At 68.1% G+C, this 57,512-nt stretch carries 47 protein-coding genes and 1 riboswitch; of the genes, 27 read left to right on the forward strand and 20 right to left on the reverse strand.

The window, feature by feature from the left end:
• The first annotated feature begins 200 nt into the window (after positions 1-200).
• The 3 genes from ACVKN3_RS18745 (at position 201) to ACVKN3_RS18755 (ending at position 3,240) form a co-directional block, all read left to right on the forward strand.
• Positions 201-587: a BlaI/MecI/CopY family transcriptional regulator gene (locus tag ACVKN3_RS18745; RefSeq protein ID WP_285406759.1), complete on the forward strand. Its 387-nt coding sequence runs from the start codon at positions 201-203 to the stop codon at positions 585-587.
• Position 588: 1 nt separating this feature from the next.
• The gene (locus tag ACVKN3_RS18750; RefSeq protein ID WP_354517365.1) at positions 589-2,409 is read left to right on the forward strand and encodes a M56 family metallopeptidase; all 1,821 of its coding nucleotides are present in this window, start codon (positions 589-591) and stop codon (positions 2,407-2,409) included.
• A gap of 165 nt (positions 2,410-2,574) precedes the next feature.
• Positions 2,575-3,240: an HAD-IA family hydrolase gene (locus tag ACVKN3_RS18755; RefSeq protein WP_354517367.1), complete on the forward strand. Its 666-nt coding sequence runs from the start codon at positions 2,575-2,577 to the stop codon at positions 3,238-3,240.
• Between the two features lie 123 nt (positions 3,241-3,363).
• Here ACVKN3_RS18755 and ACVKN3_RS18760 read toward each other — a convergent pair whose 3' ends face one another.
• Positions 3,364-5,223: an LTA synthase family protein gene (locus ACVKN3_RS18760; protein ID WP_354517369.1), complete on the reverse strand. Its 1,860-nt coding sequence runs from the start codon at positions 5,221-5,223 to the stop codon at positions 3,364-3,366.
• Positions 5,224-5,453: 230 nt separating this feature from the next.
• On the opposite strand from ACVKN3_RS18760, the gene ACVKN3_RS18765 reads away from it, so the two are divergent.
• Genes ACVKN3_RS18765 through ACVKN3_RS18790 form a run of 6 tightly spaced genes read left to right on the forward strand, consistent with a single transcriptional unit; the run spans position 5,454 to position 10,388 of the window.
• Positions 5,454-6,128 carry a response regulator gene (locus ACVKN3_RS18765; RefSeq protein ID WP_036137178.1) on the forward strand — a complete coding sequence of 225 codons (675 nt, stop codon included), beginning with the start codon at positions 5,454-5,456 and terminating at the stop codon, positions 6,126-6,128.
• Positions 6,121-7,530, forward strand: coding sequence for a sensor histidine kinase (locus tag ACVKN3_RS18770; protein ID WP_285406755.1), 1,410 nt, complete (start codon positions 6,121-6,123; stop codon positions 7,528-7,530). The genes ACVKN3_RS18765 and ACVKN3_RS18770 overlap by 8 nt, the downstream gene beginning before the upstream one ends.
• Positions 7,531-7,586: 56 nt before the next feature.
• On the forward strand, positions 7,587-8,435 hold the full coding sequence (locus ACVKN3_RS18775) for an alpha/beta hydrolase (protein WP_036137180.1): 849 nt from the start codon (positions 7,587-7,589) through the stop codon (positions 8,433-8,435).
• A gap of 3 nt (positions 8,436-8,438) precedes the next feature.
• A complete protein-coding gene (locus ACVKN3_RS18780; RefSeq protein ID WP_036137183.1) occupies positions 8,439-8,798 on the forward strand; it encodes an EamA family transporter in 360 nt (119 codons plus the stop codon).
• Complete coding sequence (locus ACVKN3_RS18785) at positions 8,795-9,193, forward strand: DMT family transporter (protein ID WP_354517373.1); 399 nt, start codon at positions 8,795-8,797, stop codon at positions 9,191-9,193. The genes ACVKN3_RS18780 and ACVKN3_RS18785 overlap by 4 nt, the downstream gene beginning before the upstream one ends.
• A complete protein-coding gene (locus ACVKN3_RS18790) occupies positions 9,177-10,388 on the forward strand; it encodes a DegT/DnrJ/EryC1/StrS family aminotransferase (RefSeq protein WP_354517375.1) in 1,212 nt (403 codons plus the stop codon). The genes ACVKN3_RS18785 and ACVKN3_RS18790 overlap by 17 nt, the downstream gene beginning before the upstream one ends.
• Before the next feature lie 25 nt (positions 10,389-10,413).
• On the opposite strand, the gene tsaB is transcribed toward ACVKN3_RS18790, so the two are convergent.
• From tsaB to ACVKN3_RS18805, 3 genes are all read right to left on the reverse strand, one after another.
• Positions 10,414-11,103 carry a tRNA (adenosine(37)-N6)-threonylcarbamoyltransferase complex dimerization subunit type 1 TsaB gene (gene tsaB / locus ACVKN3_RS18795; protein WP_285406751.1) on the reverse strand — a complete coding sequence of 230 codons (690 nt, stop codon included), beginning with the start codon at positions 11,101-11,103 and terminating at the stop codon, positions 10,414-10,416.
• Entirely contained in the window at positions 11,100-12,437 is a 1,338-nt protein-coding gene (gene creD, locus ACVKN3_RS18800) for a cell envelope integrity protein CreD (RefSeq protein ID WP_354517377.1), read from the reverse strand. Before creD ends, tsaB begins: the two co-directional genes overlap by 4 nt.
• A 106-nt stretch (positions 12,438-12,543) precedes the next feature.
• A complete protein-coding gene (locus ACVKN3_RS18805; RefSeq protein ID WP_285406747.1) occupies positions 12,544-14,457 on the reverse strand; it encodes an ATP-dependent DNA helicase in 1,914 nt (637 codons plus the stop codon).
• Between the two features lie 79 nt (positions 14,458-14,536).
• Here ACVKN3_RS18805 and ACVKN3_RS18810 point away from each other — a divergent pair, with 79 nt between their 5' ends.
• Positions 14,537-17,296 carry a valine--tRNA ligase gene (locus ACVKN3_RS18810; RefSeq protein WP_354517380.1) on the forward strand — a complete coding sequence of 920 codons (2,760 nt, stop codon included), beginning with the start codon at positions 14,537-14,539 and terminating at the stop codon, positions 17,294-17,296.
• 938 nt (positions 17,297-18,234) lie between these two features.
• On the opposite strand, the gene ACVKN3_RS18815 is transcribed toward ACVKN3_RS18810, so the two are convergent.
• Positions 18,235-18,657 (reverse strand): DNA polymerase III subunit chi, encoded by a 423-nt coding sequence (locus ACVKN3_RS18815; RefSeq protein WP_036137207.1) that lies wholly within the window; start codon positions 18,655-18,657, stop codon positions 18,235-18,237.
• Positions 18,658-18,667: 10 nt separating this feature from the next.
• On the reverse strand, positions 18,668-20,161 hold the full coding sequence (locus ACVKN3_RS18820) for a leucyl aminopeptidase (protein WP_285406501.1): 1,494 nt from the start codon (positions 20,159-20,161) through the stop codon (positions 18,668-18,670).
• Positions 20,162-20,258: 97 nt separating this feature from the next.
• On the opposite strand from ACVKN3_RS18820, the gene lptF reads away from it, so the two are divergent.
• Together lptF and lptG are read left to right on the forward strand one after the other, a co-directional pair.
• The gene (gene lptF, locus ACVKN3_RS18825) at positions 20,259-21,362 is read left to right on the forward strand and encodes an LPS export ABC transporter permease LptF (RefSeq protein ID WP_285406499.1); all 1,104 of its coding nucleotides are present in this window, start codon (positions 20,259-20,261) and stop codon (positions 21,360-21,362) included.
• Entirely contained in the window at positions 21,362-22,459 is a 1,098-nt protein-coding gene (gene lptG / locus ACVKN3_RS18830) for an LPS export ABC transporter permease LptG (RefSeq protein WP_285406498.1), read from the forward strand. Before lptF ends, lptG begins: the two co-directional genes overlap by 1 nt.
• A gap of 12 nt (positions 22,460-22,471) precedes the next feature.
• Here lptG and ACVKN3_RS18835 read toward each other — a convergent pair whose 3' ends face one another.
• Positions 22,472-25,984 carry a hybrid sensor histidine kinase/response regulator gene (locus tag ACVKN3_RS18835; RefSeq protein WP_354517383.1) on the reverse strand — a complete coding sequence of 1,171 codons (3,513 nt, stop codon included), beginning with the start codon at positions 25,982-25,984 and terminating at the stop codon, positions 22,472-22,474.
• Between the two features lie 115 nt (positions 25,985-26,099).
• Here ACVKN3_RS18835 and ACVKN3_RS18840 point away from each other — a divergent pair, with 115 nt between their 5' ends.
• The 5 genes from ACVKN3_RS18840 (at position 26,100) to ACVKN3_RS18860 (ending at position 30,754) form a co-directional block, all read left to right on the forward strand.
• Complete coding sequence (locus ACVKN3_RS18840) at positions 26,100-27,557, forward strand: GTPase (protein WP_354517385.1); 1,458 nt, start codon at positions 26,100-26,102, stop codon at positions 27,555-27,557.
• A 98-nt stretch (positions 27,558-27,655) separates the two neighbouring features.
• Complete coding sequence (locus tag ACVKN3_RS18845; protein ID WP_354517387.1) at positions 27,656-28,279, forward strand: YceI family protein; 624 nt, start codon at positions 27,656-27,658, stop codon at positions 28,277-28,279.
• Positions 28,263-28,847 (forward strand): cytochrome b, encoded by a 585-nt coding sequence (locus ACVKN3_RS18850; protein ID WP_285406494.1) that lies wholly within the window; start codon positions 28,263-28,265, stop codon positions 28,845-28,847. Before ACVKN3_RS18845 ends, ACVKN3_RS18850 begins: the two co-directional genes overlap by 17 nt.
• Positions 28,844-29,404 carry a YceI family protein gene (locus ACVKN3_RS18855; protein ID WP_343123023.1) on the forward strand — a complete coding sequence of 187 codons (561 nt, stop codon included), beginning with the start codon at positions 28,844-28,846 and terminating at the stop codon, positions 29,402-29,404. The genes ACVKN3_RS18850 and ACVKN3_RS18855 overlap by 4 nt, the downstream gene beginning before the upstream one ends.
• Before the next feature lie 6 nt (positions 29,405-29,410).
• On the forward strand, positions 29,411-30,754 hold the full coding sequence (locus ACVKN3_RS18860) for a DUF697 domain-containing protein (protein ID WP_456992285.1): 1,344 nt from the start codon (positions 29,411-29,413) through the stop codon (positions 30,752-30,754).
• 3 nt (positions 30,755-30,757) lie between these two features.
• Here ACVKN3_RS18860 and ACVKN3_RS18865 read toward each other — a convergent pair whose 3' ends face one another.
• A complete protein-coding gene (locus ACVKN3_RS18865; RefSeq protein ID WP_036137227.1) occupies positions 30,758-30,982 on the reverse strand; it encodes a glutaredoxin family protein in 225 nt (74 codons plus the stop codon).
• A gap of 72 nt (positions 30,983-31,054) precedes the next feature.
• Here ACVKN3_RS18865 and ACVKN3_RS18870 point away from each other — a divergent pair, with 72 nt between their 5' ends.
• Entirely contained in the window at positions 31,055-32,437 is a 1,383-nt protein-coding gene (locus tag ACVKN3_RS18870; protein WP_354517390.1) for an L-serine ammonia-lyase, read from the forward strand.
• Between the two features lie 74 nt (positions 32,438-32,511).
• Here ACVKN3_RS18870 and ACVKN3_RS18875 read toward each other — a convergent pair whose 3' ends face one another.
• Positions 32,512-32,892 (reverse strand): hypothetical protein, encoded by a 381-nt coding sequence (locus ACVKN3_RS18875; protein ID WP_036137230.1) that lies wholly within the window; start codon positions 32,890-32,892, stop codon positions 32,512-32,514.
• A gap of 158 nt (positions 32,893-33,050) precedes the next feature.
• Between ACVKN3_RS18875 and ACVKN3_RS18880 the strand changes: the two genes are divergently transcribed.
• On the forward strand, positions 33,051-34,721 hold the full coding sequence (locus ACVKN3_RS18880) for an APC family permease (protein WP_354517392.1): 1,671 nt from the start codon (positions 33,051-33,053) through the stop codon (positions 34,719-34,721).
• A gap of 490 nt (positions 34,722-35,211) precedes the next feature.
• Here the strand turns inward: ACVKN3_RS18880 and ACVKN3_RS18885 are convergent, their stop codons facing one another.
• The 3 genes from ACVKN3_RS18885 to metX are packed head-to-tail and all read right to left on the reverse strand — an operon-like array spanning position 35,212 to position 38,519.
• On the reverse strand, positions 35,212-36,279 hold the full coding sequence (locus ACVKN3_RS18885; RefSeq protein WP_354516174.1) for a homoserine dehydrogenase family protein: 1,068 nt from the start codon (positions 36,277-36,279) through the stop codon (positions 35,212-35,214).
• The gene (gene metB, locus ACVKN3_RS18890) at positions 36,276-37,472 is read right to left on the reverse strand and encodes a cystathionine gamma-synthase (protein ID WP_285406488.1); all 1,197 of its coding nucleotides are present in this window, start codon (positions 37,470-37,472) and stop codon (positions 36,276-36,278) included. The genes ACVKN3_RS18885 and metB overlap by 4 nt, the downstream gene beginning before the upstream one ends.
• A 3-nt stretch (positions 37,473-37,475) precedes the next feature.
• Complete coding sequence (metX, locus tag ACVKN3_RS18895) at positions 37,476-38,519, reverse strand: homoserine O-succinyltransferase MetX (protein ID WP_354516175.1); 1,044 nt, start codon at positions 38,517-38,519, stop codon at positions 37,476-37,478.
• A 91-nt stretch (positions 38,520-38,610) separates the two neighbouring features.
• Positions 38,611-38,725: riboswitch (SAM riboswitch) on the reverse strand.
• 355 nt (positions 38,726-39,080) lie between these two features.
• On the opposite strand from metX, the gene ACVKN3_RS18900 reads away from it, so the two are divergent.
• Positions 39,081-40,682 carry a peptide chain release factor 3 gene (locus ACVKN3_RS18900; RefSeq protein ID WP_036137239.1) on the forward strand — a complete coding sequence of 534 codons (1,602 nt, stop codon included), beginning with the start codon at positions 39,081-39,083 and terminating at the stop codon, positions 40,680-40,682.
• Positions 40,683-40,685: 3 nt separating this feature from the next.
• Here ACVKN3_RS18900 and ACVKN3_RS18905 read toward each other — a convergent pair whose 3' ends face one another.
• The gene (locus tag ACVKN3_RS18905; RefSeq protein WP_354516177.1) at positions 40,686-42,344 is read right to left on the reverse strand and encodes an FAD-dependent oxidoreductase; all 1,659 of its coding nucleotides are present in this window, start codon (positions 42,342-42,344) and stop codon (positions 40,686-40,688) included.
• 87 nt (positions 42,345-42,431) lie between these two features.
• On the opposite strand from ACVKN3_RS18905, the gene ACVKN3_RS18910 reads away from it, so the two are divergent.
• The 5 genes from ACVKN3_RS18910 (at position 42,432) to ACVKN3_RS18930 (ending at position 49,491) form a co-directional block, all read left to right on the forward strand.
• On the forward strand, positions 42,432-43,340 hold the full coding sequence (locus tag ACVKN3_RS18910) for a CPBP family intramembrane glutamic endopeptidase (protein ID WP_354516179.1): 909 nt from the start codon (positions 42,432-42,434) through the stop codon (positions 43,338-43,340).
• 104 nt (positions 43,341-43,444) lie between these two features.
• Positions 43,445-47,098, forward strand: coding sequence for a response regulator (locus tag ACVKN3_RS18915; protein WP_354516181.1), 3,654 nt, complete (start codon positions 43,445-43,447; stop codon positions 47,096-47,098).
• Position 47,099: 1 nt separating this feature from the next.
• Positions 47,100-47,939: a CheR family methyltransferase gene (locus tag ACVKN3_RS18920; protein WP_285406479.1), complete on the forward strand. Its 840-nt coding sequence runs from the start codon at positions 47,100-47,102 to the stop codon at positions 47,937-47,939.
• Positions 47,936-48,505, forward strand: coding sequence for a chemotaxis protein CheB (locus ACVKN3_RS18925; RefSeq protein WP_285406478.1), 570 nt, complete (start codon positions 47,936-47,938; stop codon positions 48,503-48,505). The genes ACVKN3_RS18920 and ACVKN3_RS18925 overlap by 4 nt, the downstream gene beginning before the upstream one ends.
• A complete protein-coding gene (locus ACVKN3_RS18930) occupies positions 48,502-49,491 on the forward strand; it encodes a diguanylate cyclase domain-containing protein (protein WP_285406477.1) in 990 nt (329 codons plus the stop codon). The genes ACVKN3_RS18925 and ACVKN3_RS18930 overlap by 4 nt, the downstream gene beginning before the upstream one ends.
• 10 nt (positions 49,492-49,501) lie before the next feature.
• Here ACVKN3_RS18930 and ACVKN3_RS18935 read toward each other — a convergent pair whose 3' ends face one another.
• Entirely contained in the window at positions 49,502-50,410 is a 909-nt protein-coding gene (locus ACVKN3_RS18935) for a LysR substrate-binding domain-containing protein (protein ID WP_285406505.1), read from the reverse strand.
• Positions 50,411-50,499: 89 nt separating this feature from the next.
• Here ACVKN3_RS18935 and ACVKN3_RS18940 point away from each other — a divergent pair, with 89 nt between their 5' ends.
• Complete coding sequence (locus tag ACVKN3_RS18940) at positions 50,500-51,507, forward strand: YeiH family protein (RefSeq protein ID WP_285406475.1); 1,008 nt, start codon at positions 50,500-50,502, stop codon at positions 51,505-51,507.
• Here ACVKN3_RS18940 and ACVKN3_RS18945 read toward each other — a convergent pair.
• The 4 genes from ACVKN3_RS18945 to ACVKN3_RS18960 are packed head-to-tail and all read right to left on the reverse strand — an operon-like array spanning position 51,467 to position 55,548.
• Positions 51,467-52,375 (reverse strand): arginase family protein, encoded by a 909-nt coding sequence (locus ACVKN3_RS18945; protein ID WP_354516184.1) that lies wholly within the window; start codon positions 52,373-52,375, stop codon positions 51,467-51,469. The genes ACVKN3_RS18940 and ACVKN3_RS18945 overlap by 41 nt on opposite strands.
• Complete coding sequence (locus ACVKN3_RS18950) at positions 52,353-53,417, reverse strand: GNAT family N-acetyltransferase (protein ID WP_354516186.1); 1,065 nt, start codon at positions 53,415-53,417, stop codon at positions 52,353-52,355. Before ACVKN3_RS18950 ends, ACVKN3_RS18945 begins: the two co-directional genes overlap by 23 nt.
• A 14-nt stretch (positions 53,418-53,431) precedes the next feature.
• A complete protein-coding gene (locus ACVKN3_RS18955) occupies positions 53,432-54,838 on the reverse strand; it encodes an aspartate aminotransferase family protein (RefSeq protein ID WP_285406472.1) in 1,407 nt (468 codons plus the stop codon).
• Positions 54,835-55,548: an MtnX-like HAD-IB family phosphatase gene (locus ACVKN3_RS18960; protein ID WP_285406504.1), complete on the reverse strand. Its 714-nt coding sequence runs from the start codon at positions 55,546-55,548 to the stop codon at positions 54,835-54,837. Before ACVKN3_RS18960 ends, ACVKN3_RS18955 begins: the two co-directional genes overlap by 4 nt.
• Positions 55,549-55,684: 136 nt before the next feature.
• On the opposite strand from ACVKN3_RS18960, the gene ACVKN3_RS18965 reads away from it, so the two are divergent.
• A complete protein-coding gene (locus tag ACVKN3_RS18965; protein WP_285406471.1) occupies positions 55,685-56,446 on the forward strand; it encodes a MipA/OmpV family protein in 762 nt (253 codons plus the stop codon).
• 16 nt (positions 56,447-56,462) lie between these two features.
• Here ACVKN3_RS18965 and ACVKN3_RS18970 read toward each other — a convergent pair whose 3' ends face one another.
• Both ACVKN3_RS18970 and ACVKN3_RS18975 read right to left on the reverse strand, forming a co-directional pair.
• A complete protein-coding gene (locus tag ACVKN3_RS18970; RefSeq protein WP_354516189.1) occupies positions 56,463-56,777 on the reverse strand; it encodes a non-heme iron oxygenase ferredoxin subunit in 315 nt (104 codons plus the stop codon).
• Positions 56,774-57,307 carry a GNAT family N-acetyltransferase gene (locus ACVKN3_RS18975; protein ID WP_354516191.1) on the reverse strand — a complete coding sequence of 178 codons (534 nt, stop codon included), beginning with the start codon at positions 57,305-57,307 and terminating at the stop codon, positions 56,774-56,776. The genes ACVKN3_RS18970 and ACVKN3_RS18975 overlap by 4 nt, the downstream gene beginning before the upstream one ends.
• Positions 57,308-57,512 lie beyond the last annotated feature (205 nt).

Here is a 57,512-nt window from a genome sequence, read left to right on the forward strand (position 1 = left end):
ATGCGCAAACTGCTCATCACCCTCAACGCCATGGTCCGCGATCAGACTCCATGGCACGGAACGGTAGAGGCCTGAAAAAGACAGTTGCTCCTACGTGGCGCGTCGTTTCGGGTTTCGGTGTGGGTATAGGCCGATGGTCACGGTTGACTACAATTGTCGTCAGGCGCAGTCTGATTACATCTGTAGTCAGGAGCGGCGGCATGAGCAGCAAGAGCGTAGGCGATCAGGAGCTGGCACTCCTGCACTACATCGAGGAGGCGCCGCGATCGTCGGTGGCCGAGGTGTGCGCCGGCTATGGCGAAAGCCGCGGGCTGGCACGCTCCACGGTGTTGACGATGATGGAACGGCTGCGTGCGAAGGGATACCTCTCCCGTCGGCGCATCGACGGCATGTACCGATACAGCGTGACCAACGGCAGCGGGGAGGTCATGACCGGTGCGGTGGCGCGTTTCGTCGAAAAGACCCTGCAGGGCTCCGTGTCGCCTTTCGTGGCCTGGATGTCCGAGCGTGGGCAGGTGAGCGATACCGAGTTGGCCGAACTGGAAGCCCTGGTCGACACGCTGCAATCCCGACGGAAGGAGCGCTGACATGGACATGCTGCTCGATGAAATGCTGTCGCGGCTGATCCACGCATCGCTGCAGGCGATCCTGCTTTGCGGCGCGATCTACGCGGTGTGTCGCCTCGTGCCCGCCATGTCGGCCTCCGCCAGGACGGTGCTGTGGTGGTTGCTGGGTGCCCAGCTGGTGGTCGGCGTGATCTCGCCCACGCTGATCGCCCTCCCCGTCCTCCCCGCGATCGCCACGGTCACTGCGGCAGACGACGCCTCCGCCGCCGTGCCACTGACCCTGCCGGGCGCGTTCCCGGCGGCGTCCCTCGCCCCTTCGGCAGGGAACGGTGTCGGCGAAGCAGGCTTCTCATGGACGGCCATGCTGTTGTTCACCTGGGCACTGGGCGTGATCGTGCAGGCCGTGGTGGCCGTATCGCGCTGGCGCACGCTGGCCGGCGTGGCCGCACGCGCCATGCCACACGACGACGTGCGGGTGGAAACCCTGTGCGCCCGTCGCGCTCGCGAACTCGGGCTGCGCCGATCGCCCCGCCTGGCGGTGTCGACGGAAGTGCACTCCCCGCAGGTGATCGGCTTCTGGCGGCCCACCATCCTTCTGCCCCTGCACGATCACCTGTCCGACAATGAACTCGACCTCGCCCTGATGCACGAGCTGGCCCACGTCCGCCGCGGCGACCTGATGCTCGGCTGGATACCGGCCACGGCACGCACGCTGTTCTTCTTCCATCCGCTGGTGCATGTCGCCGTACGCGAGTACGCCCTCTGCCGCGAAGCCGCCTGCGATGCGCTGGTGGTGTCGCGCGGCGACACCCTGGCGACAACGTACGGCCGTCTGCTCGTACGCATGGGGGTCGCCCCGCATCCCCACCATGCGCTTCCCGGCGCCTCGCCCACCTTCCGCACGCTGAAACGGAGACTGCTCATGCTCGCCCAGGCCAACGATACCCATCCGCGCATGCTCACCCTGTGTGTCGTCACCGTGCTCGCCCTGGGCGGTGTCTTCCCGTGGCGCGTGGTGGCCGCCCATCAGGCGACGCCGCCCGCGCCAGCCCGTGCCGCAGTCGCAGTCGCAGCCGCACCGACGGCACCCGCGGCGTCCGCCGCTGCGATGACGACGGACGATCCGGTACCCGCACGGCCTGCCGCTCCGGCCGCGCCGGTGCGTACTGACGTGACACCCGTAACACCCATGACACCCGTGACACCCGCCGCGCCGGTGACCTCGACATCGCGCACGACCGACATCACGGAAATCCACGGGCAGCCCACGGACGGCTTCGTGTTCTCATCCGACGACATCCACGTCGCCACCGGCACCGCGAGCGACATCGCGCGAGCCGAGGCCGCGTATCGCGCCGATGCCACGTCGTTCGTCTGGTACCGGCGGGGTACCCAGGCCTGGATACTGCGCGACCCGGCCTATATCAAGCGCATCCACGCGGCGTACCAGGAAGTCTCGCATCCGGCCGACATGGGCGCGGCGAGCGCGGGGAAGCAGGCCGACATCGACCGGCAGGAATCCATGCTCGAACGGCAGCAGGCCATGCTCAGCGAACAGATGGCCAAGCTCTCGGCGCAGCAGGCCAGCCTGGTCTCCCAGGAAGTCGACCCTTCCGGTCCGCGCGATGGCGCCGCCTATGCGGACGGCCACGCCACCCTCGCCAAGGAGCAGGCGGCCATCGCGCAGAAGATGGCGGCGCTCGGACAGCAGCGTGCCGTGCATGGCAAGGCCATGGCCGAGTGGGGACGCAGGCAGTCGGAAGCAGCGCGCAAGGCCTCCGAGGAAGTGAACACCATCCTCGCCGAGGCGATCCGCAACCACGTGGCGCAGCCAGCCCGCTGACGCACCCCGAAACCGCCGTTGCATCGGCGGGGCTATGGCCTCGTTCGCGCGGCGGCTTCGTTCGCGCGTAGGAGCCCACGATGTGGGCGATCCATCATGCGCGATCATGGCGAATGCGGCGATGCGTGGGGTAAGGTGGCAAGCCCATCCCCCTATGGAGGCATCATGCGACTTGAACCGGGCACGCTCATCCACACCCGCGCCCTGCTTTTCGACATGGACGGTACGCTGATCGATTCACGCGTGCTGGTCGAGAGGATATGGAAACGCTGGTGCGACGAGCACGGCCTCGACTGGCACGTCGTCCTGCCCCGCTTGCACGGCGTGCGCATGCTCGACTCCGTGCGCATGTTCGCCACGCCGGGCATGGACGTGGACGCCGTCTACGAGCGGCTGTACAACGAGGAAGTGAACGACGTCGACGGTATCGTGCCGATCCCCGGCGCGCTCGACCTCCTGGCGGCCCTGCCGCCGCAGACCTGGACGATCGTGACCTCGGCCGACACCACCCTCGCCACGGTACGCCTGGGCGCCGCCGGGATCGTGCCGCCGCCGCGGATGGTCACCGGCGAGATCGTCACCGAGGGCAAGCCGCATCCGGAAGGCTACCTGCTGGGCGCGAAGCGGATGGGCGCCGAGCCGGAAGACTGCCTCGTGTTCGAGGATGCTCGTGCCGGCATCGACGCGGGACGCGCGGCCGGCGCGCGGGTCATCGCCATCGCGGGCGACCATCCCGAGGAAATCGACGAGGACGTCGAGTGGATCACCGACCTCACCGCCCTGCGCGTCGAGAGCTACGCCAACGGCGTCGTCTCATTGCGCGTGGTCTGAGGAGGTCTCGGTAAACAGCCCGCCGGTGCCGGCCACCGGCGGGCAGGACGACGCTAGCACTGCCATCGCGGAGGCGGCGCATCGTCGCCCCTACCCCCTCGACACCCCTGATATACGGGGTCGTCAGTGCTGCGACTCGAATATTCGGTTTTCCCGCTCGAGGCGATAGTAAAGCTGTACGGCCGCCTTGCGTCGCTCGAATTCCGCTCTGTATATCTCCGGAAGTTCCGCTTCCGCGTAGACGGTATGCCTGTCGGTGGCAAGGAAATCGTTACCGATCGCGGCGAAACCGAATCGCGCTTCGGAAGGTTCGAACAACGTGGTACCCAGGAAGCTGTTGCCGGCCTTCCGGATTCCCAGCAGTTGCATCAGTGTGGGAGCGAAGTCCACCGAGGTGCGGCCCGAGGCATCGTAAGTCGGAGGCAAGGCATGCGTGGGGTCGTAGACGATCAGCGGAATGCGGTCCACGAAATACGGCTTGTAGCTCGGGTCCATGAGTTCACGATAGGCCGGCTCGGGGTACGTCGCATGGTCTGCCGTGAGGATTAGTATGGTGTTGCGGGCGTAGGGGCTAGCGAAGAAGTAGTCCAGGAAGCGCCCCAGCGCCAGGTCGAAATCGTGGTCGCGGTCGAGCACATGGTTGGTCCCGTCGCCATACGGAACCGCCCCATCGATGCGATCCATGAAGGCATGCGTACCGATGTTGTACGCTCCGACGAACATGGGCCGCTGGCCGGCGTCCTTCTCGTTCGCCCTGAAGAAGCCGATCATCTCGTCGAACAGCGCGGTATCGTTCAACGAGCCCTGGATCGGGTTCTCACCGTAACGCGGCGAGAGCTTCACCGCATGCTCGTAATCGAAGACCGTGTCAAACCCAATGGCCGCGATCATGGTGTTGAGGGGTATGACATCTGGGTGTGGCGAGAAGAAATAGCTTCGATAGCCCGCCTCACGCAATAGACGCGGCACCGTCTGGTAGCGTACGCGGACAAGCTGCCCGATGCTCTTGTCGCCGTCCCACGAGACATTCTCACCTTTGCCGCCGGCTTCCGGGTATCCCGAATCGAGCTGGCCCTGCAGCGCCCGATAGGTCGCGGCCGTATGGTTGAAGTAGTTGTCGACACGCATCGACTTGGCGGCCAGCCGGTCGATATTGGGGGTCAGCCCCGGATAGTTTCCGCCGTAGGCACCGATCAGGCGCGCCGAAAATCCCTCGATGAAGATCACGACCACATTCGGTGGCCCCGCATACGTCCCCTTCGAGGGAAACGGCAGCGGTGAGCGATAGATCGTGCGACGCTCGAAGGGGTAGTCGTCGACGGCAAGCGTGCTCAGTTCCAGCGCCGAACCCGGCGCGCGACCGGAGGCGACGAGCCGGGAGCTTTTCTGCACCGCGATCAGGTTGTACAGGAGTGACGCCATCGGCGTCTGGCGATATCCGACCTCGAGGCGACCGCTACCTGCCTGGTAGCGTGAGAGCAACGCCGCGAGTGCCAGCAGGAGCAGCAAGGTGGCGACGGCCCCTCGCTTGAATACCGGAGCGTCGTTGCCCCATGCCCGACGCGCAACGCCCTTCACTGCGAACAGGAGCCACCACGCGACGGCGGCCGCCATGATCGCGTAGAGGCTGGTTCCGCGTACCAGCCTCCCCTCGCCACCGTTTTCAAGGGCCAGCACGGTGATGAAATTATCCGACATGTGCAGCGAAACGATCTGCGCGCCATAGACCAGGCCGACGATACACGCCACCAGAAGACCCGCCACGAATGCCAGCCAGCGTCGCCATGGGCTGGCGCCAGGGCGCGTCCTGATCAGCCAGGCGATGACGAGGAAGGCGATCCCCAACTCGACGAGGGGAGCGATCAGTCGAAAAACATCGTGCCCGATGGACCCTCGGTCGGGCAGGTGCACGAAACCGAACAATTCAAGGATATAGGCCAGATAAAGGCCGGCCACGTACAGGCCCAGGTATCGCTTCAGCAAATCAAATCCCCCAACCTGCCTCGGGAGGAAGCGTCACTCGTCCGAATCGTACGGATCGGTCGTGCCCCTCGTTGGAGTCCGGATCATTGCATATAAACAAAACCGGCACGAACATGAATGGCCATGCACCGGCATGGCGATCGGACGCCACGGCTCGGGTGCGGAAAGCACCGGGAAAGCCTGTCGAGACAACGTGCGCATGTCCCTTCCCCAGCGTATCCTTGCCCACCATGCGCATACTCCTTGCCGAAGACGACGCCGCCATCGCCGCCGCCGTGCGGGCCTCCCTCGAACAGGGCGGACACGCGGTCGACCATGTGCCCGATGGGGCCAGTGCGGACCACGCCCTGCGCGACCACGACTACGACCTGCTGGTCCTCGATCTGGGCCTGCCCCTGCTCGACGGCAGCGACGTGCTTGCCCGGGCCCGCAAACGGGGCGCCATCCTGCCGGTGCTGGTGATCACCGCACGCGAGGGCCTGAAGGAACGCGTGCGGGTGCTCGACCTCGGCGCCGACGATTACCTGGTCAAGCCGTTCGCGCTGGCCGAGTTCGATGCCCGCGTACGTGCGCTGCTGCGTCGCCGCACCAGCAAGGGCACACCGGAGTTCCGCATCGGCCGCCTGCGGCTCGACATCCCCGGACACCGTGCCTGGATCGACGAGGCACCGCTGGACCTCACGGCGCGCGAGTTCGGCCTGATCGAGGCCCTGGCCACGCGCGCTGACAAGGTCACCAGCCGCGCCCAGCTCGTCGAGGCGCTGTGCAATTGGGACGAGGACCTGACCGACAACGGGCTGGACATCGCGTTGCACCGCCTGCGGCGCAAGCTGCACGGGTCGGGTACCAACGTGCGCACCATCCGTGGCCTGGGCTACCTGCTCGAAGAATCCGCGGATGCCTGAACGGCGTCATGCGACGCAACGCTCCGCCCGGCCGAGTCTGCGTCGACGCCTGTTGACCTTCCTGCTCGTGCCGGTGCTGGGCGTCCTGCTGCTGGACGCCGTGGTCGCGTATTTCGTGGCGCTGGCCTACTCCAACCGTGTCCACGATGCCGACCTGTCCGATTCGGCGCTTACCCTGTCCGAGATGATCGGCAGCGACGCGCTGCGCGGCGAACTGACCGCACAGGCTCGCTTCCTGCTGGAATACGACCCGGACGGGCGTAACTACTACACGGTGATCAGCGACCGCCACGGCCGGATGATCGGCAACGCCGACCTCGCCGGCCCCGGCGAACCGGTCGCCGTCGATGCCCCGCCCCTGCTCTACGACACCGCCCTGGGCCATCGGCCGTTGCGTGGCGCGATCATGCGCGTGCCCAACCGCCACGACGACAGCGACGTGCTGACGATCATGGTCGCCGAGAACCTGCGCGACCGGCATGCCCGCGCACGCGAGATCCTGCTGTTGACCCTGCCCATCGAGGCCCTGCTGATCGTGGCCGTGCTGTCGCTGGTGTGGCTGGGGGTCAGCCATGGCCTGGGCGTGCTGGAGCCCCTGACGGCGCGACTGGGACGACGCGGCCACGACCTCGGGCCGATCGGCGAGGAAGACGTGCCGATCGAGATCCTGCCTCTGACGCGTACCATCGACGACCTGTTCGCGCGCATGCGCAACATGATCGGCCTGCAGGAGCGCTTCATCGCCGATGCGGCCCACCAGCTGCGCACGCCGCTGGCCGGCATCCAGTTGCACGTGGAGCGCTACGAGGCGATCGCCGACCCCGCCCAGCGTGACGAGGCCCTGCGCCACGTGCACCGACTCGCCGCGCGCGCGGCCCGTACCTCGGCGCAGTTGCTGGCGCTCACCCGCACGCAGTCGCCCGACCTGCCCGACCACGACGGCATGGCGGTCATCGACCTGGCCGTGATCGTGCCCGAGTCGGTGGCCGTGCGCGTGCACCAGGCACTCGGCCTGGGCGTGGACCTGGGCTACGAGGGGTCCGACGCGCCCCTCCACGTCCGCGGCGACGCCCTGCAGGTGCAGGAAGTGATCGACAACCTGGTGGACAACGCCTTCCACTACGCAGGCCGTGGGCACAGCGTCACCGTGTCCACCGCGCGCGACGGCGACGATGTCGTGCTGGCGGTGGACGACGACGGCCCGGGGGTGGCGGACGTGTTCCTCGAACAGCTGGGCGAACGTTTCTTCCGGGTACCCGGCGCGGACGAGGACGGCACGGGGCTGGGACTGGCCATCGTGGAGAGCATCGCCGAGCGCCACGCCGCGCGGGTGCGCTTCATGCACGCCGCCGCCGGTGGCCTGCGCGTCGAGCTACGCTTCCCCGCCCTGCCCGCCGCGTGACCGGAAAGCCGGCTGAAACCACGCTGGGGCACGATGCAGCCAACAGTAACGACCCGATGAGGTCAGGTGTGAGCCACCCGACGGAATTCCACTTCGAAGGCGGGCGCGACGGCGTCCTGCTGATCCACGGCCTCACCGGCACCCCGGCCGAGATGCGCATGGTCGGCAAGGGCCTCAACCGCGCGGGCTTCACCGTCGTGGGCGTGCGCCTCGCCGGGCACTGCGGCACCGAGGCAGACCTCCTCGAGACCAGCTGGCAAGACTGGTACGCCAGCGTCGAGGCGGCGGCGGACGAACTGCGCGGCCGGGTCGACCGCCTGTTCGTGGCCGGGCTGTCCATGGGCGCCGTGCTGGCCCTGCGGCTCGCCGCCGTCCAGCCCACCTGGGTGGATGGCGTGGGCGTGTTCGGCGCCACCTTCCGCTACGACGGCTGGTCCATCGGCTGGACCGGCAAGCTGTCCTTCCTGTTGCCCTGGTTCAAGCGCATGGGCATCGGTCGCCATCGCAGCTTCATCGAACAGCCGCCCTACGGCATCCGCGACGAGCGCCTGCGCGCGCAGGTCAGCAGCGCCATGTTCTCCGGCGACAGCGCGGCCGCGGGCCTGCCCGGCAACCCGTGGCACGCCCTGGCCGAGATGGTGGAGCTGTCGCGCGACGTGCGTCGCCGCCTGCCCGAGGTCACGGCGCCCTGCTTCGTGGCGCACGCCGCGGAAGACGACGTGGCCAGCGTGGCCAATGCCGACCTGGTGGCACGGCGGGTGCGCGGCCCGATCGAGATGCTGCTGCTGGGCGACAGCTACCACATGATCACGATCGACCGCGAACGCCGCATGCTGATCGAACGGACGGCCGACTTCTTCGGCCGCATCGCACGCGACGCGCGGCCCACGCGCATGGCGGCCTGAGCCATGCACGGGCTGGTGCTGGCGCTGTGGATCGCCAACGTCGTGCTGGACACCGGCGGCCAGTTGGCGTTCAAGGCAGCCGCCGGCGACGATCGCGCGGGTGACGGCCTGGCCCGCTGGCGCTACATGCTGGCGCGCCCGTGGATCTGGACCGGCATCGGCTGCTACGTGGCCGAGTTCCTCGTCTGGATCGCCTTCCTGTCACTGGTCCCCTTGTCCGAGGGCGTGCTGCTGGGCTCCATCAACATCGTGGCCATCATGATCGCCGGGCGCGTGCTGTTCCGCGAACGACTCAGCCCCCTGCGCGTCACCGGCATCCTGCTGGTCGCCGCCGGCGTCGCCATCGTGGGAGCCGGCTCGTGAAACGCTTCTACCTGATCGGCTTCGGCCTGTTGCTGGCCTTCGACACGCTCAACCTGGTGTGCTTCAAGATCGCCGGCACGCAGGCGCTGCCGGTGGAAATGAGCACGGCGTGGGTTGCCCGCGTGTTCTCCCATCCGTGGATCTACGGCGCCGTGGTCGGCTACATCGGTGCGTTCCTGACCTGGATGAGCCTGCTCAAGCATGCCCCGATCGGCCCCGCGTTCGCCGCCTCCCATCTGGAAGTGGTGAGTGTGATGCTGCTCTCGTGGTGGGTGTTCGCCGAACCGGTCACGCCCACGCAGATCGCGGGCGCCGTGGCGATCGTGGCCGGCATCGTCTGCCTGGCCTTCGCCGAGCGCGGCGACGGAACGGTGCCCGATGCGGTTCCGGCCTGATCCCGAGACCCCGCCCACGGCAGGGCTCCCGCTGGGCATGGCCGACTTCGGCGGCGATGTCCGCGCGCCACTGACGGCGCTTGCCGCGTCGTGGCTGGGCGTCGAGGATACCCAGCTGGAATGCTCCGGCACCGCGGCGCTCACCGTCGCCCTCACCGCGCTTTCCGAGTACGCCCGCCCGCGGCGCGAAGTGGCCATTCCCGCTTTCACCTGCCCGCTGGTGCCACTGGCCATCCGGCGCGCCGGGCTCGTGCCGCGGCTGGTCGACCTGCTGCCCGGTGGCTTCGACATGGACCCCCGGCGGTTGGAAGAAGCCTGCGGCCCGCAGACCCTGGCCGTGGTGCCGACCCACCTGGGCGGACGCACCGCCGATGTCGCCAGCGCCAACACCATCGCCCACGCCGTGGGTGCGCTCACCATCGAGGACACGGCGCAGGCACTGGGCGCGCGCATCGACGGCCGCTTTGCCGGCACGCTGGGCGACGTCGGCTTCTACAGCCTGGCGGCGGGCAAGGGCCTGTCCATCTTCGAAGGCGGCCTGCTGGTCGCCCAGGACGACGTCTGGCGCGAGCGTTTCCGGCGAGCCTCGCATCGCGTGGTGCGCTGGCACCCAGGATGGGAGATCCGCCGCTCGCTGGAACTGGCGGGTTACGCGGCGCTCTACCGGCCGGCTGGCATGGGCCTCGCCTACGGTCGGTCGATGCGTCGCGCCCTGCGTCGCGGCGATCTGGTCGGCGCCGCCGGCGAGGACTTCCATGCGGATTTCCCGCTGCATCGCGTGGGACGCTGGCGCCGTTCGGTCGGCGCGCGTGCCTTCGCGCGACTGCCCGGGTTCATCGACGCCACGCGTGCCCAGGCCATGGCACGGCTGCCGGCGCTCGCCTCGATTCCCGGCGTACATGTGTTCGCTGACGAGGGCGGTACCTGGCCGTACCTGATGTTGCGCCTGCCCGATGAAGCCTCGCGCGACGCGGTGTTGAAGCGCCTATGGGCATCGCGCCACGGTGTGGCCCGCATGTTCGTGCATGCCCTGCCCGACTACGACTACCTAGATGCCATGCCGGGCGCCGACGACATCCCGCATGCGCGCGACTTCGCCGCACGCACCCTGACCATCACCAACAGCCTGTGGCTGGACGATGCCTGCTTCGAACACGTGTGCGCGGTGATCGAGGCGGTGCTGGTCACGCGCTGAGCGCGCGCGACGTCTCCGCGCTGCCTCAGGCCTTGCCCTGCTCCACCAGCGTCAGTGCCACCTTGTCGCGCAGGTAAACCGGCAGCGCCAGCTCAGGCGCCACGGCCTTGCCTGCGCGGAACAGGGGCGCCGCCACTTCGGCCACATGCCGCGCCTGCGGAAAGCGCGCACCGTCCGCCGAACGGATCGGCGCATGGATACGTTCCCGCAGCAAGGCTTCGTACGTTGCCCAGCCGCTGCCCACCACGTGCCAGGCCGATGCCTCGGGCAACACCAGCGCCGCCGCCGTATCCACGCGTTCGCGGTCGATCGGTGTCACGCTGCCGTCGTCTTCGCGGCGCCATGCGGCGACGTAGATCTCACCCATGCGCGCGTCGATCACCGAAAGGATGGCCGCGTCGTCTTCCGGCGCTTCCAGCGCCAGGGCCTGCAACGACGACACGGTGACCACCGGGATATCCAGCGCCATCGCCATGCCCTGGGCCAGCGACACGCCCAGCCGTACGCCGGTGAAGGCTCCCGGGCCACGCCCCACGGCGATGCCGTCGAGCGCTTCGCGTTTCAGGCCGGCCTCGGCGAGCAGTTCGTCCGCCATGGGCAGCACCAGCTCCGCGTGCCGCCGTGGCGCGATCTCGCTGCGCGCGATCACGACATCACCGTGGACCAGGGCGACGGAGCAGGCTTCCGTGGAGGTTTCGATGGCGAGGAAGTTCATGGCGTATCCGGGGTGGGGTTGAAGGGTACGCCCTGGGCGTACCAGTCGATCCGGCGGGTCAGGTACATCAGCACGGCGACCACCGCGACCAGTACCACCGCGCCGATGAGCAGCGCGTACTGTTCCGCGCCGATCAGGCCGTACAGTATGGCGTAAACCAGTGCGAGCACGCCGCCGAGGGTCAGCCCGGCGCGTCGGGCCTGCAGTGCGGCCAACGCATAGCCGCCGACGATCAGCACCACCGCGGCGGATGCCACCGCATACGCCGGTCCGAAACCGATCTGCTCGGAAAGCGCCAGCAGCAGGACGTAGAAGCTGGTCATGGCTGCGCCCACCAGCAGGTATTGCACCGGATGCAGGCGCAGGCCGCGCAGCACCTCGAAGAGGAAGAAGGCGACGAAGGTGAGCGCGATGAACAACAGGCCGTATTTGCCGGCGCGGTCGTTCTGTTGATACACGCTGCCCGGCTGGTAGAGCGTCACGCCGATGGCGGAGGGTTCCAGCCGCTTGCCCACGTCGTCGTCGCTCGCACTCCAGTGCTGGCCATAGGCGCGATTGAGGTCCAGCACCTGCCACGACGCGTCGAAACCGCGGCTGTCCACATGGCGCGTGCCCGGCAGCAACGCGCCGATGAAGCTGGGGTCCGGCCAGGGCGAGCGGATCCTCACGCTGTTGTTGCGCGCCAGCGGCAGCGCCGAGAACGATTCCGTGCCGGCGATGCGCAGCATCACGGAGTAATCCAGGGGCGTACGGCGTGCGGGGTCGATCGCGATGGGTACGGACAAGACGGTGTAGGGACCGAGGCGGGCGGTGGACGAGGCCAGCCGCACCGGCTTGCCGTCGACGATGGCCGTGGCGATGTGCTGCAAGCCCCGCGTGTCGGCGATCAGCAGCCGCAGTTCCGCGCGGTCCATCGCCCACGCGGCGCCACTTTCGTCAGCGAAACGGTGCAGGTCGTCGGGCAGGATGCGCCCGCCGAGTGTCACGTCGCCGGTGTAGACCGGCACCTCGTACATGCCGACCCGGCGCTTCTCGACGGTCAGGTTGGCGGTCGTGCTCTGCTCGTCCGCCAGCACGATCTCGGTATCGTTGCGGCTGCCGACGAGCTTGCCCTCGGCGTCACGGGTTTCGCTGTGCGTCGGCACGGCCAGCACGAAACCGCCGATCGTCTGGGGGCCACCCCAGCCGTCGGCCACGCGCAGTGCGGCCGTGTCACGCATCGACTGGCGTTCGCGCACCAGCCCGTCGGCCTGGGTCAGGGGAATGAGCATGAGCAGGGCCAGCAGCCCGATGCCAAGGACCTTGGCGGTGATCGTCTGCATCCAGCGCAACATCGGCGTTCTCCTTCATCGACAGTAACGGCGATGGTCGGGGCAACCGGGGCGGTGGACGCGTCCGCGCCGTGGCCTTACGGAGGCAAACGCGGGCGAAACGCAGGCGTCAGGTGGCCGCGAAGAACGCGGTGACGTCGGCCAGCTCGCGTGTGCGCGGCATCGGCGGCAGGCTGGCGAGGAACAGTCGGCCATAGCCCTTGGTGCTCAGGCGCGGATCGCACAGCACCAGCACGCCGCGGTCGTTGACGTCGCGGATCAGCCGGCCTGCGCCCTGCTTCAACGCGATCACCGCGGTAGGCACCTGCCAGCCCATGAACGGATTGATGCCCGCTTCGTCGAGGGCTTCCAGGCGGGCCTGCAATACCGGATCGTCCGGCATGGCGAATGGCAGCTTGTCGATCACCACCACGCTCAGCGCTTCGCCGGCCACGTCCACGCCCTCCCAGAAACTGGCCGCACCCAGCAGGACGCCACGGCCGCTGGCGCGGAATTCCTCCAGCAGGCGGTGGCGAGGCGCGCTGCCCTGCACGAACAGCGGCCACGGAACGCGACCCTCCAGCAACTCCGCGGCCCGGCGCAGGGCACGGTGCGAGGTGAACAGCAGGAACGCGCGACCGTCCGAGGCGTCCAGCACAGGACGGATCGCCGCGACCACCTTGTCGGTGAAATCGCGGGCTGCGGGGTCAGGCAGGTCTTTGGGCAGGTAGGCGAGCGCTTGACGCGCATAGTCGAACGGACTGTCGACGTGCAGCGTGCGCGGGTCCTCGATGCCCAGCTGGCGGGCGAAATGGCCGAAATCGCCCGCGATCGACAGCGTGGCCGAGGTGTGGATCCAGGCCGCATCGGTGGACGCCCGCATGGCACGCAGCGGGGATGCCAGGTCCAGCGGCGTCGCGTGCAGCGCGAAGCCGCGGGGGAACGTCTCGTACCAGCGCACGTCGCTGGCCGAGTGTTCCTCCGCGATGCGATCAAGGCGGAGGCTGAGCATCTGCGCCCGCTCGAACACGTTGGCCAGCCCGCGCGAGCGCTCGCCCAACGCGCCGAGCAGATCGGACATCGCCGCCATCAGGTCGCGCAGCTCCGTCAACAGCCCATGCACCGCGCCGTCGCGGTCCAGCGCGCCGAAGGGGCCCTTGGGCGGCAAGGGGTCCATGGCCAGGCGCAGCCGCCGGATCAGGTCCTGCACGGCTTCCACCGGCTCCAGCAACTGGCTGGTGGCACCGGTGACGCCCTGCGCCTCGGCCAGGGCGTCGTGGGCCAGGTCGGTCATCTGCCGGGCACTGACGCTCTGCGAGAAGAACTGGCCCGCCAGTTCCGGGATCTGGTGGGCCTCGTCCAGGATGAATGCGTCCGCGCCGGGCAGCAGCTCGCCGAAGCCGTCCTGCTTGAGGGCCAGGTCCGCCATCAGCAGATGGTGGTTGACCACCACGATATCGGCCTCCATCGCGTCGCGCCGGGCCTTGACCACGTGGCAGTCGTCGAAGAACGCGCACTCCGTGCCCAGGCAGTTTTCCGGCGTGGAGGTGACACGCGGCCACACCGGGGAGTCCTCGGGGATATCGACCATTTCCATGCGGTCGCCCCGGCGCGTGCGGGCCGACCACGCACGGATGGCCGAGAGCTGCGACGCCAGCTGGCGGTCGGGGTTGCCCTCGCGGACGGACTGGTCCAGCCGATAGAGGCACAGGTAGTTGGCCCGCCCCTTGAGCAGGCTGGTACGGGCGCGACTGCCCAGCACAGCGTGGACACGCGGCAGGTCGCGGAAGAACAGCTGGTCCTGCAGGGCCTTGGTGCCGGTGGAAACGATGACCTTGCGCCCCGACATCAGTGCGGGCACGAGGTAGGCGAACGTCTTGCCGGTGCCGGTACCAGCCTCGGCGATCAGCACGTCGCGCTCGGCGATCGCCGTGGACACGGCCTCGGCCATGCGCTGCTGGGCCTCGCGCGGGGCGAATCCCGGTACTTCACGGGCAAAGGGGCCCTCCGCGCCGAGGATCGCGGCCACTTCCGGTTCAGTCATCCGCCAAGTATCGCCTACAATGGCCGTCTTTTCGTCTTCCAAAGCGCGCCCCTTCGCGGCGCGATCCGAGAGCCCACACATGGACAAGAGTTTCGAGCCCAGCCAGATCGAGTCGAAGTGGTATGCCCGCTGGGAAGCCGACGGCTGCTTCAAGCCGTCCGGCAAGGGCACGCCGTACACGATCATGCTGCCGCCACCCAACGTGACCGGCACCCTGCACATGGGCCACGCGTTCCAGCACACGCTGATGGACACGCTGGTGCGCTACCACCGCATGCGCGGCTACGACACCCTGTGGCAGCTGGGCACCGATCACGCCGGCATCGCCACCGAGATGGTGGTGACCCGCCAGCTCAACGCCGAGGGCAAGCAGCGCTCGGACTTCGACCGCGAAGCGTTCATCGCCCGCGTATGGGAATGGAAAGCGGAATCCGGCAACACCATCGGCCGGCAGATGCGCCGACTGGGCGTCTCCGGCGACTGGTCGCGCGAGCGCTTCACCATGGACGAGGGCATGTCCGAAGCGGTGGTCGAGACCTTCGTCCGCCTCTCCGAGGAAGGCCTGATCTACCGCGGCCAGAAGCTGGTCAACTGGGACCCGGTGCTGAAAACCGCGATCTCCGACCTGGAAGTGGTCAGCGAGGAAGAAGACGGCTCCATGTGGTCGATCCGCTATCCGCTGGCGGATGGCTCGGGCGAGCTGGTGGTCGCCACCACGCGTCCGGAAACCATGCTGGGCGACTCCGCCGTGGCCGTGCATCCGGACGACGAGCGCTACGCGCACCTGGTCGGCAAGATGCTCGCCCTGCCCCTGTCCGACAGGCAGATCCCGATCATCGCCGACGACTACGTCGAGAAGGATTTCGGCACCGGCTGCGTGAAGATCACCCCCGCGCATGACTTCAACGACTACGCGGTCGGCCTGCGCCACGACCTGCCGATGATCAACATTTTCACCGACGAGGCGACCATCAACGACGCCGCGCCGGAGAAATACCGCGGCATGGACCGCTACGTCGCGCGCAAGGCCGTGCTTGCCGACCTGGAAGCGGCGGACCTGCTGGTCGAAACGAAGAAGCACAAGCTGCAGGTGCCGCGCGGCGACCGCAGCGGCCAGGTCATCGAGCCGTATCTCACCTGGCAGTGGTTCGTGAAGATGGACACCCTGGCCGCCCGCGGCCTGGAACTGGTCGAGCAGGGCCGCGTGAAGTTCGTGCCCGAGAACTGGATCAGCACCTACCGCCACTGGCTGGGCAACATCCAGGACTGGTGCATCAGCCGCCAGCTGACCTGGGGCCATCGCATCCCCGCCTGGTATACCGACACGGGCAGCGTCATCGTGGCCCGCGACGACACCGAGGCATCCGCCAAGGCCGCCGCGCAGGGCTACACCGGCGCGCTGCGCCGCGACGACGACGTGCTGGAGACCTGGTTCTCGTCCGGACTGTGGAGCCATTCCACGCTGGGCTGGCCCAACCCCGAGCGCCAGGCCGAGCTGGGCTTCGACCGCTACCTGCCGTCCAGCGTGCTGGTCACCGGCTTCGACATCATCTTCTTCTGGGTCGCCCGGATGATCATGCTGACCGACCACTTCACCGGCGAGGTGCCCTTCAAGGACGTCTATGTCACAGGCCTGATCCGCGACAAGGACGGCCAGAAGATGTCCAAGTCCAAGGGCAACGTGCTGGACCCGCTCGACATCATCGACGGCATCAGCCTGGACGACCTGCTGGCCAAGCGCACCCGCGGCCTGATGCAGCCGAAGATGGCCGAGAAGATCGAGAAGTCCACGCGCAAGGAATTCGGCGAGGGCATCCCGGCTTTCGGCGCCGACGCGTTGCGCTTCACCTTCGCCTCGCTGGCCACGCATGGCCGCGACATCAAGTTCGACCTGGAGCGCGCCGGCGGCTACAAGGCCTTCGTCAACAAGCTGTGGAACGCCTCGCGCTTCGTGCTGATGAACCTTGGCGAAGATGCGCACATCGTGCCGGTGAAGCCGACGACGGAAGCCGAGCGCTGGATCCTCACGCGCCTGCGCGACACGCTGGCGAGCGTGAAGGAACAGCTCGCCGCCTACCGCTTCGACCTGGCTGCACAGGCGCTCTACGAGTTCACCTGGAACGAGTTCTGCGACTGGTTCCTCGAACTGTCCAAGCCGGCGCTGGCCGGCACCGATATCGCCTCCATCGCCTCCACCCGCTACACGCTGGTCCACGTACTGGAAACGCTGCTGCGCGCGCTGCATCCGATGATCCCCTTCGTCACCGAGGAAATCTGGCAGCACGTACGTCCGCTGCTCGGCATCGAGGGCACCACGATCATGCTGCGCCCCTACCCGGAAGCCGCCGATATCGAAGGCGACGATGCCGCCACGGCCGAGATCGAATGGGTCAAGGGCGTGCTGACCGGCGTGCGTCGTATCCGTGCGGAAATGAACATCGCCCCGGGCAAGGTCATCCCCCTGCTGTTCGCCGACGGCGACGCCGCCGATCGCGCACGCGCCGCCAAGTTCGCCGCGCAGATCGTGTTCCTCGGCCGCGTGGAGACGCCTGTCTGGGTCGAGGGTGAAGAACCTGCCGCAGCGGCAGCCGTGGTTGGCGGCATGCGTGCGTTGATCCCGCTGGAAGGCCTGATCGACGTCGGTGCGGAGAAAGCGCGCCTGGCCAAGGAAATCGCGCGCATCGAGGGTGAGGTGCGCAAGTGCGAAGGGAAGCTGGGCAATGCCAGTTTCGTCGCCAATGCGCCGGCCGAGGTGGTGGCGCAGGAGCGCCAGCGCATCGCCGACTGGACACGGCAGGCGGATGCGATGCGGGAACAGGCTAGGAAGCTGGGGGGTTGAGCGGCTGGCTCTAGGAGGGTTGGCTTTGGAGCGAGAGCCGGGAGCTTGGAGCAAGAGCCGGCGGGTGCCACCCTCGTGGCCACGCCTGCGGCGACCCGTCAAGGAAAGGCCGCTCCGCGGCCGTATCTCTATTCCCCTTCGGGGCGGGTCGGGCTTCGCACGGGGATTTTCGATTCGCCATCCATGGCTCAGCGAAAATGGTCGGCCGTCCTGGCCGGCCCCCTTCGGGCCTTGTCCGTTCGATGCCCTCGCCTACGGCTACCGGCCCCGAGGGTGGCACCCGCCGGCTCTTTCCAGCACTGAGGTTGCGTGTGGGGAGAGCGAAGATCCGCGTTTCGCTTCGTTGCTGGGCACGCTCGCTTGCCTGCTTTGCATGGCATCGGTCGCCTTAGGTCTGTCCAGGGTTCGCGCACGTGCGTGCGCTCCTACCCCCCCCCCAGCCGGCGGATCATGCGTTGGGTATTCCACGGCTTGCCCTACCCCTGGGGTAGGAGCCCACGATGTGGGCGAAAAGCCAACAAAGCGGCGACGCCATACCGTGCACGTCTGCGACCGCTCGCGTCACAACCCACCTCAATCTTGGAAAGAGCCGGCGGGTAGCCCCCTCGGGGCCGGTAGCCGCAGGCGAGGGATTCGAACGGAAAAAGCCCGAAGGGGGCCGGCCAGGACGGCCGGCCGTTTCCGCTGAGCCATGGATGGCGAATCGGAAACCTCCGTTCGAAGCCCGACCCGGGCCCGAAGAGCAATAGACAAACGGCCGCGGAGCGGCCTTTCCTTAGCGGGTCGCCGCAGGCGTGGCACCGAGGGGGCTACCCGCCGGCTCTTGCTCGAGGGGTTCGGCTTTACGGCTTTGCCGCTTTACCGCTTCGTTGGTTTTTCGCGCACATCGTGCGCTCCTACCCGCAAATCGTGCGGTCATGCCGGTACATCGCGCGGTCCTACATGTCGTGCTTGTTCACTTCGAAGCCGGCTTTTTTGTATTCGGTCCAACGCGAGCGTGAGCCCTCGCGCTCGGCGGGGTCGGCGGCGACCACCTCGAGCACGCGGTCGAACTGACCCGGTGCGCAGACCTCGCGCAGGTTGATCACCATCGGCCGGTCGGCGGTTTCCACGCCGGGCGGCACGATCAGCACCGCCGTGTTGGCGTCGTCGTCATCCCCCGCCAGTTGGTGGGGGATGAAGGCGTTCTCGTCGAATGCCCACAGGTATTCGTCGATGGCCTCGGCCTGCTCGAAGTCGCGGGTGAGGATCAGCGTCGGCTGCTGGGCTCCGAAGGCGCGCCGGGTCAGCTCGCAGACCAGCAGCAGGGGATCCTCGCGGAAACGCGGCTTGTCGATCAGGTAGAAGTCGGCGCGCGGCATGGGTGCGGGATCAGCCGGCCGCGGCGACGCGGTCGAGCAGCCACTGGGTCAGCAGCGGCACGGGACGGCCGGTGGCCATGCCCTTGCGGCCTTCGTCCCACGCGGTGCCGGCGATGTCGAGGTGGGCCCAGCGACGGCCCTCGGTGAAACGCGCCAGGAAGCAACCCGCCGTGATCGCACCGGCGTACTTGCCGCCGATGTTGGCCACGTCGGCGAAGCCGGACTCGAGCTGGCTTTGGTAATCGTCCCACAGCGGCAGGCGCCAGGCGCGATCGAGGGTGGTCTCACCCGCCGCCAGCAGTTCGGCGGAGAGCGATTCATCCTTGGTCATCAGGCCGCTGGCGTGCTTGCCCAGCGCGACGACGCAGGCGCCGGTGAGGGTGGCCGCGTCGATCATGGTGTGCGGGTCGAAGCGCTTGCCGGTGTAGGTCAGGGCATCGCAGAGGATCAGGCGACCTTCCGCGTCCGTGTTCAGCACCTCGATGGTGATGCCGGCCAGGCTGGTCAGCACATCGCCGGGGCGGTAGCTGTCACCGTCCGGCATGTTCTCAACGGCCGGGACCACGCAGACCAGGTTGACCGCCAGCTTCAGCTTCACGGCGGCGACGAACGCGCCGAGCACACCGGCGGCGCCGCACATGTCGAACTTCATTTCTTCCATGCCCGGGCCCGGCTTGAGGCTGACGCCGCCCGTATCGAAGGTGATGCCCTTGCCGACGAACGCGTAAGGACGCTCGCCTTCCTTGCCGCCGTTCCACTGCAGGATGACCAGGCGCGGGGCATTGGCCGAGCCGCGGGCCACGGCCAGCAGCGAGCCGAAGCCTTCACGCTCCATGTCGGCGCGATCGAGGGCTTCGAAGGTCACGCCTTCGTGGGCGTCGGCGAACGCCTTGGCCTGGTCGGCGATGTAGTCGGGGTTGCAGATGTTGGGCGGCAGGTTGCCCAGTTCCTTGGCGTAGCGCACGCCCTCGGCGATGGCGCGGGCTTCGGCCAGGCCGGCTTCGCCATCGGCGGGACCGACCAGGGTGACCGAGGCAAGCTCGGGCACGGCCTTGTCGCGCGGCTTCACCGTGGCGGTGTAGCGGTAGGCGGCGTGATCGGTGGCGAGCGCGGCGACGCGGACGCGCCAGGCGGCGTCGCGGCCGGGGACCTCGACCTCGGGCAGCCAGCTGGTGGCCTCGGTGACCGGCAGGCGACCCACGGCACGGGCGGCTTCCAGGGTGACGCGCTGGTAGCGGGCCGCGTCGAAGGTTTTCTGCGGGCCCAGGCCGACCACCAGCACGCGGGCAGCGGCGACGCCGGCCGGGTGCAGCAGCGTGACCAGGTTGCCGACCTTGCCGGTGATGTCACCGGCCTCGACCAGGCGCTTGATCGCGCCCTGGGCCGCGGTGTCGATGCGCGCTGCGGCGCTGGTCAGGACACCGTTCTCGTACACGCCGACCACCGCGACCGGGGTGGAGACCGAGTCGGGAGCGCTGGAACCGAGGCTGAACTGAACTGACATAGCTAATCGTCCTGTAAAAGCCCGCCGGGGCCCGGACAGGCTAGACTTGAGGTTTGCCGGCCAGGACTGACGCGGCACGAACCGCCAATTCTACCAAATGCTCAGCATCCTCGACCGCTATTTCCTGCGTGAACTTGCCTACGGTGTCATAGCGACGGCCGTGGTCCTGCTCGTCATCTTCTCCGGTGGCGCCTTTGCCAACGTCCTGCAGAAGGTCGCCAACGGCAGTATCCAGCCCAGCGTGATGTTCGAGGTGCTGGGCCTGCAGATGGTCGACCTGCTCTCGACCCTGCTGCCGATGTCCGCCTTCCTGGGCACCCTGATCGCCCTGGGCCGCATGTACCGCGAAAGCGAGATGCACGTGCTGGCCTCATCCGGCATGGGCCCCCGCGGCATGCTGCGCCCGGCCACCCTGCTGGCGGTGATGGCCACGCTGGTGGTGGGCACGGTGTCGCTCTGGCTCGGCCCCCTTTCCGCGCGCACGGCCGACCAGGTGATCGCCGCGGCCAACAAGTCCGTGATCGCCGCTGGCCTGGACGCCGGCCGCTTCACCGAGCTGCCGGGCAAGGGCGGCATCATCTTCGTCGACACGCTCAGCCGCGACGGCACCGTGCTGGGCAAGACCTTCCTGGCCACCGACCGCACCGACGGCAATGGCAACCCGCAGGTACGCGTGGTCAGCGCCAAGAGCGGCCGCATGTACCAGGAAAGCGACGGCCAGAACCGGTTCCTCGCCCTCTACGATGGCTGGCAGTTCGAGGTGCCGCTGGCGGCCGACAACTGGCGGCGGATGAAATACGAGCGCAACGACGCCTCGCTGTCCTCCATAGTGGACGACGACGAGGATACGGACCCGGCCCACGAGTCCACCATGGCCCAATTGTTCAAGGCCGGCACCCCGGAGGCCCTGGGTGAGCTGGTCTCGCGCTTCGCCGCCCCGGTCAGCACGCTGGTGCTGATGATGATGGTGCTGCCGATGTCCAAGCAGGCCCCGCGCGATGCCCGTTACGGCCGCCTGCTGATCGCGGTGCTGACCTACTTCCTCTATGTCATCTGGCAGCTGATCGCCCGCGCGCAGATCATCAAGGGCCACCTGCATACCTCGGTACCGGTGTGGATACTGCACATCGTCGTGTTCGGGGTGGCTGCCTGGTATTTCTGGAAGCAGAACTCGCCGCGCCGCATCAAGGGAGCCGTCTGATGGCCACCCTGACCGTCAAGCGCGCCGACCGCCTCATCGCCATGAGCGTGCTGGGCACCCTGCTGCTGGTATGGCTGGTGCTGGCCGGCTTCGACTCCCTGCTGCAGTTCGTCCGCCAGCTCGGCAACATCGGCAAGAACGGCTTCTCGCTGTACGACGCCATTGCCTACATCATGCTGACGCTGCCGCGTCGTCTCTACCAGATGTTCAGCAATGCCGCCCTCATCGGTGGCCTGCTCGGCCTGGGTGGCCTGGCCGCCACGGGCGAGCTCACCGCCCTGCGCGCCGCCGGCATGTCCAAGCTGCGCATCGCCGTCTCCGCCGCGGGCGTGATCGCCGTGCTGACCCTGGCCGTGGTGGTGATGGGCGAGACCGCCGCGCCCTACGGCGACCAGCATGCGCAGGCCATCCAGGTACGCATGCGCTCGAGCAACCTCGGTTCCACCAGCAGCGGCCTGTGGGCCCGCGACGCCGGCAAGATCATCAACGCGAAGTCGGCCATCGCCGTGCAGGATGGCGACCGCACCACCGTGAAACTGGTGGACGTGCGCGTCTACAGCTTTACCCCGGACGGGCAGCTGTCGATCTTCTCGCACGGCGACAGCGCCACCCACGACGGCAACAAGTGGATCATGAGCAACGTCCGCACCACCACGCTGGACGACCAGGGTACCCACTCATCGCATGTGGACACGCAGACCTGGGCCTCGCGTCTGAATCCGCACGTGCTGGAGCAGTCGGTGATCCATCCCGAATACCTGTCCATGGCCGACCTGCGGCGCAACATCCGCTACCTGGACAACAACGGGCAGAACTCCGGCGTGTACGCCGTGGCGTTCTGGGGCCGCGCGCTGTTCGCGCTCAACACGCTGGTGCTGGTGCTGTGCGCCATGCCCTTCGCGTTCGGCTCGCTGCGCTCCGGCGGCCTGGGCAAGCGGCTGTTCATCGGCATTATCCTGGCCATCGGCTGGTATTTCCTGCAGGGCGCGATGGTCAACTTCGGCACGGTGTACGGCATGCCGCCGCTGCTGGCCAACCTGCTGCCCACCACCTTGCTGGTGGTCGGTGCCCTCGCCTATTTCAGGCGCTTCGGCTAGCGCCCCGGCCGATCAGGACGCCGCGACCAGCGGCGTCCTGCATACACGCTCCAGCATCGCGGCCAGGTCGTCGCCGCTCATGGGCTTGCGCAACAGGGCGTCCATGCCGGCCGCACGCACCGCGGCGGCTTCATCACCGGCGGAGCGTGCCGTCACGGCGACGATAGGCAACGTGGCCAGCGCGTCGATGCGGCGGATCATCCGCGCCACCTGAAAGCCGTCGACCAGGGGCAGGTCCAGGTCCAGCAGCAGCACATCGTAGCGACCGGCCGACACTTCGCTCATGGCGGCCAGCCCGTCGCCCACCGCCGTCACGACGTGACCGCGGGCACGCAGCAGATTGGCGATGACCTCGCAGACCACGGCATCGTCCTCCACCAGAAGCACGCGCCAGCCGGTGGTGTCGTTGCGCGCGGGCGATGCCGGCGCACACGCACGGCCCGCGCAGGCACAGGCCACCAGCGGCAGGCGTACCGTGAACCGACTGCCGCGGCCGGGCTCGCTGGCGACGTCGATGGTGCCGCCCATCAGCGTGGTCAGTTCGTGGCAGATCGCCAGGCCCAGGCCGGACCCGTCGGCACGCCGGGGCGTGTCGCCCTGCTCGAAGCGCGAGAACAGGCGCGCGCGCAACTCGGCTGACATGCCTGGCCCGGTGTCGGCGACGCTCAGGCACAAGCCGCCCCGATCCACCGCCACCTGCAACGACACGCCGCCTTCCGTGGTGAACTTCACCGCGTTATTCACCAGGTTCTGCAGGATCTGGCGGAGACGAATGGTGTCGCCACGCACGGCGGGCGGCACCGATGCCTCCACGCTGGCCGACAAGGCCAGGCCTTTCTCGTGCGCCGCGGCGGCGGCAAGGGCCACCACTTCGTCCGCCACCGCGCGCAGCGACACGCACTCGGATTCGAGTACCAGGCGCCGCGCCTCGATGCGGGTGATATCCAGCGCGTCGTTGACCAGCCGCAACAAGGTGTCACCCGAACGGCGCACCGCATCGACGTAACTGCGCTGCGCCTCATCGAGCGGCGTGCGTGAGAGCAGTTCGGCCATGCCCAGCACGCCCGTCATCGGCGTACGGATCTCGTGGCCCAGGGTGGCCATGAAATCGGTCTTGGCCGCGTTCGCTTCCTCGGCCATGCGCCGCTGGTGTTCGGCGAGCCGCATGCGCATGCCCTGGCGCAGACGCTTTCGTGTGCCGCGGACGAGCACCAGCGCCATCACGACGGCGAGCGATACGTAGGCTGTCCACGCCCACCAGCGCAGCCAGGGCGGCGCCTCGACAAAAACGACCACCGAGGCAGGCAGTGCCGGGCTGAGTTCGTCACGCCCGGCGCCCGTGATAGCCACCGTGTAACGGCCCGGGGACAAACCATCCAGCGCGTGCTCGCCCTCCTTGCCGGCGTGCATGACTGTGGATGTCGCACCGTGGCGCCATTCGAAACGCAGGTGATTGCGATCGGGTTCGACGAACGACAGCACCCGCGCGACGACGCGTGCGTCGCGGTCGTTCCAGCGCAGCCGCAACTCGCCGTTGTCCAGGGGCAAGGTTTCGCGAACACCCCCTCTCGACGCCGTGGCACCGAGCACCGCGATGGGCGGCCGCCGGATGTGGTCGCGCTGCCCGTCAGGACGAAAGCCCACCAGGCCACCCAGCGTGGCGCCATACATGCTGCCGTCGTCGAGCTGCACGGTGATGGCATGGGTGAACTCGCCGCTGGCCAGCCCGTCGGCCAGACCGAACGACCGGAACCGGCCATGACCGGGGTCGAACCGCCAGACCCCGGTCTGGCCATACAGCCACAGCCGCCCGGCGCGATCACGGCGCAGGTTGAGGATGTCGGCCGAGGGAAACCCGTCCGCGCCCCCGATGTGGCGATCACGTTCGGCCCGCGCGCCCCGCCAGCGGTAGTGCTCCAGCGCATCGGGGCGCACGATCCAGAATCCGCCTTCGTCGGGCTCGAAGGCGCTGATCCGGCCCATCGGCACCCCGTCGATGAACTGCATCCGTCCGCTGGCGCGGTCACGTCGGGCAAGCCCCGCCACGCTTGCCTGCCAGAGCACGCCATCGACGATGTCGATCTGCCGCGTATCCAGCCAGCCACGCGGCGAGCCCGCGAAGACCAGCGGCACCGCGCGGCGCAGATCGGCGTCCACCTCGAACAGGCCCTGTCCCAGCGCCGCGACGATGACGCCGCCGCCGGGCGCCGCGACGATCGACGTCACGGGGCGATGGACGACCGACCGCAGCACCGGCCTGACTTTTCCGTGAGTCGCCACGGACAAACCGTCGACCGTACCGACGAGCAGGCGTCCTCCCGCCAGCGCCCACAACGACTGGATGCGCGGCGCGCCCAGTTCGAAGCCCTCGCCGGTGTGTCCGGTGGCGGGGTCGAAGCCACGGATCCAGCCGCGCAAGCCGCCGACCCATAGCCCACCGCCCTCGCGGGCCGCCACGGCGGTGACCGTGCGGCCGGGAAAGGTGTGCGCATCGGTGGCGACGTGGGTGAACCGGGTGAAGTCGTCCCACGACGGACCGAGGTAGGCCAGGCCACCATCGCTCAGGGCAAACCACACGCCGTGCTCGCGATCTTCCAGCATGCCGCGCACCGTACGTCCCGGCAGGCCGCCCAGGGCCGTCCATGCGCCGGCCACCTCGTGCAGGCGATCGAAGCGGTCGAGCATCGACAGGCCCTGCGCCGCCGCGATCCAGAGGATGCCGTGGCTGTCGGCCAGCGTCGTATGAACGGCCGAGCCGGGCACGCGGCGATCGCGATACAGACGTCCATCGGCGCCGGGAAGAAACAGCCCGCGATCGGTAGCTACACGCATCTGCGCGCCGCTGCCGTGGATGCCCAGCACCGTGGGCGCGGCACCCTCGGCAAACGACACCGCATTGAACGTGCCGTTCGCCTCGCGCACGAAAAGTCCCCTGTCGCCGCCCACCCAGAGGCGCCCATCGGTCGACACATGGAGCGCATGCACCGCTGTCCCTGCCCCTGACGACGCGACCGCCACCCGCTGCAGCCCGCCGCCGTCCGCGCGCATGCGATCCAGACCGCGGGAGGATCCGATCCAGACCAGGCCGTCCGGTGTCTGCGTGATGGCATGCACCTCTTCGCCGGCCAGCCCTTCGCGCCAGTGCACGAAATGGCCGGTGGCCGGGTCGTAACGGCCCAGGCCCAGTTCCGGGCCCCCCATCCAGAGCCGGTCGTCGCGATCGACGAACAGGGAGGACAGGCCGCCGGTGGTCAACGGCTCGCCCTGTCCCGCGTCGATACGCGGGGCGGTGAATACCACGCCGTCGAAGCGCGACAGGCCGGCCGCCGTGGCTACCCAGACAAAGCCGCGGGCGTCCTGCACTACCGCCTGAACCTTGCTGCTGGGCAGGCCCTCGCGCAGGCCGTAACTGCGAAATTGGGGCGTGGGGATCGGCGCCATCGTCGTGGCTGCCGCAAGGGGGGTGGCCCCACCGATGACGATGAAGGCGACGAGAATCCATCTCGTGAAAAGCGTGCGGTGCATACGCCGGGTTCCTGGTGCGATCCCGATCATGCCATGCACCTGCGGAAAGCTGTACGGCTTGACGCCGCGCGGCGATGTAGGCATTCGCGTGGGCGCTTGCCTCTAGAATGAGTCCATGTCACGCCGATTGCGTCTACTCATCGCGGCTGTCGGACTTGCCGCACTCGCCTGGCTGCTGCTGGCCGCCTTCGACCGCGCGCTCGCGCTGGCCCAGCGTTTCATGGGCTTGCCCACGGGCATGCGCTGGCTGGTCGGCACGGGCATGATCGCCCTGGTGCTGACCGGCGTCGCGGCGGGCGTCTGGTGGCTGCGACCACGCAAGCCACGCGGGCCGGTCGTCGCCCCGGACCGCACATCCCTCGAAACGCGCCTGGCCGCCCTGCGCGACGCCGGCGCCGAGGTTGAGGAAATCCGCAATGAGCTCGACGAGCTCGACCGTCGCCGCACCAGCGAGAAACTGTACATCGCCGTGTTCGGCGAGATCTCCACCGGCAAGTCCTCGTTGATCGCTGCGCTGGTGCCCGGCGCCCAGCCCCGGCGCGACGCGCGCGGCGGTACCACGCGTGAGGTCGCCCATTACGAAGGCGTGGCACCGCGTGGCGACAGCTGGCTGTTGGCCGACGTGCCCGGTTCCGCGGAAGCGGGAGGTGACGCGCGCGAGCGCATGGCACGCGACGAGGCCCTCCGCGCCCACGCCGTGGTCTACGTCTGCGCGGGCGACCTGACCCGGACGCAGGGCGATGAACTGCGCTGGCTGGGCGACTTCGGCAAGCCGCTGGTGCTGGCGGTGAACAAGGCCGACCAGTGGTCGGACGACGATCGCGAACGCGTGCTGCGGCACGTGCGCGACCAGGCCGGCGGCGTGCCCGACGCGGTGGTCGCGATCAGCGCCGGCGGCGAGGAACGCTTCACCCGCCGGCTGGCCGACGGCCGCAGCGAAGCGGTGACGCGCCAGCGCGTCCCCGACGTCGCGGCATTGCGGGACGCCATCGTGCGGCTGGTCGCCCCGGGCACGCAGGGACTGGAGCCGCTGCGGGAAAACGCCGTGCTGGCCCGCATCCACGAGCGCACGGGCGAGCACGAGGCCATTCATCGTGCCACGGAGGCGGAACGCATCGTCACACGCTACGCCCGGCGCGCGATCGTCGGCGCCATGGCCGCCGTCGCCCCGGGCACCGACCTGGTGATCCAGGGTGCGCTGGCCGCCGGCATGGTGCGCGCGCTGGCCGAACTGCACGGCGTCCGCGTGACCGATGTCGACATCGAGAACCTGCTGAAGCAGGCACGGCTCACCCTGCGCACGGGCACCTCGGTGGTGCTGGCCGTGGCCGGCAATGCGCTGAAGGCGTTCCCGGGCCTGGGCACGCTGGGCGGCGGCGTGCTGCATGCGTTCGCCTATGCGCTGATCTTCGACAGCCTGGGCCGGGCGCTGGCGGCGACGCTGGCCGAGCGGCAGGCGCTCGACCAGGCCGACGCCGGCGAGCGCATGCGCGAGCTGCTCGGCGACGCCAGCGGGTCCCGGCTGCGCCGGCTGGCAGAGCTGACCGGCGAGGCCTTGCGAGGCACCGAGTGAACGATCTGTTCCCGGGAGCCGTACTGACAACCGGCCCGCGCTCGGCCACACTGCCCCCATCGGCCGCCACGCGGCCCCGACCCGCTCCCGGCCCATCCATGCGCCCTATCCGTGCCCTTCCCCTGCTGCTTCTCGGTCTTGCCCCGCTGGCCGCCCATGCCGAAGCCACCGCCTACCGCATCGATCCGGTGCACAGCCAGGTGGTCTTCAATGTCGAGCACAACGGTTTCTCCCGCTCGTTCGGACGCCTGAGGGTCACCGACGGCACGATCCGCTTCGACCGGGACGACTGGTCGAAGTCGTCCGTGGACGCGACGATCGACCTGTCCTCGGTGGACATGGGCGATGCGGCCTGGGACAAGGCCGTACGCGGCAGCGCGCTGCTCGACAGCGACCGTGCGAAGACCGCCCGCTACGTCAGCGATTCGGTGGAGAAGAGGAACGACGCGGAAGGCGTCGTCCACGGCAAGCTCACCCTGCGCGGCGTCACGCTGCCGCTCGACCTGCCCTTCCGCGTCAACCGGGTCGGCACCACCATCTACGGCATGCATACGGTGGCCGGCTTCTCGTCGTCGGTGATCCTCGACCGCACGCGGTACGGCATGACCTCCAACGCGAACTCGATCGGCAACGACGTCACCGTGTGGCTGGAAATCGAGGCCATCCGTGGCGATGCGGCCACCACCACCGAAAAGGACAACGCCCATGCCCCTGCGCAGTGACGCCACCCGCTGGAGCACCGTCGCCAAGACCTTCCATTGGGTCATGGCCCTGCTGATCCTGGGTAACGGCGCGTTCGCCGTCTGGATGGATGGCCTGAAGCCGTCGATGCGCAAGATCGACATGTTCGCGCTGCACAAGTCCATCGGCCTCACGGTGCTCGCGTTGTTCCTGCTGCGCCTGCTCTGGCGCGCGATCGACCGCCGTCCGCCCGACATGCCGGCACCGCGCTGGCAGCAGCTGGCCGCGCATGCGGTGCACGGCATCCTCTACCTGCTCATCGCCGCCATCCCGCTTACCGGGTGGGCGTTCAACTCCGCCCACGGTTTTCCGCTGCAATATTTCAAGCAGTTCAACCTGCCCGCGCTGGTGGAGAAGAACCCGGCCCTGTCCGACACCCTGGGCACCGTGCACGAGTGGCTGTTCTGGTTGCTGCTGGCCGTGCTGGTCGCCCATGTCGGCGGTGCGCTGAAGCACCACCTCCTCGACCGCGACGATACGCTCCGCCGCATGTTGCCCTTCGGCCGCGCAAGGCGCGGCATCCCCACCCCTCCCGGAGATACGCCATGACCCCGATGATCCGCCGCCTTGCCGTCCTCAGCCTGGCGCTTGCACTGCCGTTCGCCGCCTCCGCCGCGGATTACAAGGTCGGCCCGGGCAGCACGCTGGGCTTCAGCGGCAAGTTCCAGGGCCAGCAGTTCGACGGCACGTTCGGCAAGTTCGACGCGGCGATCAGCTACGACGCCGCCAACCTGGCCGCATCGCGGTTCGACGTGACGGTGGACATGGCCACGGCGAAAACCGGCGACGGCGATCGCGACGGCGCGCTGCCGGGCCCCGATTTCTTCGACGTGAAGAAGTTCGCGACGGCGCACTACGTCACCACCGGCTTCAGCAAGGATGCCAAGGGCGATGTCATCGCCAACGGCAACCTGACCCTGCACGGCGTCACCCGGCCGCTCGCCCTCAAGGTCGCGTTCTCGCCCAACGCCGGCGGTGCGCGCCTGTCGGTCACCGGTACGCTCAAGCGCCTCGACTTCGGCGTGGGCAGCGGCGACTACAAGGAAACCTCGACCATCGCCGACGAGGTGCTGGTCAACGGCTCGCTGAACCTGCAGCCGAAGTAAGCCGGCGTGGCAGGCCTGCGCGATCGTCTCCGCGGCCTGGCCGGCCGCTTTCGCCGGCGTGCCGACACGGCGCCGGCGCCGGACGAACGCGGCGGCAGCGTGGCATCCAGCCTGCGCGGCCTGCTGGACGACCCGACCATTCCGCCCGCCGTGCGCGAAGCCATGGCGGCGGACTTCCGCCGCGTCGAAACCATGCTGGATCGCCTGGAGCGCGAGGAACTGCACGTGGCCGTGTTCGGTCGCGTGTCGGCCGGCAAATCGGCGCTAGGCAACGCGCTGCTGGGCCGCGACGCGTTCACCGTCGGCGTCCTGCATGGCACCACCACCGAGGCGGACGTCGCGCGCCTGGACGAAGCCGCTAACGCGGGCCTGGTGCTGATCGACACGCCCGGCATCAACGAACTGGGCGGCGAAGCGCGGGAGACGCTGGCCTACGAAGTGGCGGAGGTCAGCGACCTCATCGTCTTCGTGGCCGACGGCGACCTCACCCGCGAGGAACGCGACGCGCTGCGGACGCTTGCCGCTACGCGCCGACCACTGCTCCTGGCCCTGAACAAGACCGACCGCTACAGCGACGACGAACGCGACGGTTTGCTGCAACGCCTGCGCGAGCATACCGACGGCCTGGTCAGGCGCGAGGACGTGATCGGCGTGGCCGCACACCCGGCCCCCCGCCGCATCGTGGAGGTGGATGCATCCGGCAGGGAGCACACCACCCAAGAGGCCGTGCCGGCCGACGTCACCGCCCTGAAGACGCGCCTGCTGGCCATCGCCGAACGCGAAGGCAAGACCCTGTCGGCGATCAACGCGGGCCTGTTCGCCGGGCGGCTGACCGACCAGATCAGCGAGCGCATCGCCGTCACGCGTCGCGACGTCGCCTCCGGCGTCATTCGCCAGTACTGCATCGCCAAGGCCGTGGCCGTGGCACTCAACCCCGTACCCGTCACCGACCTGCTGCTGGCCGGCGGCCTGGACGCGGCGATGGTGGTGCAACTGGGCCGTGTCTATGGGCTACCGCTCACCCGCAGCGAGTCCGGCCGACTGGTGGCGACCATCTCGCTGCAACTGGCAGCACTGATGAGCGCGGTCTGGGGCATGCAGCTGGCAGCCTCCGCGTTGAAGGGCGTCAGCGGCGGCATGTCGGTCGTCGTCACCGCCGCCGCGCAGGGCGCGCTGGGCTGGTACGCCACCGTGCTGATCGGCCGGGCCGCCGAGCACTACCTGGTGGCAGGCAAGTCCTGGGGCGAGCACGGTGCCAAGCGCGCCGTTGCCGACATCGTCGCGGGGCTGGATCGCGATTCCATCCTGCGCGAGGCCCGCGAGGAGATCATGAAGCGGCTTCGCGGGTAGTCGTCAGCCCGCGAAAGCCTTCACCGCCGCCACATCGAACGGCCAGCCCAGCTCGGCCCCATCGTCGCGCCGCAGCACCGGCACGCGCGCCCCGTAGCGCGCTTCCAGCGTCGCATCGTCGTCGATCCACACGGAAGCGAAGTCCGGGAACCGGGCCTGCGCCAGCACCTCGAGGGCCTGGTCGCACAGGTGGCAATCGTCGCGCTGGAACAGTGTGAAGAGGGACATGCGCAGGTGTATGGGGCCAGTGGCGTCGGGGCGTAGAATAGCCGGCTATCCCCATAGCCAACCTATCCAGCCATGGCAGTCAGCGTTTTCGACCTCTTCAAGATCGGCATCGGCCCCTCGTCCTCGCACACGGTGGGCCCCATGCGCGCGGGTGCGCGCTTCGCCGAACACTGGCTGGACGAGAAGGGCGTGCTCGATCGCGTCGCGCGCGTGCGCTGCGAGCTGTTCGGCTCGCTGGCGATGACCGGTCGCGGCCACGGTACGGACAAGGCCGTGTTGCTGGGTTTCGAAGGCGAATGGCCCGATCGCGTCGATCCGGACACCATTCCCGCCACGCTGGAGCGTATCCGCTCGTCGCGGCGCATCCGCCTGCTCGGCCGTCACGAGATCGCCTTCGACGAGAAGGTCGACCTGGTCTTCAACAAGCGACAGAAGCTCCCGTTCCACACCAACGGCATGCGTTTCTCGGCCTACGACGCCGAGGGCAACGAGCTGGCCACGCGTGATTACTACTCGGTCGGCGGCGGTTTCGTGGTCAATCCCGATGAAGCGGCCGAAGACCGCATCGTCGCCGATACCAGCGAGCAGCCCTATGCGTATTCCACGGGCGACCAGCTGCTTTCGCTGTGCAAGGAGCACAACCTCACCATCGCCCAGCTGGTCGTGCGCAACGAGGGCATCTGGCGCCCCGAGGCGGACACCCGCGCGGGCCTTCTGCGCATCTGGAAGGCCATGCAGGATTGCGTGGCGCGCGGCCTGCGCTCCCCCGGCGTGCTGCCGGGCGGCCTGAAGGTGAACCGCCGCGCCCCGGCCATGGCCGCCGAGCTGCGGGCCCAGCCCGAAGCCGCGCTGCGCGACCCGCTCACCATCCTGGACTGGGTCAACCTCTACGCGCTGGCCGTGAACGAAGAGAACGCCGCCGGCGGCAGCGTGGTTACCGCGCCGACCAACGGCGCCGCCGGCATCGTCCCGGCCGTGCTGCACTACTATCGCCACTTCTGCCCCAGCGCCTCGGAAGACGGCATCGTCGAATTCCTGCTCACCGCCGGGGCCATCGGCATCCTCTACAAGGAAAACGCCTCGATCTCCGGCGCCGAGGTGGGCTGCCAGGGCGAGGTGGGCGTGGCGTGCTCCATGGCGGCCGGCGGCCTGACCGCGGCCCTGGGCGGCAGCGTCACCCAGGTGGAGAACGCGGCCGAAATCGGCATGGAACACAACCTGGGCCTCACCTGCGACCCCATCGGCGGCCTGGTCCAGATTCCCTGCATCGAGCGCAACGCCATGGGCGCGGTCAAGGCGATCAACGCCAGCCGCATGGCCCTGAAAAGCGACGGCAAGCACCACGTCTCGCTCGACAAGGTCATCGCCACCATGCGCGACACCGGCCGCGACATGAAGGACAAGTACAAGGAAACCTCCCGCGGCGGTCTGGCCGTCAACGTCATCGAATGCTGACATCCCGCCTGGGGCACGCGACGCCGTCGTAGGAGCGCACGATGTGCGCGAAAAGCCCACAACGCGGCAATGTATCAACGCGTAGGACACACCCTCGGCAGCCTTTCGACGGTCTCGACGCGCACGGGCTCGTCCTCGCCCCACCAGTTGGCCACGGCGGTGTAGCAGATCCTCAGCTTGCCGCGGCGGGTGTCGAAGCGCTGCTTGCTGGTGTACGCGAAGCACGAGACCGAGGCCAGGTGGCCCAGCTCGCGCATCGTCATGGCGCAGCGCCGCACGGATGCCACCGGGTCTTCGCCAGGGTATAGCGTGAAGTAGAAACCCTTGGCGGTACGGTCGTAGGACTCCGAATCGATCAGCCGGCCCTTGTCGCTCCAGACCTCATCGGCTGCGGCAATGCCGCATGCCGTGAAGGCAAGCAACAACATGCCGCTGGCGACCACCATCGAACGCATCCGAACCCCTTTAGCCCTACCGCGTCGGCGAGTGTATATCGATGCGGCGCCCCGTGTACCGGGGTGAACGATGGCTGACAGGCGCGGCGCGGGCTGTCATGATCCGGCCCTTGTGCCGCCCTGGGGTGGTTTGTCCACCCCGTCCGACCGGAGTCTTTATGTCCAACCACCATATCCGCCGCGACGTCGGCGCCTTCGCCCTGATGCTGACCGGCCTGGGCTCGATCATCGGCTCGGGCTGGCTGTTCGGCGCCTGGCACGCCGCCCAGCTGGCCGGCCCGGGTGCCGTCTACGCCTGGATCATCGGCGCCGTCATCATCCTGTTCATCGCGCTGACCTACGCGGAACTGGGTGCGATGTTCCCCGAATCCGGCGGCATGGTGCGCTACGGCCATTACTCCCACGGCTCGCTGGTCGGCTTCATCGCCGGCTGGGCCAACTGGATCGCCATCGTCTCGGTGATCCCCGTGGAGGCCGAGGCCTCCGTCCAGTACATGGCCTCCTGGCCGTGGGAATGGGCGCAGTGGACCAAGGGCCTGTACGTGGTCACCGCCGGCCATGGCGAACTCACCCCGCCGGGCCTGGCCATCGCCGCCGTGCTGGTCGTGGTGTATTTCCTGCTGAACTTCTGGAGCGTGAAGCTGTTCGCCAAGAGCAACACGGCGATCACGGTCTTCAAGCTGGTCGTGCCTGCCGCCACCGGCATCGCGCTGATCTACACCAGCTACAACCCGGGCAACTTCCACATCGGCGCCCACGGCGGCAACCACGCGATCGACATCTCGTCGATCCTCACCGCCGTGGCCATCTCGGGCATCGTCTTCAGCTTCAACGGCTTCCAGAGCCCGGTGAACCTTGCCGGCGAAGCCCGCAACCCCGGCCGCAGCGTGCCCTTCGCCGTCATCGGCTCGATCCTGCTGGCCACGGTGGTCTACGTGCTGCTGCAGATCGCCTTCATCGGTGCCGTGCCGCCCGAGCAGCTGGGTAACGGCTGGGCCGGCCTCGAATACGCCTCGCCGTTTGCGCAGCTGGCCACCGCGCTGATGATCAACTGGATGGCGATCCTGCTGTACGCGGACGCCTTCGTCAGCCCCAGCGGCACCGGCGCCACCTACACCGCCACCACGGCGCGCATGATCTACGCCATGGAGCGCAACGGCCAGCTGCCGAAGATCTTCGGCCACATCAACCCCCGCTTCGGCATCCCCCGCCCGGCGATGTGGCTGAACCTGGTGGTGAGCTTCATCTTCCTGTTCTTCTTCCGCGGCTGGGGCACGCTGGCGGCGGTGATCTCGGTGTCCACGATCATCTCCTACCTGACCGGCCCGGTCAGCGTCATGACCCTGCGCCGCACCGCGCCGGAACTGAAGCGCCCCCTGCGCATCGCCGGCCTGCCCATCCTGGCCGCGCTGGCCTTCATCTTCGCCACCGAACTGCTGTACTGGGCGAAGTGGCCGCTTACCGGCGAGATCATCCTGCTGATGGTCGTCGCGCTGCCGATCTATTTCTACTACACCGCCAAGTCGGGCTGGGAAGACTTCCACCGCCACCTCAAGGGCGCCTGGTGGCTGATCGTGTACCTGCCGGTGCTCGCCCTTGTCTCCTGGGCTGGCAGCAAAACGTTCGGCGGACACGACTACCTCCCCTACGGCTACGACCTGGCCGTAGTCGCGGTCATCGGCGTGATCTTCTACTTCTGGGGCGTCGCCTCCGGCTGGCGTACGCCGATGGTCGAGGCCGCGCGCTTCCACCATGACGAAGACAGCGGCGGTGAACCCGTGCTCCCGCCCAGCGCCGACGAGGCCGGGCAAGTCACCGGCCGCCGGTAAAGGAAAAACCGCCCTTCGGGGCGGTTTTTTTTGGTTCTTCGCGCATGATTGGGGCTTGGTCCGATGTCGGAGCCGGAGCCGCGGCAGTTCGTATGGTCGGGCGAGGAGGCGCTGGGTGGTCACACTCTGCGCTCGGGCAGCGGCCGCAAGCGGCCGAACTCGCTCAGAGCGTAACCACCCAGCACCTCTGCGACGACAGAGGCAGCGGGAGTGGAAAAGCAAAGCGCTGGCGATCTCGGACGGGGCCACCCTGGAGATGCCGCTTCGGGCGATGCCGCGAGCGTCGCTTTCCCTACCCGGCACCTCAGTCGTCGGGGAGGTGTCGGGGGGTCATCCTCTGAGCGAGTTCGGCCGCTTGCGGCCGCTGCCCGAGCGCAGAGGGTGACCACCCGACGCCTCCTCCCGATACCGCACGAGAACCGACGCCTCTTCTCCTTATCGTACGAGCAGCAGGCGCATATCCCGTGCACCCCAACTATTACGTACAGACCTATAGGGCCAGCACATCGCCCAGCAGTGCCTGCGCCGTAATCTCCGGCCCCGCGCCCGGCCCCTGGATCACGAGCGGCGTGGCGTGGTATCGCGTCGTGGTGAGGGCGAACTGGTTGTCCGTGCCGGAGAGGCGCGAGGCCGGATGCTCCGGACCCACCTCGACCAGACCGACACGCGCGCGGCCACGCTGGTTGAGGCGGGCCAGGTAGCGCAACACCTTGCCGTTGGCCCTGGCCTGCTCGTGGCGCAGGCGCAGCGGCTGGTCCAGTTCCTGCAAGCGCTCGAGGAAGTGCTTCGAGTCGATGCCGCGCAGGGCTTCGGGCACCAGGCTCTCCACTTCCACCTCGTCGCTGCCGAGCGCGAAGCCCGCATTGCGCGCGATGATCAGCAGCTTGCGCGCCACATCCTCGCCCGACAGATCCGAGCGCGGATCGGGTTCGGTGAAGCCGAGCCGGCGGGCGTCGACCAGCAGCGACGAGAACGGGCGGCTGCCGTCGTACTGGTTGAACAGCCACGACAGCGACCCGGAAAACACGCCCTCCAGGGTAAGCAGGCTGTCGCCACAGTTGCGCAGGCGGCGCAGCGTGGACAGCACGGGCAACCCTGCGCCCACCGTGGCGGCATCCCCGTAGACGCTGCCGTTCGCCGTGGCGCCCTGCAAGGCGCGCCAGCCGGACAGCTGCCCGCCGGCGAGCGCCTTGTTCGCGGTGACGACGTGGTAGCCGGCGGCCAGCCAGCCGGCGTGGCGGCCCGCCTCGATCGCGCATGCGGTGGCGTCGATCACCACCTTGCGCGGGGCACCTGTGGCGTCCAGGGCGGCCAGCAAGGGCGCATTCTCACGCCCGTCCCGGCCCTTGGCCAGGCAACCGGCCGCATCGCCCGGCAAGAGGCCGTCCGGCGCCGCGTGCTGGCGCTTCGAATTGGCCACGCCCACCAGGCGCAGCGACCGGGCTGCCGGCGTGGCCAGCAGGGTCAGCAAGGCGCGGCCGACCACACCGGTACCGAGCAACACGACCGCCGTGCGCGGCGCATCGGCCACGAGGGGAGCGGCGATCACGGCGCTCATGCGCCGACCTTGCGTTTCGAGGTGACCGAAGCGACGGCGGCGGCACGCGTCAGCGCGTCTTCGAGGTCGGCCAACAGATCGTCGCCGTCTTCGATGCCGACCGACAGGCGCAGCAGGCTGTCCGAAATGCCGGCGACCTTGCGCGCTTCCGGTGCCATGGATGCGTGAGTCATCGACGCCGGATGCGCGACGAGGCTTTCGACGCCGCCCAGCGATTCGGCCAGGGAGAAGTAACGGAGCCCGTCGACGAAGGCTTCGATCGCGTCGGTGCCGCCGGCGATCTCGAAGCTGAGCATCGCGCCGAAACCCTTCTGCTGGCGCTGTGCCAGCGCGTGGCCCGGATGCGACGCGAGGCCCGGGTAGAACACGCGCGACACGGCGTCATGCGCGTCCAGACGCGCGGCGATGCGATGCGCGTTCTCCTCGTGGGCACGCAGGCGCACGGCGAGGGTGCGCACGCCACGCAGGGTGAGGAAGCTGTCGAACGGCGAACCGGTCAGGCCGTTGCAGTTGCCCCACCACTTCAGTTGGTCGGCCACGGCCTGGTCGGCGGCGATCACCGCGCCACCGACGACGTCGCTGTGGCCGTTGATGTACTTCGTGGTGGAGTGGACGACGATGTCCGCACCCAGCTTCAGCGGCTGCTGCAGCGCCGGCGAGAGGAAGGTGTTGTCGACCACCACCAGCGCGCCGACGGCATGCGCGGCCTGCGCGACGTGGCGCACGTCGGTGATGCGCAGCAAGGGATTCGAAGGCGTCTCGACCCACACCAGCGCCGGCTTCTCCGCGAGGCCGTCGGCCAGCGCGGTCGGGTCGGTGAAGTCGACGAAACGGACGCGGAAACGGCCTTTCTTCGCCCAGGCGTCCAGCAGGCGCCAGGTGCCGCCGTAGCAATCGTGCGCCGCCAGCACCAGCGCGCCCGACGGAACAAGCTCCAGGGCCAGCGCGACCGCCGACATGCCGCTGCCGGTGACCACGGCGCCCGCGCCTTCTTCCAGTTCGGTCAGCGCTTCGCCGAGCAGGTCGCGGGTGGGATTACCGCTGCGCGAGTAGTCGTAGGCGCGCTTGCGGCCAAAGCCCTCGAACGCGTAGTTGGTCGACAGGTGCAGCGGCGGCACGACGGCGCCGTGCTGGGTGTCGGATTCGATGCCGGCGCGGACGGCGCGGGTACACAGGCGGGATTCGTGGGTCATGGCTTAGCGGTCTCCGCGACAGTCGTTGAGTGCGTGACGCAGCACGGGAGCGAGCTGCACGGTTTCTTTGAGGAAGGCGTCGTGGCCATAGGGGGAATCCACGACTTCGAGCGAGGCGGTACCGGCCAGCCGGCGCTGGAGTTCGCACAGATCGGCCAGTGGCACCAGGCGATCGGACGGGAAGCCCACCAGCGTGGTCGGGGTGGACACCCGCTCGGGGGAGATGTCGTGCAGGTCGATGGATTCGGACAGTGCGAGGAACCGCTCGGGGTCGAAGCGCTCGACGAAGCGGCGCCCGGCGTGTTCCAGGTAATCCTCCACGGGGAAGTGGAAGCGGCCGTCGCGCAGTTCCGGGCCGGCGGTGAAGCGGCGGGAGAACTCCTCGCTGCCGCGATAGGTGGTCATGGCCAGCTGGCGGGCCAGGCCCAGTGCCTCGTCGACGTGGCCGGAGGCGAGACCCAGGCGCACGATACCGCGCTGGACGGAACGCTGCGCCGTGGCCAGGGGGTGGGGACGGTGGGCGCCGGCGATCAGCACCAGCGAGCGCAGTTTCTCGGGATAGGCCGCCGCGAAGGCCAGGCCGGTCATCGCGCCGTAGGACGAGCCGACAAAGGCATGCACGCGACCGATACCCAGTTCATCGACCAGGGCGGCCAGGGCGGCGGCCTGGTCCTCGCTGGACACCGAGGCCACATTGGCGCCCAGGTCGTCCGGGGTCAGCCAGTCGATCGACAGCACGCGGCACGCCGCGAGGTCGATGGCGGCGCCGTGGCCGACCAGTTCCTGCCACCAGCCCGCTGCCCGCTCACGCCCGGTGCAGACGTCGCGGTCGGCCGAGATGCCGCCCTGGACGATCACCGTGGGCGCATGGGACGCGCCGCACCAGAGGTAGCGGACATCGACATCCACCGTGTCGCTGCCGTACTTGGGCCGGAAGGAGACGCGGCGGACGCCCCGCTGCTCGGTGAGATCCGCGGCGCCACGCGGAGCGGCGACGGTGGCGGCCGTTTCGGGGAGGGAGATCACGGTGAGGGGCTCAGCGGGCATGTCGGATTCCTGCGTTCGGGATCGAGCCCTGCGGGAAAGACGATATGCGGACTGGCAGCGACGGGTACGCGAAAGCGTGCCCGCAACGGACATCCCATCTATCGGCTGACGTGACTGGCACGTCCCGCAGGAGTTGGCACCGTCGCGGAAATCCGCAGGTTGCCCCGGCTTCAAAGGGCCTGTCCCTCAGCCGGTCTCGATGAGTGAAACCGACGATACGCCTGCACACGAAGGCTGTCAACAGCCGTTTAGACGTCCAGATGTCCAGACATCCATCCCGGTGAGAACTTGCGGACCGGACCGCGCATCCGTTGCCGCCCATGGCCTCCGGCCACTCACCCCGAAAGCAAGGACCACACGGGATCGCCGCCACGAACACCCCGGACATGCCGGACGGGTGGACGCGCGGCGCCGGGCGGGATGCCGGGCGACGATCGCCAGCGGCCGGGCCGTGACCCATGCGGACCACGCCGCGAATGGCTCCGGCGGCGCCCGACCGGGCGCCGCCGCCCCCTGTACCCCTGCTAGAATCAGGGGTTAGCCTCCACAGCGACCCCAGCCATGTCCGCACACCTCACCGAAACCCGCCGCCGACGCAGCTTCGCCATCGTCAGCCACCCCGACGCCGGCAAGACGACGCTGACCGAGAAGATCCTGCTGTTCGGTGGCGCGATCCAGATGGCCGGCTCGGTGAAAAGCCGCAAGGCGGCCCGCCATGCCACGTCGGACTGGATGGCCCTGGAAAAGGAGCGCGGCATCTCGGTGACATCCTCGGTCATGCAGTTCCCGTACGAAGACGCCATCGTCAACCTGCTCGACACGCCGGGACACGCGGACTTCTCCGAGGACACCTACCGCGTGCTGACCGCGGTCGATTCCGCGCTGATGGTCATCGACTGCGCGAAGGGCGTCGAGGAACGCACGATCAAGCTCATGGAAGTGTGCCGCCTGCGCGACACGCCCATCATGACCTTCATCAACAAGCTCGACCGCGAAGGTCGTTCGCCGATCGATCTTCTCGACGAAGTGGAATCGGTGCTCGGCATCGCCTGCGCGCCCGTGACCTGGCCGATCGGCATGGGCTCGCGCCTGAAGGGCGTGTACCACGTGGTACTGGACGAAGTGCACGTGTTCGAGCCGGGCAAGAACTTCACGCGCCAGGATTCCACCATCTTCAAGGGGCTGGACGACCCCGGCCTCGCATCCACCATCGGCCAGGCCGCGCTCGACGAACTGCGCGAGGAACTGGAACTGGTCATGGGCGCGTCCAATCCGTTCGATATCGATGCCTATCTCGCCGGCAAGCAGACGCCCGTGTTCTTCGGCTCCGCGGTCAACAACTTCGGCGTGCAGCTGCTGCTCGATTTCTTCGTCGAACACGCACCGTCGCCGCGTAGCCGCAACACGCTCACCCGTGAGGTCAAGCCCGAGGAAGAAAAACTCACCGGCTTCGTCTTCAAGATCCAGGCGAACATGGACCCGGCGCACCGCGACCGCGTGGCCTTCATGCGCGTGTGCTCTGGCACCTACACCGCCGGCATGAAAATGCAGCAGACGCGCACTGGCAAGGAGGTGCGGATCGCCAACGCGCTCACCTTCATGGCGTCGGACCGCGAGATCGTCGAGCGCGCCTACCCGGGCGACGTGATCGGCCTGCACAACCACGGCACCATCACCATCGGCGACACCTTCACTGAAGGCGAGCCGCTGTCGTTCACCGGCATCCCCAACTTCGCGCCGGAGCTGTTCCGTCGTGCGCGCCTGCGCGACCCGATGAAGATGAAGGCCCTGCAGAAAGGCCTGGCCCAGTTGTCCGAGGAAGGCGCCACGCAGTTCTTCCGCCCGCTGATGTCCAACGACCTGATCCTCGGCGCGGTGGGCGTGCTGCAGTTCGACGTGGTCGCCTACCGGCTCAAGGACGAATACAACGTCGACTCGTCCTTCGAGCAGGTCGGCGTGGCCACGGCGCGCTGGATCCACTGCGACGACGCGAAGAAACTCGAGGAATTCCGCGAGAAGAATGCCGGCAACCTGGCCATCGACGCCGCGGGCGAACTGGTCTATCTCGCTCCCACCCGGGTCAACCTGCAGCTGGCCCAGGAACGCTGGCCCGGCGTGCGTTTCTCGGCCACGCGCGAGCACGCCGCCTCGATCGAGATGTGATCCTCAGACCGGCGAGGGGTGCAGGAAGCGGTGCACCGCCTGCACCACCACCGAGCCCTCGCCCACGCCGGAGGCAACACGCTTGACCGACCCCGAGCGGACATCCCCTACGGCGAACACGCCGCGCAGGGTGGTCGCATAGGGCGACGGCGTGGCGTAACCGTCGGCATCCCGGCCCGTCAGCACGAAGCCTTTGCGATCGAGGTCGAGGCAGCCGGCCAGCCACGCCGTGTTGGGCTCGGCACCGATCATCACGAACAGCGCACCGACCTTCCGGCGGGTCTGCGTGCCGTCGTTGCAGACCCAGCCCACCTCGCGCAGGGACGTATCGCCATCGATGTGATCGACCTTGCAGTGCGTGTGCAGCGTGATGCGCGGCGATTGCGCGATACGTTGGACCAGGTAGTCCGACATGGTCGCCGCCAGCCCGCTGCCGCGCACCAGCACATGCACGTGCGCCACCGTGCGCGCGAGGAACACCGCCGCCTGCCCCGCGCTGTTGCCGCCACCGACCACCACGACCTCGGCACCCGCGCACAGCGTGGCTTCCATCGCCGTGGCGGCATAGTGGATGCCCTGCCCTTCGAACCGCTCGTAGTCGACGGTATCCAGCTTGCGGTAACGCGCCCCCGTGGCGATGACCACGGACCGCGCCGATACCACCATGCCGTCGTCCAGGGTGAGCCGGAACGGATGCGTCGAGCAGTCCATGGCCTGGACCGAGCGCGCGACGGCCATGTGGGCGCCGAACTTCATGGCCTGCACCTGGGCGCGGCCCGCCAGCGCCTGGCCGGAAATGCCGGTGGGAAAACCCAGGTAGTTCTCGATCTTCGAACTGGTACCCGCCTGACCGCCGGGAGCCAGCGCCTCGAGCACCAGCGTGTCCAGGCCCTCGGACGCCGCGTAGACGGCCGCCGCTAGGCCGGAAGGACCCGCGCCGATCACCGCCACGTCATGCACGTGGTCGCTGTCCAGCGGGATGGTGATGCCCAGGTGGTCGGCCAGCTGTGCCGTGGTCGGGCACTTCAGCACCTGCCGGTCGGGCATGATGACCACCGGGCATTCGCCCGGGTCGAGGCCGAAGCCGTCGATCAGGTGGCGCACGTCGTCGTCCACATCGGTGTCCAGCAACCGGTAGGGATAACCGTTGCGGATGAGGAAGCTGCGCAGCCGCACCGTATCCGCGGCATGCGCCGAACCGGCCAGGGTGACCCCACCCTGCCCGGACTGGATGAGGCCCACGCGGCGCAGGATGAAGGCACGCATGATGATCTCGCCGATGTCCGGCTCGCCGGAAACCAGCTTGCGGAACTGGGCGGGATCGAGCCTGACCAGACGGGTATCCGCGCCGGTGCGGCCATTGACCATGGTCTGGCGTTCACTGAAGAGGTCCACCTCGCCGGTGAACTGCCTGGGGCCGTGTACCACGATGATGTCGGGCGTGCCGTCCTCGTGCACGTCATAGACCTCGATGCAGCCCTCCAGCACGAAGAAGTAATCCACGTGCCGCTGCCCCCGCTCGAACAACACGGTGCCCGCGGGCAGGGTCTCTTCCGCGCCATAGCCGACCAGCCGTGCGGTCATCTCGTCATCGAGGTGGGGGAAGGTCTGCTCGCGACGCTGCGAGGGGCTGGACGGATCGTGTTCGGGCGGGATGGCCATGCGGCGGGTTCCAGGAGGAACGATCGGGTATCGGAGCGCCATCATGCCTGCGTAGACTGCCGTCGAATACCTGTCACGAGTCCCGCCATGTCCGTACCGCCCGACCTCGCCGCCCGCCCTTCCCTGCCCCTGCGCCTGCTGCGCTCCCCGCTGGGTCGCATCGCGGCGTTCGTCGTCACGCTGACCGTTCTCGGCTTCATCGCCGGCCACATCTACGCCGGCGTCGGCCTGCCACGCGGCAGGCTGCCCTTCGATCAGGTCACGCCCCTGATCGAGGCGTTCCGGCTGCTGCCGGTGGTCCTGGCCTACTGGCTGCTGGTATGGACGATCGAGGGACGGCGGATCGACGAACTGGCGCCACGCAAGGCCATACCGCACCTGGCGCTGGGTCTGCTCGGCGGCGCCCTGCTCTTTTCGCTGGTGGTCGGCACGCTCTATGCGCTGGGCGCGTTCGTCGTGGACGGCGTGAACCACGACGTGGCCTGGCTCGGCCCGATCCTGGTGACCGGTGTCGGCGCCGGGGTGGGCGAGGAGATCATCAGCCGCGGCGTGCTGTTCCGCATCGTCGAAGAGGGCCTGGGCACCTGGGCTTCCCTGCTGGTGTCGGCCGCGTTCTTCGGTGGCGCGCACGCCTGGAACCCGGGCGCCACCGCGTGGAGCGCCATCGCCATCGCGCTGGAAGCCGGGCTGCTGTTCGGACTGCTCTACAACCTGACCCGCTCGCTGTGGCTGTGCATGGGCGTGCACGCAGCCTGGAACATCGCCCAGGGGCCGTTCTACGGCATCCCCGTGTCCGGCTTCCAGCAGCGCGGCCTGCTCGCCTCGCACATGCAGGGACCCGACTGGCTCACGGGCGGGAGCTTCGGTGCGGAAGCCTCCGTGGTCGCGCTGTGCATCTGTTCGATCGCCACGGCCGTATGTCTTGCCGTGGCGGTCCGCCGCGGCACGCTGGCACCCCCGCCGTGGCGCCGCCCGACCCCGCCTTCAGTCGTGTGACGTATCGCCGATAATCTGCACGACGCCATGGAAGCCCGGCACGGTTGGGTGTACTACCTTAACTGGCCAGCACGTCATCCCTCCGCCCTCCTACCGGTCCTCGCATGTCATCCCACGAAAAGCGGCGCACCTGGCTGGCCGACCAGCCCCTCCAGCGCAAGATCGTCTTCGCCATCGGCGCACTGCTGGCCTTGTTCGTGGCGGCCAGCATCGCCAACCTGGTATCGCTGCACCGCGAGAACGACACCCGCGCCTGGTCGACGCACACCTATGTGGTGCTGCTCACGCTGGCCGAGGTGGACGACGATGCCCAGGCCCGCCAGGTCGCCTCGCGCGGCTTCATGCTCAACCAGGGCGATAGCGAGTGGGCCGACTTCGAACAGGCCGACCGGGAACTGGGTGCGGACCTGGAAAAGGTACGCCAATTGACGGCGGACAACCCCCTGCAGCAGTCGCGCCTGGACCGTGTGCAGGAGATGCTCGACCGCTGGAAGACGGAAATCATCAGGACCGGCCTCGAGCCCATGCGGGCTATCGGTGCGGCGGTGACGCCCGAAGCCGCGTTCGCGCGGGACGGCATCCGCCGCGAGTACTTCGCGCGGCGCACCGTACTGATGAGCGACATCCGCAAGCTGGTCGACGAGATGTCGTCGACCGAGCGCACGCTGCTTGAGCAACGTAACCGAGCACTGGACGACGTCCTCCAGGCCACGCTCTATATCAACATCATTTCCCTGGTGGCCTGCCTGCTGTTCGGCATGGCGGTCATCGCCATGACCTTCCGCCTGATCACGCGCCCCATCGTCCGCATGACCGAACTGATGACGCGGCTGGCTGCGCACGACCATGACATCGAGGTGCGCCAGCTGACCCGCCGCGACGAGATCGGCGAGATCGCCCGGGCGCTGCAGGTGTTCAAGGAGATGTCCATCGAGACGGCCGGCCAGAACTGGCTGAAGTCGGCGGTGACCGCGATCTCCAACCGGCTGCAGGTGGCCACCACGTACCGGCAGTTTGCCGACACCCTGCTCGCCGAACTGGTCCCCACGCTGAAGGCGGGGGTCGGCGTGTTCTACGTGTTCCGCGAAGACACCTCCACCCTGGAGATGCTGGGTAGCTACGGCTTCCGCCAGCGTCGTCATGTCACTACGTCGTACGCGCTGGGCGAAGGCCTGGTCGGCCAGGCGGCGCTCGGCCGTCAAGCCATTGTGTTGCAGGACGTGCCGGACGACTACACGCGCATCCATTCGGGCACGGGCGAGGCTTCGCCGCGCAGCGTGGTGATGGTACCCGTGCTGTCCCGTGACAGCCTGCTCGGCGTACTGGAAATCGCCAGCTTCGATCACCTCTCCCCGATCCAGCAGCGCCTGCTGGACGAGCTGATGCCAATCGTCGCGCTGTCGCTGGAAAACCTGTCCCGTGCCCTGCGCACCAGCACCCTGCTGGAACACACCCAGACCCAGGCCGACGAACTGCGCGCGTCGGAGGAAGCCCTGCGCTCGCAGCAGGAAGACCTGCGCACGACCAACGACGAGCTGAAAGCCAGGACCAACGAGCTGCAGGAACAGTCGCAGCGGCTGGTCGCCTCCGAGGAGGAACTACGCGTGCAGACGGAGGAACTGCACGCGTCCAACGAGGAACTGCGCGAAAAGGGCGTGACCCTCAACCAGCAGAAGGACGCCTTGCAGGCCCTGCAGCACGAGACTCAGGAAAAGGCCGAGGAACTGGCCCGCGCCAGCCAGTACAAGTCGGAATTCCTGGCCAACATGTCGCACGAGTTGCGCACGCCGCTGAACAGCCTGCTGATCCTCTCGCGCAGCCTGGCCGACAACGACGAGGACAACCTCACCGGTGAGCAGGTGGAATCGGCGCGGATCATCCACGATGCCGGCTCCAACCTGCTGCGACTCATCAACGACATCCTCGACCTGTCCAAGGTGGAGGCCGGCAAGATGGAACTGATGGTCGACACGTTCCCGATCGCGGACCTCGCGCGGACGCTCGGCCGTACCTTCAACCACGTCGCCCAGGAAAAGAAGCTGGCGTTCGTCGTGGACGTGGCACCCGACCTGCCGGCGACCATCCGCACCGACGGCGCCAAGCTGGAACAGGTGGCCAACAACCTGCTCAGCAACGCGTTCAAGTTCACCTCCAGCGGCACGGTGGCATTGCGCATCTCGCGGCCGGCGCCCGATGCGTCGCTGCCGGCGGGCCTCGAGGCCACCCAGGCCATCGCCATCGCCGTGACGGACTCCGGCATCGGCATCCCGGCGGACAAGTTCCAGCGGGTGTTCCATGCCTTCGAACAGGTGGATGCCAGCACCAGCCGCCAGTACGGCGGCACCGGCCTGGGCCTGGCCATCTCGCGCCGCATCGCCGAACTGCTCGGCGGAGACATCACGCTGGTCAGCGAGCCGGGCAAGGGCAGCACCTTCACCATCCTGCTGCCCGAGACGGCGCCCGACACCGGCGTCGTGGCGGAGCCCGTCCCGCGACAGCAGGCCGCGGCCGAGGCCACGCTGCCGCTGTCGCCGGGGTTGCTCGCCGAACACATCGACGACGACCGTCGTGCGATCAACCCCGGCGACACCACCATCCTGGTGGTGGAAGACGACCCGGCGTTCGCGCGGATCCTCGCCGACATGATCCACCGCAAGGGGCACCGTGTGCTCGCCGCCGCCGATGGCGAAACCGGCCTCGCGCTGGCGAAGCAGTATCGTCCCACCGGCATCCTGCTCGACGTGATGCTGCCAGGCATGGACGGCTGGACGGTGATCGAGCGACTGAAGGGCGATGTGGCCACGCGGCACATCCCCGTGCATTTCATCTCCGCCACGGACGATGCCTCGCGCGGCCTCGAACTGGGCGCGGTCGGCTTCCTGACCAAGCCGGTCAGCCGTGAGTCGATCGGAGACGCCTTCGACCGCCTGCTCCACTTCGCCGAAGGCCGCACGCGCCACCTGCTGGTCGTGGACGACGACGCCAGCGCGCGCGCCGCGGTGCGCATGCTGCTCAAGGACGACATGGTGATCATCGAGGAGGCCGCCTCCGGCGAGGAAGCGCTCTCGAAGACCGGCGACACGCCCTACGATTGCATCGTGCTGGACCTGGGCCTGCCCGGCATGTCCGGCATCGAATTCCTCGAGCGGCTGTCGCGTAGCGGGCATACCCCACCGGTGGTGGTGTATTCCGGCCGCGACCTCAGCCGCGAGGAGAGCATGAAGATCCGCCAGTACACCGACAGCATCGTGGTCAAGGGCGCCCGCTCGCCGGACCGCCTGCTCGACGAGGTCAGCCTGTTCCTGCATTCCATCCGGCACGGCGGCAGCGCGCGCAGCGAGGCGACCTCGGCCGCGGGCGGCGTCGACGAGGCCGACCTGCGCGGCCGCCGCCTGCTGCTGGTGGACGACGACATGCGCAACCTGTTCGCGCTGTCCAAGGTGCTGCGGGCCAAGGGCGTCGATGTGGTGATGGCCCAGGACGGTCAGAAGGCCCTCGACACACTGGACAAGGACACCGGCCTCGAACTCGTGCTGATGGACATCATGATGCCGGTGATGGACGGCTACGAGACCATGCGTTCCATCCGTGCCAGACCCGCGGTGGCCAAGGTGCCGATCATCGCGCTGACCGCCAAGGCCATGCGCGGCGACCGCGAGAAATGCCTGGAAGCCGGCGCCAACGACTACCTGTCCAAGCCGATCGACGTGGACCGCCTGCTCTCGATGATCCGCGTGTGGCTGCCACCCCGTGGCTGACATGGACATCGAGGACATCGAGATCCAGCTGTTCGTACGCGCCATGCAGCTGCGCCACGGGCACGACTTCAGCGAGTACGCCCCGGCGTCGCTGAAGCGTCGCGTGCAGCAGCTGGTGCGCACGCACGATGCCGGCAGCATCAGCGAGCTCAACCGCCGCCTGCTGCACGAGCCGGGTTTCCTGGCCAAGGCCATCGAGGGGTTGTCGGTGCCCGTGTCGGAAATGTTCCGCGACCCGGCCGTGTTCCGCGTGCTGCGCGACAAGGTGTTCCCGGTGCTGGCCTCCTACCCGGAGATCAACATCTGGCAGGCCGGCTGCGCCTATGGGCAGGAGGTGTACTCGCTGGCCATCCTGCTCGAGGAGGCCGGCCTCTACGAGCGCTCGCGTATCTACGCGACGGACTTCAACGACGCGGCGCTGGTCACCGCTGGCGAAGGCATCTACGCCACGCGCGAAGCGCGCGACTGGTCGCGCAACTACCTGGAAGCCGGTGGCCAACGCTCGCTGAGCGATTACTACAGCGCCCGCTACGACTTCATCAAGCTCGACGGCCGGTTGCGTCGCAACGTCACCTTCTTCAACCACAACCTGGTCACCGACGAGGTGTTCTGCGAGGCGCACCTCATCCTCTGCCGGAACGTGCTGATCTACTTCACCAACGCCCTCCAGGACCGCACGCTGGGCCTGTTCCGCGACAGCCTGGTACGGGGCGGTTTCCTCTGCCTGGGCACGCGGGAGAACATCGATTTTTCACCGGCAGCCACCGGCTTCTCCGACGTCGACCACGGCCTGCGGGTTTACCAGGTGGGCGGCAACGGCGCGAGGCCCCTGACCCGATGAACACCTACCAGGCCATTGTCATGGGTTGCAGCGCCGGTGGCTTGTCGGCCCTGCAGCGGGTGCTGCCCGGGCTGGACAAGCGGTTGGCCGTGCCGGTGGTGCTGTGCTGCCATACCGGCTCGGCCGATGTCTCGCTGCTGGTCGAGCTGCTGTCACGGGTCAGCGCGCTGCCCGTGGTCGAGGCGCAGGAGCGCGCGCCGGTGGACCCGGGCGTGGTGCATGTCGCCCCGGCGGGATATCACCTGCTGGTCGAGCCCAACCTGCACTTTTCCCTCAGCATCGACGCCAAGGTGGCCTATGCGCGCCCTTCGATCGACGTGTTGTTCGAGACGGCGGCGGACGCCTGGTACGACACCCTGGTGGCGGTCCTGATGACCGGGGCCAATTCCGATGGCGCGAACGGGCTTGCCGCCGTGCGCCGCGTCGGTGGTTACGCCATCGTGCAGGACCCCGCCACGGCGGAAGCACGCGCCATGCCCCTCGCCGGCATCGAACGTGCCGGCGCCGATGCCTGCCTCGATCTCGACGCCATCGCCGAGCGACTCAACCAACTGTGCCTGCCATGAAGCCGACCCGCCCCAAGATCCTCGTCGTCGACGACACCCCCGCCAACCTGGTTGCCATGCGTCGCCTGCTGGCCCGTGCGGAGGCCGACGTGTTCGAGGCCGCCAGCGGCAACGAGGCGCTGGCGCTGTGCCTGGATCACCGTTTCGCGCTGGTGCTGCTGGACGTGAACATGCCGGAGATGGACGGTTTCGAGGTGGCGGAGCTGATCTCGGAAAACGATCACCTCAGCGAGACGCCGATCATCTTCGTCACCGCCGCCTACGCAGACGACATCAACCGCATCAAGGGATACTCGGCCGGTGCGGTGGACTACATCGCCAAGCCGATCAACGACGTGATCCTGCAGTCGAAGGTGAAGATCTTCCTCGAACTGTATCGCGCACGCGCCCTGCTCCAGGATGCGCTGGACGAGTTGTCCACGCGCAACCGGCAGTTGACCGACGAAGTGGCCGAGCGTGCCCGCATGGAGCAACTGGTGCGCCACCAGGCCACGCACGACGCGCTTACCGGCCTGCCCAACCGGCTGCTGTTCCGCGAACGGCTGGAAGGCACCATTGCCGAAGGCAATAGTGGCGGCACGACATTCGCCCTGGCCTATATCGACATCGACGGCTTCAAGGCGGTCAACGACGGGCATGGCCATGCCGCGGGCGACGAACTGCTCAAGGCCATCGCCCTGCGCATCGATGCACGCACGCGCGGCACGGATACCGTCGCACGGCTGGGCGGCGACGAATTCGCCGTGCTGCTGCACGACACCGGCGACGCCACCGGCGCCCTGGTGCGCTGCCAGGCGCTGTGCGACGCCATTGCCGAGCCCTACACGCTCACCGTCGGCGACGTGCGCATCCCGGCGCGCGTCGGCGCCAGCATCGGCGTCACCCTGTTCCACCCCGGCGAGGCCTACGACGAGATCGTCGCCATCGCCGACGGTGCGATGTACGAGGCCAAGCGCAGCGGCAAGAACCGCTGCGTGATGGCCTGATGTCGGCGCCTCACGCCGGTGTCGCATCGCGCCAGCCGCGCGGTGCGAGCGTGGCCAGGAAGGCTTCCAGCACGGCACCGCGGTAGCGCTGCCGGTGCAGCAACAGCGTCAGTGTGCGCCGCAGGTCGAGGAACGGCGTGGGCAACACCACCAGGCGCCCTGTGGCCCGCGCATCGGCGATCGCCACCTCGGGCAGGCAGGCGATGCCGAGCCCCGCGATGACGGCCTGCTTGATCGCCTCGGCCTGGTCCAGTTCGAGCACGGTACGCCCTTCGGGCAGTTCGGCCAGCGCCCGTTCGCTCAGGGCGCGCGTGGCCGAGCCGCGCTCGCGCAGCACCCAGCGCTCGCCGGCGAAATCCTCGCGGCGCAACCGTTTCTTTCCCGCCAGCGGATGCCCCGGTCGGGCACAGACCACCAGCCGGTCGTCGCGCCAGGGCCGCGCCTCGATGGCGGCGTGCGTCACCGGGCCTTCGACGCAGCCGATGTCGAAGTCGTGGTCGAGTACGCCCTGCGCGATACGCGCCGTATTGGCGACGCCCAGGCGCAGGGCGATGCCGGGATGGATCGCCGTGAAGGGCCCGAGCAGCTCGCCGACCAGGTAGTTGCCCACGGTGTTGCTCGCCCCGATACCCAGCTCGCCGGTGAGTTCGGCGACGTCGCCGGCGGCGCGCCGGCCGAACTCCGCGTGGCGTTCCACCAGTTCCTGGGCCAGGGGCAGCAGCTCGCGGCCACGATCGTTGATCCGCAGGCGGCCGCGCTCGCGCACGAACAGCGCGGCGCCGAGCTGCCGCTCCAGCTCGGCCAGCGCCATGCTGGCCGCCGGCTGGCTGAGGAACAGGCGTCCGGCGGCCGCGCGAACGCTGCCGGAAAGAGCGATGGCGACGAATACCTGTAGCTGGCGCGGACTGATCGCTTGCATAAGCTTCACTTATACGCTCGATAAGGCATTTTCAATATCCTTATCGAACCAGCAACGTGACAATGCGGGCCAGTCCAGGAGTCATCCCGATGCCGGTTCGTTCCGCCACCACCCCGTCGCGCCTGCCCGGCGTCCTTCTCGCCGTGGCGGTGGCCGCGGTCGCCTTCGGCCTCGGTCGCCTGGTGCCGCTCATCGGCGGTGCCGTGTTCGGCATCGTGCTGGGCATCCTCGTGCGCCATGTCGCACCGCCGCCCGCGTCGTTCCAACACGGTATCCGCTTCGCCTCCAAGCAGGTGCTGCAGTGGTCGATCATCGCCCTCGGCTTCGGGCTCAGCCTGACCCAGGTGGCGCATACCGGCCTCGAGTCGCTGTCGGTCACCCTGGTGACGGTCACCGTCGCCGGCCTGGCCGCCTGGGTACTGGGTCGGTTGCTGCGCGTGCACGACACGCTTCAGGTGCTGATCGGTGTCGGCACCGCGATCTGCGGCGGCTCCGCCATCGCCGCGGTGGTGCCGATCATCAAACCGGACGAGCACGACACCGCGTTCGCGATCTCCACGATCTTCCTGTTCAACCTGGTGGCGGTCCTGCTGTTTCCGCTGCTGGGCCACCTGCTGGGCTTGTCCGACCTCGGCTTCGGCCTGTGGGCGGGCACGGCGATCAACGACACTTCGTCAGTGGTCGCGGCCGGTTACAGCTTCAGCCACGCCGCGGGCGACTACGCCACCATCGTCAAGCTGACCCGCGCCACCCTGATCATTCCGATCAGCCTGGGCATCGCACTGATCGTGGCGTGGCGGCAGAAGCGCAGCGGCGCCAGCGATTTCAGCCTGGCCCGGATCTTTCCGTGGTTCATCCTCTGGTTCCTGGTGGCGTCGGGTATCCGCACGGCCGGCCTGGTGCCCGAGGCGCTGCTACCGATGATCCACTTCGTGGCCGAATGCCTGATCGTGCTCGCGCTGACCGCCATCGGCCTGTCGGCCGACCTGCGCCGTATGGCGGCGACGGGCCCACGCCCGATCCTGCTGGGCCTGGGCGTATGGGCTGCGGTGGCGATCAGCAGCCTGCTGGTGCAACACCTGATCGGACGCTGGTAACCGGTGCGTCGGCGCCGATAGCCGCGAGCAGGCGCAGGTTCAACGCGTGTTGCTGGGCCTGCCAGGTGGCCAGGCGTGCCTCGTCGATGCTTTCCTGGCCGTCCATCGCGCTGAGCTTGCGCTTCCACCAGCTGGCGTAGGTGTAACGGGATATCTCACCCGTGACATCGCTGCCGATGACGCGGCCACGCAACATGGCGAGCATGGCTTCGCCACCGGACTCGCTGAGCGTGCCCTGGTCCCAGTTGGTCATGGCCACCTCGGGTGCATAGGCGTCCTTGTCGATCGACAGGTACACCGGCTCGGTGCTGTGCGCCTGCAGGGAGACGAAGGCATCCACCATGGCCTGGCTGGTCGGGAACGCGCGGAAGCGCGCACCCAGCCCGATCGTGTCCGCCCAGCGCGTATCCACGCCGGTGGACCAGTAGGTGAGCTTGCCGGCGCGCAAGGGGCCGAGGTAGTTCTCCCAGGCATGCTTGCGGCCGATGTCGCTCGAGGTGATGCCGACGACATGCACGTGGCTGACGCGCGGCAGCATGGCGACCCGGCGTACCCACGAGCCGCAATGCACGCCGAAGGGAAACCGCATGTTGTCCGGGTGATTGTCCAGCACCACCACCTGGAAGCCCGAGGTGCCCGGCACGCGCTGCACGAGCGGCCAGGTCAGGTGGTGGAAATCGCCGCTGCCGAGGAACACGGTGCCGTGCTCTCGCGGCAACGTGTCGCGGAGGTCGGCGGCGAAGCGACGCAGGGTGGACAGCGAACAGCCGAAGCGGATCGCTTCCTCGCATTCGCGCAGGGGCAGCACCAACCGGCCCGGTAGTGCGCCGACGGACCCATCCAGGTCAAGTACGACGGGCTTGTGCATCCGCGGCCTCCCACTGGCTGTCGGTTTCGAAGCGATGGGCGAAGCGGCGAAGCACGGCGCGCAGCAGCGGCTGGCGCACGAACACGGCGTGGCGGGTGAGGTGGAAGCGCGCGCCCAGCGACGCCTTGACGGCGGGGTCCGTCCAGCCGGCGACATAGAACCGCAGGCCCCGCTGGAGCGCAAATTCCAGGTTGACGAACCAGCTGACGAAATAGAGATCCAGCTCGCGCGCCGCCGGATAGGCAAAGCCCACGTACTTGTCGAGCAGCTTGCCGTCGTGCTCGTAGCAGAGGTTCCAACCGATCAGCTCGCCATCCACCCGGTAGGTAAACACGTGGCCACCCGGGTCGCGTAACACGGCGGCGAAGAACTCACGCGACAGTTTGTCGAAGTGCACGTCGCTCTGCGCGTAGACGTTCTCGAACAGCGCGTAGAAGGCATCGACGGTATGGTCCGCGGCGAAGGCCTCGCCGGTGGCGAGCGTGTCCACCTGGAGCTTCTCGCGCGAGCGAAGCTTGCGTCGGAGGTTCTTCCGTCGCGACGCCGAAAGGCGACCGAGGTAATCGTCGATGGAGGTGAAATCGATGGGCACATAGGCTAGTGCCTGGCCCTCGACGATGATGTAGCCGTGCTCACGCGCGGCCTCGATGAAGCGCCGCGTCCATGCGCGATCACGTACCGAGGTCAACGGCGAATCCACCGCCAGGTCCTTGACGATCAGCAGCGGGTGGTCGGCGCCGAACGAGCCCGCCCAGCCAGCCGCCACGACGGCGGGATCGCTGTGCGCGTCGAACAGCGAATACTCGGACACGGTGCTGCCCGCGAAGCAGGTGCGCGGCGTGAGCAGGCGTTTGATCAGGGACTGGAAAGGCATGCCTGCCACGCGCCGACGCAGTGCATCGTCGGCCGTGGTCAGGAGGTCGAACGGTGCCACGAACAGTGGCGACCCGTCGGCGGCGCGGAGCGGGACGAACCCGTGCGGCGGATGGCGTTCGAAGTGCCCGAGCAGGGCATCCGGCTCGAGCTGGTTCACGAAGGCCATCGCCGGGCGACCGGTTATCCGCCGCGCTTGGCCAGCGTCAGCAGCTGGTCGAGCAGTGCGATGGCCAGGTCGATCTCGTCGTGGCTGATGTCGAGCGACGGCGCGAACGTGATCACGTTCTTGTACCAGCCGCCGACGTCGAGCACGAGACCGATCTTCTTGCCCTGGTGGGTCAGGCCGCCAGCCAGGCCGATGTCGACCATGCGGTCGAGCAGCGCCTTGTTCGGCGTGAACCCGTCGTCCGTGCAGATCTCGGCACGCAGCGCCAGGCCCAGGCCGTCGACGTCGCCGATTTCCTTGTGGCGCTTCTGCAGGTCGCGCAGGCCGTCGAGGAAGTGCTTGCCCTTCTCGGCCACGCGCGTGCCGTAATCCAGCTCGTAGCCCATCTTGATCACTTCCAGGCCCAGCGCGGTACCGAGCGGGTTGGAATTGAACGTGGAGTGGGTAGAGCCCGGGGGGAAGATCTCCGGATTGATCAGTTCCTCGCGCGCCCAGATGCCGGACAGCGGATTGAGGCCGTTGGTCAGCGCCTTGCCGAACACCAGCACGTCGGGGTTGACGCCGAAATGCTCGATGGACCAGAGCTTGCCGGTACGCCAGAAGCCCATCTGGATTTCGTCGACGACCATCAGGATGCCGTACTTGTCCAGCACCTTCTTCAGGTCGATGAAGAAGTTCTTCGGCGGGATGACGTAGCCGCCGGTGCCCTGGATCGGCTCGACGTAGAACGCAGCGTATTCGGCCTCGCCGACCTTGGGATCCCACACGCCGTTGTATTCGGTCTCGAACAGGCGCGCGAACTGGCGCACGCACTCGTCGGAGTATTCTTCCGGCGTCATGCCCTTCGGGCGGCGGAACGGATACGGGAACGGAATGAACTGCGCGCGCTCGCCGAAGTGGCCGAAGCGGCGACGGTAGCGGTAGCTGGAGGTGATCGACGAAGCGCCGAGCGTACGGCCGTGATAACCGCCCTCGAAGGCGAACATCAGGCTCTTGCCGCCGCGTGCGTTACGCACCAGCTTCAGCGAGTCTTCCACCGCCTGCGCGCCGCCCACGTTGAAGTGGCAGCGGCCGTCCAGGCCGAACTTCTGCTTCGCGTCCACCGCGATGGTCTTGGCGAGTTCGATCTTGCCCTGGTGCAGGTACTGGCTGGCCACCTGCGGCAGCAGGTCGATCTGCGCCTTCAGGGTGTCGTTGAGGCGCTTGTTGCCGTAGCCGAAATTGACGGCCGAGTACCACATCTGCAGGTCGAGGAACGGGATGTTCTCGCTGTCGTAGATGTAGCTGCCTTCCGCGTGGCGGAAGATCTTCGGCGGGTCCACGTAGTGCACGGTGTCGCCGAAGGAGCAGTACTTGGCTTCGTCGGCGAGCAGCGTCGCATCGTCGATCACGACCTGCGGGTTGCGGGAAAGGATGTTCATGCGGGGAGTTCCTGGGAGATCGTCGCGTGAAGGGGAATGACGGTGTGCGGCGGGAGGCGACCAGCGAGCAGTTCGGGGAGCAGTTCGCGGGCCTCGTCGAAGCTCGCGATGGGGGCGTAGGGAATGCCGGCGGCGCGGCAGTGTTCGATCAGGCGGTTCTTGGCGAAGACGAAATCCACGCGGTCCGCCGCGCAGAAGTCGGACGCGCCGTCGCCGATCAGCAGGGTCTTGCCGCCCCGCGCGTTGGACGCTTCCACGCGGGCGCACTTGCACGTTCCGGCACGGCAACCCGACACGCTGTACGGCGAGGTCAGGCTCCAGTCGCGCTGGCCACTCTGCACGAGGTGGTTGGCGACCGTGGGCAGGGTGTCGATGCCGTGGTTGGCAAGAATCGCGTGGATGGCGTGGTCGAGGCCGTCACTGACGATCTCCATGGGCACGCCATGCTGGATGGTGGCGGCCACGAAACCGGCGAAGCCCTGGTCGATGCGCAGGCTGTCCAGGTGTCGGGCCAACTCGTCCCGGCTCATGTCCAGCAGGGCCACCTGCCCGGCCATGCACACGGCGGAGCCGATCAGGCCCGCGCGCCAGTCGCGTTCGAGTATTTCCCAACCCGGACGCCCGTAACGGTCCAGTAATGAGTCGATGACGTCCTCGACGGCGATGGTGCCGTCGAAGTCGCAAAGGATGTTCCAGGAGGCGGGGCTCAGCACGTCGGATGCGCCGGTGGTCAGGTTGGAAGAAAGGCTAATCGCACATCCTTTCGAAGCCCTTTCCCGTCACCGAAGCATGTCGTAAGGTAGCGTGCGGCATGATTTGCACGTCCCACCGAACGGCTTCCCTCCCATGCGTAGAACCTGCCTCGTCTTCCTGGCCGCCCTGCTGGCGGCAGCCTCCGTGCATGCTCAGGAGGACGGCCCCACCTACGCCCTCGGCGCGGGCGTGCAGCGCATGCCCGCCTGGATGGGCGCGAAAGGCGATCGCAACCAGCCCATTCCGTACATCGATATCGATCTGCCCGGCAAGGGCGAACTGTCCACGGCCGACGGCCTGACCATCGACCTGCTGGACGGCGAGCACTGGCACGGAGGTTTCTACGGCAACTGGCTGTGGGGACGCACGCACAACGATCTGGGCGCACTGGGCGGCAAGGTGGCCTCGCTGTCGCCACGTTTCCAGGGTGGCGGCTACCTCGAGTACGTGTTCGACAAACGCTTCAGCGTCGGCAGCCACGTCGCGCACGATACCGACGGCGCAGGCGCCTATGTCGCCGTGTACGCCGACTACAAGCTGCCGAACGTGTGGTACATCGAGCATTCGCTCGAGTTGCAGGTCGGCGGCATGAACGGGCCGGCGATGCGCCGTTTCTTCGGTGTCACACCGACCGAAGCGGGCAACCTGGGCACGCGTTCATGGCAACCGGGTGCCGGCTGGCAGTCCGCCAACCTGGAGTACGACGCGTTCGTGCCCACATCGCAGCACACGGGCTTCGCCGTAGCGATCTCCTATGGCCGACTGTACGGCGACGCGGCCGCGAGCCCGCTGGTGAAATCGTTCGGCTCGGCTCGTCAGGTCACCGAGACCCTGGCCTTCGTCTATCACTTCTGATCGTTTCTAGAACGGCTCAGCGGTCGTCGCGCGTCCAGATGGCGCCATCGGTTTCCTGCACCGGGAACACCGTCACCGGTTCGTAGGCGGGGGGACAGGTGACCGCGCCGGTGCGCAGGTCGAAGCGCGCGCCATGGCGCACGCATTCCACCTCGAAGCCCAGCACAGGACCGCCGGCCAGCTCGCCGCCGTCGTGCGTGCACACATCCTCGATGGCGTAGAGCTGGCCCTCGATGTTGTATACGGCGATAGCGGTGTCGCCATCCCAGACGACCCGGTGTTCGCCCGGCAGTAGTTCACCGCGCGTGCCGACGCGCACCCAGGTGTTCATGCCTTTACGTCCTTCACCAGATATTCGAAACGCAGGTCGTCACGCTGCGGCAGGCCGAAACGTTCATCGCCATAGGGAAAGGGCTTGGTCTTGCCGGTGCGCCGATAACCGCGGCGCTCGTACCAGGCGATCAGCTCGGCGCGGATGTCGATCACGGTCATCTCGACGCGCTCGCTCGCCCACTCGTCACGGGCGATGCGCTCCACTTCGTCGATCATCAGGCGACCGATCCCCGTGCCCTGCGCCGGTGGATGCACCGAGAACATGCCGAAGTAGCAGACAGGCCCCTGACGTTCGATGTAGCAGGAGGCGAGGACTTCTTCGCCCCGCTCGAGCAGGACGAACCGGCCATCGACACCGGCGAGGAGATCCTCGATCTCGGTCACGTCCGTACGTCGGCCATGGAGGAAATCGGCCTCCGTGGTCCAGCCGGCCCGGCTGGCATCGCCGCGGTAGGCGGACTCGACCAGCGAAGCGATCGCCGAGGCGTCGGCGGCTGAGGCGGTACGAAAGATAGGGGATGAAGTCATGGGCCAAGTTTAACGCCGCGACCGCGCCGCGGAACAATGCGATGTCATTCCTACAACGCGCTAGCTGGCCGAGAACTACTATTTATTCGGTTCTTCTCGATTTACCGGGGAGGAGGCGTCGGGTGGTCACCCTCTGCGCTCGGGCAGCGGCCGCAAGCGGCCGAACTCGCTCAGAGGATGACCACCCGACACCTCCCTGACGACT

This window comes from Luteibacter sp. PvP120, from assembly GCF_054055715.1.

Bases quoted from the DNA above. Each gene is read 5' to 3' on its own strand.
- ACVKN3_RS18745 (WP_285406759.1), top strand. From the start codon at position 201: ATGAGCAGCAAGAGCGTAGGCGATCAGGAGCTGGCACTCCTGCACTAC.
- metB (WP_285406488.1), bottom strand. From the start codon at position 37,472: ATGACCCACGAATCCCGCCTGTGTACCCGCGCCGTCCGCGCCGGCATC.
- ACVKN3_RS18950 (WP_354516186.1), bottom strand. From the start codon at position 53,417: ATGGCCTTCGTGAACCAGCTCGAGCCGGATGCCCTGCTCGGGCACTTC.
- ACVKN3_RS18955 (WP_285406472.1), bottom strand. From the start codon at position 54,838: ATGAACATCCTTTCCCGCAACCCGCAGGTCGTGATCGACGATGCGACG.
- ACVKN3_RS18775 (WP_036137180.1), top strand. From the start codon at position 7,587: ATGAGGTCAGGTGTGAGCCACCCGACGGAATTCCACTTCGAAGGCGGG.
- ACVKN3_RS18905 (WP_354516177.1), bottom strand. From the start codon at position 42,344: ATGGCCATCCCGCCCGAACACGATCCGTCCAGCCCCTCGCAGCGTCGC.
- ACVKN3_RS18885 (WP_354516174.1), bottom strand. From the start codon at position 36,279: ATGAGCGCCGTGATCGCCGCTCCCCTCGTGGCCGATGCGCCGCGCACG.
- ACVKN3_RS18850 (WP_285406494.1), top strand. From the start codon at position 28,263: ATGCCCCTGCGCAGTGACGCCACCCGCTGGAGCACCGTCGCCAAGACC.
- ACVKN3_RS18920 (WP_285406479.1), top strand. From the start codon at position 47,100: ATGGACATCGAGGACATCGAGATCCAGCTGTTCGTACGCGCCATGCAG.
- ACVKN3_RS18840 (WP_354517385.1), top strand. From the start codon at position 26,100: ATGTCACGCCGATTGCGTCTACTCATCGCGGCTGTCGGACTTGCCGCA.
- ACVKN3_RS18865 (WP_036137227.1), bottom strand. From the start codon at position 30,982: ATGTCCCTCTTCACACTGTTCCAGCGCGACGATTGCCACCTGTGCGAC.
- ACVKN3_RS18975 (WP_354516191.1), bottom strand. From the start codon at position 57,307: ATGACTTCATCCCCTATCTTTCGTACCGCCTCAGCCGCCGACGCCTCG.
- ACVKN3_RS18900 (WP_036137239.1), top strand. From the start codon at position 39,081: ATGTCCGCACACCTCACCGAAACCCGCCGCCGACGCAGCTTCGCCATC.
- creD (WP_354517377.1), bottom strand. From the start codon at position 12,437: ATGTTGCGCTGGATGCAGACGATCACCGCCAAGGTCCTTGGCATCGGG.
- ACVKN3_RS18790 (WP_354517375.1), top strand. From the start codon at position 9,177: ATGCGGTTCCGGCCTGATCCCGAGACCCCGCCCACGGCAGGGCTCCCG.
- lptG (WP_285406498.1), top strand. From the start codon at position 21,362: ATGGCCACCCTGACCGTCAAGCGCGCCGACCGCCTCATCGCCATGAGC.
- lptF (WP_285406499.1), top strand. From the start codon at position 20,259: ATGCTCAGCATCCTCGACCGCTATTTCCTGCGTGAACTTGCCTACGGT.
- ACVKN3_RS18755 (WP_354517367.1), top strand. From the start codon at position 2,575: ATGCGACTTGAACCGGGCACGCTCATCCACACCCGCGCCCTGCTTTTC.
- ACVKN3_RS18855 (WP_343123023.1), top strand. From the start codon at position 28,844: ATGACCCCGATGATCCGCCGCCTTGCCGTCCTCAGCCTGGCGCTTGCA.
- ACVKN3_RS18815 (WP_036137207.1), bottom strand. From the start codon at position 18,657: ATGCCGCGCGCCGACTTCTACCTGATCGACAAGCCGCGTTTCCGCGAG.
- ACVKN3_RS18880 (WP_354517392.1), top strand. From the start codon at position 33,051: ATGTCCAACCACCATATCCGCCGCGACGTCGGCGCCTTCGCCCTGATG.
- ACVKN3_RS18835 (WP_354517383.1), bottom strand. From the start codon at position 25,984: ATGCACCGCACGCTTTTCACGAGATGGATTCTCGTCGCCTTCATCGTC.
- ACVKN3_RS18810 (WP_354517380.1), top strand. From the start codon at position 14,537: ATGGACAAGAGTTTCGAGCCCAGCCAGATCGAGTCGAAGTGGTATGCC.
- tsaB (WP_285406751.1), bottom strand. From the start codon at position 11,103: ATGAACTTCCTCGCCATCGAAACCTCCACGGAAGCCTGCTCCGTCGCC.
- ACVKN3_RS18935 (WP_285406505.1), bottom strand. From the start codon at position 50,410: ATGCAAGCGATCAGTCCGCGCCAGCTACAGGTATTCGTCGCCATCGCT.
- ACVKN3_RS18765 (WP_036137178.1), top strand. From the start codon at position 5,454: ATGCGCATACTCCTTGCCGAAGACGACGCCGCCATCGCCGCCGCCGTG.
- ACVKN3_RS18870 (WP_354517390.1), top strand. From the start codon at position 31,055: ATGGCAGTCAGCGTTTTCGACCTCTTCAAGATCGGCATCGGCCCCTCG.
- ACVKN3_RS18805 (WP_285406747.1), bottom strand. From the start codon at position 14,457: ATGACTGAACCGGAAGTGGCCGCGATCCTCGGCGCGGAGGGCCCCTTT.
- ACVKN3_RS18965 (WP_285406471.1), top strand. From the start codon at position 55,685: ATGCGTAGAACCTGCCTCGTCTTCCTGGCCGCCCTGCTGGCGGCAGCC.
- ACVKN3_RS18940 (WP_285406475.1), top strand. From the start codon at position 50,500: ATGCCGGTTCGTTCCGCCACCACCCCGTCGCGCCTGCCCGGCGTCCTT.
- ACVKN3_RS18875 (WP_036137230.1), bottom strand. From the start codon at position 32,892: ATGCGTTCGATGGTGGTCGCCAGCGGCATGTTGTTGCTTGCCTTCACG.
- ACVKN3_RS18915 (WP_354516181.1), top strand. From the start codon at position 43,445: ATGTCATCCCACGAAAAGCGGCGCACCTGGCTGGCCGACCAGCCCCTC.
- ACVKN3_RS18945 (WP_354516184.1), bottom strand. From the start codon at position 52,375: ATGCACAAGCCCGTCGTACTTGACCTGGATGGGTCCGTCGGCGCACTA.
- ACVKN3_RS18820 (WP_285406501.1), bottom strand. From the start codon at position 20,161: ATGTCAGTTCAGTTCAGCCTCGGTTCCAGCGCTCCCGACTCGGTCTCC.
- ACVKN3_RS18925 (WP_285406478.1), top strand. From the start codon at position 47,936: ATGAACACCTACCAGGCCATTGTCATGGGTTGCAGCGCCGGTGGCTTG.
- ACVKN3_RS18970 (WP_354516189.1), bottom strand. From the start codon at position 56,777: ATGAACACCTGGGTGCGCGTCGGCACGCGCGGTGAACTACTGCCGGGC.
- ACVKN3_RS18750 (WP_354517365.1), top strand. From the start codon at position 589: ATGGACATGCTGCTCGATGAAATGCTGTCGCGGCTGATCCACGCATCG.
- ACVKN3_RS18930 (WP_285406477.1), top strand. From the start codon at position 48,502: ATGAAGCCGACCCGCCCCAAGATCCTCGTCGTCGACGACACCCCCGCC.
- ACVKN3_RS18780 (WP_036137183.1), top strand. From the start codon at position 8,439: ATGCACGGGCTGGTGCTGGCGCTGTGGATCGCCAACGTCGTGCTGGAC.
- ACVKN3_RS18845 (WP_354517387.1), top strand. From the start codon at position 27,656: ATGCGCCCTATCCGTGCCCTTCCCCTGCTGCTTCTCGGTCTTGCCCCG.
- ACVKN3_RS18910 (WP_354516179.1), top strand. From the start codon at position 42,432: ATGTCCGTACCGCCCGACCTCGCCGCCCGCCCTTCCCTGCCCCTGCGC.
- metX (WP_354516175.1), bottom strand. From the start codon at position 38,519: ATGCCCGCTGAGCCCCTCACCGTGATCTCCCTCCCCGAAACGGCCGCC.
- ACVKN3_RS18770 (WP_285406755.1), top strand. From the start codon at position 6,121: ATGCCTGAACGGCGTCATGCGACGCAACGCTCCGCCCGGCCGAGTCTG.